This window comes from Candidatus Saccharibacteria bacterium, from assembly GCA_012965045.1.
Classification (GTDB): domain Bacteria; phylum Patescibacteriota; class Saccharimonadia; order Saccharimonadales; family DTSZ01; genus DTSZ01.
Map to the genome: position 1 here is coordinate 660556 of DTSZ01000001.1, position 56434 is coordinate 716989.

Annotated in this window: 65 protein-coding genes, 3 tRNA genes and 1 pseudogene (2 of these 69 running past the window's edge); 21 read left to right on the forward strand and 48 right to left on the reverse strand. The window is 42.3% G+C overall.

What is annotated here, in order from left to right; translation table 11 throughout:
- Positions 1-1178, forward strand: the 3' portion of a protein-coding gene (locus tag EYO12_03395; GenBank protein ID HIA92133.1) for an NAD(P)/FAD-dependent oxidoreductase. Its footprint begins 244 nt before the window's first position; the window shows 1178 of its 1422 coding nt (coding positions 245-1422); its start codon lies off the left edge, out of view; its stop codon occupies positions 1176-1178.
- Here EYO12_03395 and EYO12_03400 read toward each other — a convergent pair.
- The 4 genes from EYO12_03400 to EYO12_03415 form a co-directional block, all read right to left on the reverse strand.
- A complete protein-coding gene (locus EYO12_03400) occupies positions 1171-1983 on the reverse strand; it encodes a hypothetical protein (GenBank protein ID HIA92134.1) in 813 nt (270 codons plus the stop codon). The genes EYO12_03395 and EYO12_03400 overlap by 8 nt on opposite strands.
- 191 nt (positions 1984-2174) lie before the next feature.
- Positions 2175-2507: a TfoX family protein gene (locus tag EYO12_03405; protein HIA92135.1), complete on the reverse strand. Its 333-nt coding sequence runs from the start codon at positions 2505-2507 to the stop codon at positions 2175-2177.
- Positions 2504-2875, reverse strand: coding sequence for a hypothetical protein (locus EYO12_03410; protein HIA92136.1), 372 nt, complete (start codon positions 2873-2875; stop codon positions 2504-2506). The genes EYO12_03405 and EYO12_03410 overlap by 4 nt, the downstream gene beginning before the upstream one ends.
- A 53-nt stretch (positions 2876-2928) precedes the next feature.
- The gene (locus tag EYO12_03415) at positions 2929-4587 is read right to left on the reverse strand and encodes a 2,3-bisphosphoglycerate-dependent phosphoglycerate mutase (protein ID HIA92137.1); all 1659 of its coding nucleotides are present in this window, start codon (positions 4585-4587) and stop codon (positions 2929-2931) included.
- Positions 4588-4627: 40 nt separating this feature from the next.
- On the opposite strand from EYO12_03415, the gene EYO12_03420 reads away from it, so the two are divergent.
- Positions 4628-5869, forward strand: coding sequence for a phosphopyruvate hydratase (locus tag EYO12_03420; protein ID HIA92138.1), 1242 nt, complete (start codon positions 4628-4630; stop codon positions 5867-5869).
- Here the strand turns inward: EYO12_03420 and EYO12_03425 are convergent.
- The 5 genes and pseudogenes from EYO12_03425 to EYO12_03445 all read right to left on the reverse strand — a co-directional run bounded on the left by EYO12_03425 (position 5862) and on the right by EYO12_03445 (position 11615).
- Positions 5862-6452 carry a hypothetical protein gene (locus EYO12_03425; protein HIA92139.1) on the reverse strand — a complete coding sequence of 197 codons (591 nt, stop codon included), beginning with the start codon at positions 6450-6452 and terminating at the stop codon, positions 5862-5864. The genes EYO12_03420 and EYO12_03425 overlap by 8 nt on opposite strands.
- A gap of 880 nt (positions 6453-7332) precedes the next feature.
- Positions 7333-7473, reverse strand: a pseudogene (locus EYO12_03430) (FmdB family transcriptional regulator).
- A 569-nt stretch (positions 7474-8042) separates the two neighbouring features.
- Positions 8043-10217, reverse strand: coding sequence for a hypothetical protein (locus EYO12_03435; protein HIA92140.1), 2175 nt, complete (start codon positions 10215-10217; stop codon positions 8043-8045).
- Positions 10214-11263, reverse strand: a complete 1050-nt coding sequence (locus EYO12_03440) for a hypothetical protein (GenBank protein HIA92141.1) — start codon at positions 11261-11263, stop codon at positions 10214-10216. Before EYO12_03440 ends, EYO12_03435 begins: the two co-directional genes overlap by 4 nt.
- Before the next feature lie 25 nt (positions 11264-11288).
- Positions 11289-11615 (reverse strand): hypothetical protein, encoded by a 327-nt coding sequence (locus EYO12_03445; GenBank protein ID HIA92142.1) that lies wholly within the window; start codon positions 11613-11615, stop codon positions 11289-11291.
- Positions 11616-11701: 86 nt separating this feature from the next.
- Here EYO12_03445 and EYO12_03450 point away from each other — a divergent pair, with 86 nt between their 5' ends.
- Positions 11702-12235 carry a hypothetical protein gene (locus tag EYO12_03450; GenBank protein HIA92143.1) on the forward strand — a complete coding sequence of 178 codons (534 nt, stop codon included), beginning with the start codon at positions 11702-11704 and terminating at the stop codon, positions 12233-12235.
- A gap of 13 nt (positions 12236-12248) precedes the next feature.
- On the opposite strand, the gene EYO12_03455 is transcribed toward EYO12_03450, so the two are convergent.
- From EYO12_03455 to EYO12_03470, 4 genes are all read right to left on the reverse strand, one after another.
- Positions 12249-12455 (reverse strand): hypothetical protein, encoded by a 207-nt coding sequence (locus EYO12_03455; protein HIA92144.1) that lies wholly within the window; start codon positions 12453-12455, stop codon positions 12249-12251.
- Between the two features lie 258 nt (positions 12456-12713).
- Positions 12714-12788: transfer RNA gene (locus EYO12_03460), tRNA-Met, on the reverse strand.
- A gap of 215 nt (positions 12789-13003) precedes the next feature.
- A complete protein-coding gene (locus tag EYO12_03465) occupies positions 13004-13429 on the reverse strand; it encodes a hypothetical protein (protein HIA92145.1) in 426 nt (141 codons plus the stop codon).
- Between the two features lie 27 nt (positions 13430-13456).
- A complete protein-coding gene (locus tag EYO12_03470; protein HIA92146.1) occupies positions 13457-13867 on the reverse strand; it encodes a hypothetical protein in 411 nt (136 codons plus the stop codon).
- A gap of 22 nt (positions 13868-13889) precedes the next feature.
- Here EYO12_03470 and EYO12_03475 point away from each other — a divergent pair, with 22 nt between their 5' ends.
- Together EYO12_03475 and EYO12_03480 are read left to right on the forward strand one after the other, a co-directional pair.
- Positions 13890-14849 carry a hypothetical protein gene (locus EYO12_03475; GenBank protein ID HIA92147.1) on the forward strand — a complete coding sequence of 320 codons (960 nt, stop codon included), beginning with the start codon at positions 13890-13892 and terminating at the stop codon, positions 14847-14849.
- A gap of 42 nt (positions 14850-14891) precedes the next feature.
- Positions 14892-14967, forward strand: a tRNA-Met gene (locus tag EYO12_03480).
- A gap of 51 nt (positions 14968-15018) precedes the next feature.
- On the opposite strand, the gene EYO12_03485 is transcribed toward EYO12_03480, so the two are convergent.
- The 3 genes from EYO12_03485 to EYO12_03495 all read right to left on the reverse strand — a co-directional run bounded on the left by EYO12_03485 (position 15019) and on the right by EYO12_03495 (position 16649).
- Positions 15019-15996: a tRNA-dihydrouridine synthase gene (locus EYO12_03485; protein HIA92148.1), complete on the reverse strand. Its 978-nt coding sequence runs from the start codon at positions 15994-15996 to the stop codon at positions 15019-15021.
- Positions 15997-16029: 33 nt separating this feature from the next.
- Entirely contained in the window at positions 16030-16344 is a 315-nt protein-coding gene (locus tag EYO12_03490) for a YggT family protein (GenBank protein HIA92149.1), read from the reverse strand.
- Positions 16345-16448: 104 nt separating this feature from the next.
- Positions 16449-16649 carry a hypothetical protein gene (locus EYO12_03495; GenBank protein HIA92150.1) on the reverse strand — a complete coding sequence of 67 codons (201 nt, stop codon included), beginning with the start codon at positions 16647-16649 and terminating at the stop codon, positions 16449-16451.
- Positions 16650-16812: 163 nt separating this feature from the next.
- On the opposite strand from EYO12_03495, the gene EYO12_03500 reads away from it, so the two are divergent.
- Positions 16813-17337 carry a hypothetical protein gene (locus EYO12_03500; GenBank protein HIA92151.1) on the forward strand — a complete coding sequence of 175 codons (525 nt, stop codon included), beginning with the start codon at positions 16813-16815 and terminating at the stop codon, positions 17335-17337.
- A 34-nt stretch (positions 17338-17371) separates the two neighbouring features.
- On the opposite strand, the gene EYO12_03505 is transcribed toward EYO12_03500, so the two are convergent.
- Genes EYO12_03505 through EYO12_03515 form a run of 3 tightly spaced genes read right to left on the reverse strand, consistent with a single transcriptional unit; the run spans position 17372 to position 19685 of the window.
- Positions 17372-17944 (reverse strand): hypothetical protein, encoded by a 573-nt coding sequence (locus tag EYO12_03505; GenBank protein HIA92152.1) that lies wholly within the window; start codon positions 17942-17944, stop codon positions 17372-17374.
- Entirely contained in the window at positions 17941-18501 is a 561-nt protein-coding gene (locus EYO12_03510; protein HIA92153.1) for a hypothetical protein, read from the reverse strand. The genes EYO12_03505 and EYO12_03510 overlap by 4 nt, the downstream gene beginning before the upstream one ends.
- Entirely contained in the window at positions 18498-19685 is a 1188-nt protein-coding gene (locus EYO12_03515; protein ID HIA92154.1) for an MFS transporter, read from the reverse strand. The genes EYO12_03510 and EYO12_03515 overlap by 4 nt, the downstream gene beginning before the upstream one ends.
- Before the next feature lie 35 nt (positions 19686-19720).
- Between EYO12_03515 and EYO12_03520 the strand changes: the two genes are divergently transcribed.
- Positions 19721-20989 carry a hypothetical protein gene (locus EYO12_03520; protein HIA92155.1) on the forward strand — a complete coding sequence of 423 codons (1269 nt, stop codon included), beginning with the start codon at positions 19721-19723 and terminating at the stop codon, positions 20987-20989.
- Between the two features lie 132 nt (positions 20990-21121).
- Here EYO12_03520 and EYO12_03525 read toward each other — a convergent pair whose 3' ends face one another.
- Both EYO12_03525 and EYO12_03530 read right to left on the reverse strand, forming a co-directional pair.
- A complete protein-coding gene (locus EYO12_03525) occupies positions 21122-21448 on the reverse strand; it encodes a hypothetical protein (GenBank protein ID HIA92156.1) in 327 nt (108 codons plus the stop codon).
- 69 nt (positions 21449-21517) lie between these two features.
- A complete protein-coding gene (locus tag EYO12_03530) occupies positions 21518-21832 on the reverse strand; it encodes an MscL family protein (GenBank protein HIA92157.1) in 315 nt (104 codons plus the stop codon).
- A gap of 75 nt (positions 21833-21907) precedes the next feature.
- Between EYO12_03530 and EYO12_03535 the strand changes: the two genes are divergently transcribed.
- Complete coding sequence (locus tag EYO12_03535; protein HIA92158.1) at positions 21908-22753, forward strand: mechanosensitive ion channel family protein; 846 nt, start codon at positions 21908-21910, stop codon at positions 22751-22753.
- Positions 22754-22755: 2 nt separating this feature from the next.
- Here the strand turns inward: EYO12_03535 and EYO12_03540 are convergent, their stop codons facing one another.
- From EYO12_03540 to EYO12_03555, 4 genes are read right to left on the reverse strand one after another with little or no spacing between them, the layout of a single operon-like run.
- Positions 22756-23058, reverse strand: coding sequence for a DUF427 domain-containing protein (locus EYO12_03540; protein ID HIA92159.1), 303 nt, complete (start codon positions 23056-23058; stop codon positions 22756-22758).
- A 14-nt stretch (positions 23059-23072) separates the two neighbouring features.
- Positions 23073-23540, reverse strand: coding sequence for a hypothetical protein (locus EYO12_03545; GenBank protein ID HIA92160.1), 468 nt, complete (start codon positions 23538-23540; stop codon positions 23073-23075).
- A 1-nt stretch (position 23541) separates the two neighbouring features.
- Positions 23542-24180, reverse strand: a complete 639-nt coding sequence (locus EYO12_03550) for a hypothetical protein (protein ID HIA92161.1) — start codon at positions 24178-24180, stop codon at positions 23542-23544.
- Positions 24181-24200: 20 nt separating this feature from the next.
- Positions 24201-24995, reverse strand: a complete 795-nt coding sequence (locus EYO12_03555) for an A/G-specific adenine glycosylase (protein HIA92162.1) — start codon at positions 24993-24995, stop codon at positions 24201-24203.
- A gap of 68 nt (positions 24996-25063) precedes the next feature.
- On the opposite strand from EYO12_03555, the gene EYO12_03560 reads away from it, so the two are divergent.
- Entirely contained in the window at positions 25064-25255 is a 192-nt protein-coding gene (locus EYO12_03560) for an AbrB/MazE/SpoVT family DNA-binding domain-containing protein (protein HIA92163.1), read from the forward strand.
- On the opposite strand, the gene EYO12_03565 is transcribed toward EYO12_03560, so the two are convergent.
- The 6 genes from EYO12_03565 to EYO12_03590 all read right to left on the reverse strand — a co-directional run bounded on the left by EYO12_03565 (position 25252) and on the right by EYO12_03590 (position 30773).
- The gene (locus EYO12_03565; GenBank protein HIA92164.1) at positions 25252-25827 is read right to left on the reverse strand and encodes an anti-sigma factor; all 576 of its coding nucleotides are present in this window, start codon (positions 25825-25827) and stop codon (positions 25252-25254) included. The genes EYO12_03560 and EYO12_03565 overlap by 4 nt on opposite strands.
- Positions 25828-25852: 25 nt before the next feature.
- Positions 25853-26395 carry a histidine phosphatase family protein gene (locus EYO12_03570; protein HIA92165.1) on the reverse strand — a complete coding sequence of 181 codons (543 nt, stop codon included), beginning with the start codon at positions 26393-26395 and terminating at the stop codon, positions 25853-25855.
- A 22-nt stretch (positions 26396-26417) separates the two neighbouring features.
- Entirely contained in the window at positions 26418-27167 is a 750-nt protein-coding gene (locus EYO12_03575; GenBank protein ID HIA92166.1) for a putative folate metabolism gamma-glutamate ligase, read from the reverse strand.
- Positions 27168-27213: 46 nt separating this feature from the next.
- A complete protein-coding gene (aspS, locus tag EYO12_03580) occupies positions 27214-28518 on the reverse strand; it encodes an aspartate--tRNA(Asn) ligase (protein ID HIA92167.1) in 1305 nt (434 codons plus the stop codon).
- Positions 28519-28942: 424 nt separating this feature from the next.
- Complete coding sequence (locus tag EYO12_03585; protein ID HIA92168.1) at positions 28943-29725, reverse strand: prohibitin family protein; 783 nt, start codon at positions 29723-29725, stop codon at positions 28943-28945.
- 40 nt (positions 29726-29765) lie between these two features.
- A complete protein-coding gene (locus tag EYO12_03590) occupies positions 29766-30773 on the reverse strand; it encodes a DUF21 domain-containing protein (protein HIA92169.1) in 1008 nt (335 codons plus the stop codon).
- 91 nt (positions 30774-30864) lie between these two features.
- On the opposite strand from EYO12_03590, the gene EYO12_03595 reads away from it, so the two are divergent.
- A complete protein-coding gene (locus tag EYO12_03595; protein ID HIA92170.1) occupies positions 30865-31602 on the forward strand; it encodes a hypothetical protein in 738 nt (245 codons plus the stop codon).
- A 253-nt stretch (positions 31603-31855) separates the two neighbouring features.
- Here EYO12_03595 and EYO12_03600 read toward each other — a convergent pair whose 3' ends face one another.
- The gene (locus EYO12_03600) at positions 31856-32782 is read right to left on the reverse strand and encodes a magnesium transporter CorA family protein (GenBank protein HIA92171.1); all 927 of its coding nucleotides are present in this window, start codon (positions 32780-32782) and stop codon (positions 31856-31858) included.
- Between the two features lie 45 nt (positions 32783-32827).
- On the opposite strand from EYO12_03600, the gene EYO12_03605 reads away from it, so the two are divergent.
- Entirely contained in the window at positions 32828-33352 is a 525-nt protein-coding gene (locus tag EYO12_03605; GenBank protein HIA92172.1) for a hypothetical protein, read from the forward strand.
- Here EYO12_03605 and EYO12_03610 read toward each other — a convergent pair.
- The gene (locus EYO12_03610) at positions 33342-33905 is read right to left on the reverse strand and encodes a 5-formyltetrahydrofolate cyclo-ligase (protein HIA92173.1); all 564 of its coding nucleotides are present in this window, start codon (positions 33903-33905) and stop codon (positions 33342-33344) included. The two genes, EYO12_03605 and EYO12_03610, sit on opposite strands and share 11 nt — an antisense overlap.
- A 21-nt stretch (positions 33906-33926) precedes the next feature.
- The gene (locus EYO12_03615) at positions 33927-35351 is read right to left on the reverse strand and encodes a hypothetical protein (protein ID HIA92174.1); all 1425 of its coding nucleotides are present in this window, start codon (positions 35349-35351) and stop codon (positions 33927-33929) included.
- A gap of 291 nt (positions 35352-35642) precedes the next feature.
- On the opposite strand from EYO12_03615, the gene EYO12_03620 reads away from it, so the two are divergent.
- Positions 35643-36251: a hypothetical protein gene (locus tag EYO12_03620; protein HIA92175.1), complete on the forward strand. Its 609-nt coding sequence runs from the start codon at positions 35643-35645 to the stop codon at positions 36249-36251.
- A 10-nt stretch (positions 36252-36261) separates the two neighbouring features.
- On the opposite strand, the gene EYO12_03625 is transcribed toward EYO12_03620, so the two are convergent.
- Genes EYO12_03625 through EYO12_03640 form a run of 4 tightly spaced genes read right to left on the reverse strand, consistent with a single transcriptional unit; the run spans position 36262 to position 39891 of the window.
- Positions 36262-36843: a hypothetical protein gene (locus EYO12_03625; protein ID HIA92176.1), complete on the reverse strand. Its 582-nt coding sequence runs from the start codon at positions 36841-36843 to the stop codon at positions 36262-36264.
- 35 nt (positions 36844-36878) lie between these two features.
- Positions 36879-37700, reverse strand: coding sequence for a hypothetical protein (locus tag EYO12_03630; GenBank protein ID HIA92177.1), 822 nt, complete (start codon positions 37698-37700; stop codon positions 36879-36881).
- A gap of 48 nt (positions 37701-37748) precedes the next feature.
- Entirely contained in the window at positions 37749-39362 is a 1614-nt protein-coding gene (locus EYO12_03635) for a hypothetical protein (protein ID HIA92178.1), read from the reverse strand.
- 16 nt (positions 39363-39378) lie between these two features.
- Positions 39379-39891: a hypothetical protein gene (locus EYO12_03640; GenBank protein ID HIA92179.1), complete on the reverse strand. Its 513-nt coding sequence runs from the start codon at positions 39889-39891 to the stop codon at positions 39379-39381.
- Between the two features lie 87 nt (positions 39892-39978).
- On the opposite strand from EYO12_03640, the gene EYO12_03645 reads away from it, so the two are divergent.
- Together EYO12_03645 and EYO12_03650 are read left to right on the forward strand one after the other, a co-directional pair.
- On the forward strand, positions 39979-40500 hold the full coding sequence (locus EYO12_03645; protein ID HIA92180.1) for a hypothetical protein: 522 nt from the start codon (positions 39979-39981) through the stop codon (positions 40498-40500).
- Between the two features lie 172 nt (positions 40501-40672).
- A complete protein-coding gene (locus tag EYO12_03650; GenBank protein ID HIA92181.1) occupies positions 40673-40918 on the forward strand; it encodes a hypothetical protein in 246 nt (81 codons plus the stop codon).
- Positions 40919-40929: 11 nt separating this feature from the next.
- Here EYO12_03650 and EYO12_03655 read toward each other — a convergent pair whose 3' ends face one another.
- The 8 genes from EYO12_03655 to EYO12_03690 all read right to left on the reverse strand — a co-directional run bounded on the left by EYO12_03655 (position 40930) and on the right by EYO12_03690 (position 47103).
- Positions 40930-41700 carry a hypothetical protein gene (locus EYO12_03655; protein ID HIA92182.1) on the reverse strand — a complete coding sequence of 257 codons (771 nt, stop codon included), beginning with the start codon at positions 41698-41700 and terminating at the stop codon, positions 40930-40932.
- 89 nt (positions 41701-41789) lie between these two features.
- Positions 41790-42194 (reverse strand): hypothetical protein, encoded by a 405-nt coding sequence (locus EYO12_03660; GenBank protein HIA92183.1) that lies wholly within the window; start codon positions 42192-42194, stop codon positions 41790-41792.
- Positions 42194-42442, reverse strand: coding sequence for a GlsB/YeaQ/YmgE family stress response membrane protein (locus tag EYO12_03665; GenBank protein ID HIA92184.1), 249 nt, complete (start codon positions 42440-42442; stop codon positions 42194-42196). Before EYO12_03665 ends, EYO12_03660 begins: the two co-directional genes overlap by 1 nt.
- A gap of 547 nt (positions 42443-42989) precedes the next feature.
- Positions 42990-43064: transfer RNA gene (locus EYO12_03670), tRNA-Asn, on the reverse strand.
- Positions 43065-43215: 151 nt separating this feature from the next.
- Positions 43216-44088, reverse strand: coding sequence for a UTP--glucose-1-phosphate uridylyltransferase (locus tag EYO12_03675; protein HIA92185.1), 873 nt, complete (start codon positions 44086-44088; stop codon positions 43216-43218).
- Entirely contained in the window at positions 44072-44527 is a 456-nt protein-coding gene (locus EYO12_03680) for a hypothetical protein (GenBank protein HIA92186.1), read from the reverse strand. The genes EYO12_03675 and EYO12_03680 overlap by 17 nt, the downstream gene beginning before the upstream one ends.
- Before the next feature lie 291 nt (positions 44528-44818).
- Positions 44819-45889, reverse strand: a complete 1071-nt coding sequence (locus EYO12_03685; GenBank protein HIA92187.1) for a hypothetical protein — start codon at positions 45887-45889, stop codon at positions 44819-44821.
- Complete coding sequence (locus tag EYO12_03690; GenBank protein ID HIA92188.1) at positions 45835-47103, reverse strand: hypothetical protein; 1269 nt, start codon at positions 47101-47103, stop codon at positions 45835-45837. Before EYO12_03690 ends, EYO12_03685 begins: the two co-directional genes overlap by 55 nt.
- A gap of 80 nt (positions 47104-47183) precedes the next feature.
- Here EYO12_03690 and EYO12_03695 point away from each other — a divergent pair, with 80 nt between their 5' ends.
- The 3 genes from EYO12_03695 to EYO12_03705 all read left to right on the forward strand — a co-directional run bounded on the left by EYO12_03695 (position 47184) and on the right by EYO12_03705 (position 50239).
- Positions 47184-48623 (forward strand): sugar transferase, encoded by a 1440-nt coding sequence (locus tag EYO12_03695; protein HIA92189.1) that lies wholly within the window; start codon positions 47184-47186, stop codon positions 48621-48623.
- 37 nt (positions 48624-48660) lie between these two features.
- Complete coding sequence (locus EYO12_03700; protein HIA92190.1) at positions 48661-49026, forward strand: four helix bundle protein; 366 nt, start codon at positions 48661-48663, stop codon at positions 49024-49026.
- A 124-nt stretch (positions 49027-49150) separates the two neighbouring features.
- The gene (locus tag EYO12_03705; GenBank protein ID HIA92191.1) at positions 49151-50239 is read left to right on the forward strand and encodes a glycosyltransferase family 4 protein; all 1089 of its coding nucleotides are present in this window, start codon (positions 49151-49153) and stop codon (positions 50237-50239) included.
- A 50-nt stretch (positions 50240-50289) separates the two neighbouring features.
- Here EYO12_03705 and EYO12_03710 read toward each other — a convergent pair whose 3' ends face one another.
- The gene (locus EYO12_03710) at positions 50290-50484 is read right to left on the reverse strand and encodes a DUF2061 domain-containing protein (protein ID HIA92192.1); all 195 of its coding nucleotides are present in this window, start codon (positions 50482-50484) and stop codon (positions 50290-50292) included.
- A gap of 107 nt (positions 50485-50591) precedes the next feature.
- Between EYO12_03710 and EYO12_03715 the strand changes: the two genes are divergently transcribed.
- Together EYO12_03715 and EYO12_03720 are read left to right on the forward strand one after the other, a co-directional pair.
- Positions 50592-51137 (forward strand): hypothetical protein, encoded by a 546-nt coding sequence (locus EYO12_03715; protein ID HIA92193.1) that lies wholly within the window; start codon positions 50592-50594, stop codon positions 51135-51137.
- On the forward strand, positions 51137-53305 hold the full coding sequence (locus EYO12_03720) for a hypothetical protein (protein HIA92194.1): 2169 nt from the start codon (positions 51137-51139) through the stop codon (positions 53303-53305). Before EYO12_03715 ends, EYO12_03720 begins: the two co-directional genes overlap by 1 nt.
- A gap of 344 nt (positions 53306-53649) precedes the next feature.
- Here the strand turns inward: EYO12_03720 and EYO12_03725 are convergent, their stop codons facing one another.
- Positions 53650-54711, reverse strand: coding sequence for a polysaccharide pyruvyl transferase family protein (locus tag EYO12_03725; GenBank protein ID HIA92195.1), 1062 nt, complete (start codon positions 54709-54711; stop codon positions 53650-53652).
- On the opposite strand from EYO12_03725, the gene EYO12_03730 reads away from it, so the two are divergent.
- Complete coding sequence (locus tag EYO12_03730; GenBank protein HIA92196.1) at positions 54599-56074, forward strand: glycosyltransferase family 1 protein; 1476 nt, start codon at positions 54599-54601, stop codon at positions 56072-56074. The two genes, EYO12_03725 and EYO12_03730, sit on opposite strands and share 113 nt — an antisense overlap.
- Positions 56075-56090: 16 nt before the next feature.
- Positions 56091-56434: the start of an FkbM family methyltransferase gene (locus tag EYO12_03735; GenBank protein ID HIA92197.1), read on the forward strand. Its footprint extends 604 nt past the window's final position; the window shows 344 of its 948 coding nt (coding positions 1-344); its start codon is at positions 56091-56093; its stop codon lies beyond the right edge, outside the window.

Below are 56434 nucleotides of genomic sequence, written 5' to 3' on the forward strand. Positions count from 1 at the left end.
CCCACGAGGCACCAAAATACGGCATTAAAACCGGTAAAGTTAGTGTTGACTGGAAAAAAGTTAAAGCCTACAAAGACTTGGTTGTATCACGAACTGGCACCAGTAGCGCAGAAAGTTTTTTTAAATCACAGAACATAGATGTTCTTCATGGCCACGCACACTTTTTAGACAAGCATACCGTTACTATTAAGCGAAAACGCTACACTGCTCGCAAATTCTTAATTGCTTCTGGAACAAAGAGTTTCATTCCACCAATCAAAGGAATCGAAGAAGTTGGCTATATTACCTACGAACAAGCACTTGATGTTGCTAAGCCACCAAAATCACTGGCTGTTATAGGTGGGGGCGCCATTGGTTGTGAGTTTGCGCAAATATTTAACACCTTCGGCAGTAAAGTAATTCAATTCGAAGCCTTTGACAGACTGCTTGGCCGCGAAGAACCAGAGGTGGCTGAACTCACAAAGGCTATTTTTACGAAAAAAGGCATTGCCGTTAAAACTGGAACGATTGTGCACAGTGTTGAGAAAAAAGGTGCTAAAAAAGTACTCCACTTTGGCGATGGCACGCATAAAGGCACTGTTAGCGTTGATGAAGTTCTTATTGCAACTGGTAAAGTCCCGAACGTTGACCTTGGCTTAGAAAACGCTGGCGTAAAATATACCCGCCACGGTATCGAAACTAACCTAACAATGCAGACAAGCCAAACTAATATTTTTGCTGCTGGAGATGTGGTAGGACCTTATGCCTTTACTCACACCGCTGCCTACCAAAGTCGCTTAGCTGGACACAACATGTTTGCCCGCAAAGAAAACCGTTCCCGTGCCGACTACCACAATATCCCTCGTTGCGTATTTGTTTCCCCAGAAGTTGCCAGCGTTGGTATAACTGAACAAGAAGTTCGGGACCACGGTATTAAACCAAAGATCGGACTAAGTGCCGTCAACACAATTGGTCGCAGCAATACAGAAAACGCCAAAACAGGCTTAATTAAAATTGTTTGTAACCAAAAAGGTACAATCTTAGGAGCCAGTATTGTTGCTCCGCGAGCTGGTGAAATGATCCACGAACTAGCTGTTGCTATAAAATACCGAGCGCATGCTCACGATATTGCAGACATGATCCACGCCTTCCCTACCTGGAGCGAAGCGGTTAAGCTAGCCTGCGCTAAAGTTAAATAGCTAACTTCTGACCTAGCTTCCAAGCTTCCACAGCATGGCGAGCCTGCTCAAGCTTGCGTTTTTTGTCGTCTCTAACCTCAGGTGCATAATTTTCATAGGTTGCGTCATCAATCAAATCAAACGCACGATCTATGCGATCGATTGCTGATTCAATATATCGTGCAACTGGCCCATAAGCAGCGGCATGCTCAACTAGTTTTGGCAGAGCGTTGCCAAATACATCTGCGATAATCCAACGAAAACCTGATGTACAGCTCCCAGCAGAACCTTGTTCAATATGCTGAGCAGCGCGTAGACTGGTCCGGGTGTATCCCAGTAACTCAACTATATTAAATACTTCCCCCAGCTTAGTGCTGTCATCAAATGCTATCCGTTGATCTACAACGTCGGCATAGATGTCCTTAAGTTCTTCAACGGGGGTTTGTTGTAGCATAGTAGATAAAACTTGCTCTTCTTCGCGTTCATTCACATCGGTCTTTTCGCTATAGGTTATGTCCGTTACAACCGCCTCTCCTCTGTCGTGACTAAGAGCAGTCGCAAGAACTAGCTGTTGTTCGTATGGGGATAAAAATCCAGGATGGTCTTGCTCTAAATAATTTACAAAAACTCGCGCAACACCATACGTTAACGGCATATGAGTAAGATTATTGACATCTGCGCCAAGCAGTTCCATGTATTCATCTTCCGAAACATGACTTGGTCGATATCTATCGTAGCGAACATTTGATTTTAGTGTTTCTCCGTGCTCGGACTCGGCAAATTGCCAATGATCCTCGAATAAATTTTGCTCGAACGTTGTAGGCATAGTTCTCCTTTAAGCGTTGTTACTTATATAAGTTGTATCAGAACATATCTACAAACGCGAGCTAAAATGCCACAATTCACAATCTTTGCATTGGTACACGCCTAATTGAGCATCTTTATGGCGCCATGCCAGTGTAGCCTTGTTCGCTCGAGCTTCGGCTGCAGATTTAAATGCCAGCTTTTCTTGGCAGTTCATTGGCTATTGACCGCTGATTTTCTTGCCCACTCTGCTGCCACTAGCTGATCGTCAAACAATAAGGCCGGTGCGTACCAGTACGGCATAGTAGTCGGTTTTTTGTTTTTATGCCCTTCATACACCCATTGTTTACAGCCAGTATCAATAAAGTCCTGTCGATTATTGTCACCGACTTTAAGAGCTAACTGGCCGTCGCTTAAAACAACCGCAAAAATTCTACCGTCTAGATACAGCCCAAAACCACCAAACATCCGTTTAACACTTAGACTGTCGCCAAGCAAGGCGAAAACCTCGTCTACGAGATAATCTTTGAATTGGGTTATTGTCATAATTTACCCTGAACTGTATTGGCCGCAGACTGTACGCTGGCATTGATCGAAGTAGCGCGCTGCAGGTACTTATTAAGCACTTTTAAGTCACTCTCAAGTTCAGATTTGTCACGTTTTAGTTGCTTCAGCTCAGCTTTTTTATCGTATGAGTTCATCTTTTCTTTTTCTGCCTTCATGCGAACCTGAGCCGCATCAACAAGCTGTCCGTCTTGATCAACTGCTTCTTTTACAGCCTGACGCTTAAGCTCTTTGTAATTGTTTTTATGATCTTGAACCTGCTTAGTTAAGGTATTTATTTCACGATCTAATTGCGCAATTTTATTTTGCGCGTTCGTTGCAACAGATTGGGCTCGGGCAATATCAGACATATTCTATTAATAATACCAGTCTCCCTAGTTTATGCGTGATTAAAAAGAAGATCCTACGCTGGGGGCGGTGCGGTGTCGATAGTTCGTGCTTGCTTGTTGAGCTGTTTGCCAGAATTATCAACCGTATAAATTAAGGCTGTGCCAAAAATCATTTCGGTTGTTTCTATATCTTCGTCAGATATTGACTCGATATATTTCATAAGCGACCGAATAGAGTTGCCGTGTGCAACTATTAGGACGTTCTTTCCTGCCGACAGCAGAGGTACGATAGTGTCTTTGTAGAATGGAACTGCCCTCTCATAGACAGTTTTTAGAGTTTCGCCATTTTCTATTGAGTGATCCCAGCCGCGTCGGATTGAATTAAACTCCTCTTCGCCAACTTCGTCTTTGATTTCCCATTTATTTTTACCAGTAAGCACCCCGTAGTCTCGCTCGTTAATGGCGGAGGAAATTTCAAATTTAAGTGATTTTTTTGCAGTAGCTGCGATAATACGGGCCGTTTCATGAGTTCGAACTTGCTCAGACACAAACACTTTATCAAAAGTTACATCTTTAATTATTTCGCCAATTTGCGCAGCTTCTTTGCGGCCTTTATTGGTTATGTGCACATCGGTCGTGCCCGTCCATTTGCTCATGGCATTCCATTCACTTTCAGTATGGCGAACAATAACTAGTTTGCCAGTTGCAGTCTTTTTACTACCGACGCTGTTTTGAACGTTACCAGTAAAGTAGTTTTGTATATTTTCTACTGTGGTTTGGTTAATCCGTGAAACAGCTTCGTAGGTATTAAAAGCGTTGTGCTTAGTGACAATCACATTGTCCATACGCTGCAACGCCGATATTTCTATGCTGTGTTCATAGGTTTCTACGTCTGGGTGACCAGCTCGCAGCAAAAGCATCTCCTCGTTAAGATCAAGCAGGTGCTCCCCTTCTAACACGTCTAGGCCGGCACCATACAACTTTCCAGATTCAAGGGCATTGAGTAAGGCTTTGGTGTCGACCAGCTCACCTCGTGCTGTATTAATTAAAATAGACCGGTTTTTACATTTTTGTAGTAGTGATTCGTTAATAAGATGGTGATTTTCCTGCGTATACGGAGCATGTAATGAGATAACATCAGAATACTGTACAAGCTCTGACAAACTTGAGTAGGTCATGCCAACTTTTTGGGCCCGTTCGTGGTTCGGGTACGGGTCGTAACCGCGAATATTCATGCCAAAACCACGGGCAATTTCTGCAACCCTAAAGCCAATTTTGCCGGTTCCAATAATACCAATAGTCTTGTGGCGAAGGTCGTAGCCGCGCAGGTCGTCGTGAACTAATTTACCTTGCTTAGTTAGGTCATTAGCCTGATCAAGCCGACGTGTTAGGCTCAGCAGCATCGCAAAGGCATATTCGGCAACGGTGCTGCTGCCATAGCTTGGTACGTTTACTACCGCGATTAATTTATTGAACGCCGCATCAAGGTCAACATTATTAAAACCAGTTGAACGGCACGCAATTAGCTGCAAATTTGTAGCTTGCTCAAGAATTTTAGATGTAACCTTAGTACTAACAAATACGCTTATAGCAGCTGCATCTGTGTCAAAATTTTCAGCGGTTAAACCTTCGTCAACCAGCGTGATATCGAATTTTTCGGTGTCTAAGTGCTGCGACAACTGTTCTCGGTCTGTATCTGTTACGTCGTAAAAGACGATTTTTATCTTATCCACCTAGTTGCCCTTTTTAGTAGTTATATGTAACCATAAGCGTATGAAGATTAAAACTATACAGGCTCGACAAATACTAGACTCTCGCGGAAATCCAACCGTAGAAGTTGATGTGTGGCTTAAAAATGGCGGCTTTGGACGAGCAGCAGTTCCTTCCGGTGCATCTACTGGCGAGCACGAGGCAATCGAGCTGCGCGATAACGACGAATCATTCCATGGCAAATCAGTTACTAAAGCTATCTCCAACATCCATACGATTATTGCGCCGGCCTTATTTGGCGTTAGCGCCGACGATCAGCATCATGTCGACCAAATAATGATCGATACCGATGGTTCAGACAATAAAGCTCGTTTGGGGGCCAACGCCATTTTAGGGGTGTCGCTAGCCGTCGCCAAAGCGGCTGCGGATGCAAAACACGTTGAATTGTTTGAACATATTGGTGCCATAATGGGAAATATCACATTTAGCTTACCGCGGCCTATGATAAATATCGTGAATGGTGGCCAGCACGCTCCTGGTGCAACTGAAATTCAGGAATTTATGATATTCCCAAAAAACCAAGAATCATTTGCTGATTCGATTCGGTGCGGTAGCGAAATATTTCATGAACTTAAAAAGCTATTTAAAGACAAAGGACTATCGACAACTGTTGGCGATGAGGGCGGTTTTGTTCCCGGTATTAAAGATAATACCGAGGTCCTGGACGCTATTGTTGCGGCAATTGAGAGTGCGGGCTATCAGCCTGGAACCGACGTAGAATTAGCGCTCGATGTTGCCGCTAGTGAATTCTACGAAAATGGTGCCTACACCCTAAATCACCAAAAAGACCCAGTAGACCAAGGTCACATGATTGAGTGGTTAGTTAAATTAGCAGACGCATACCCGATTACTTCGATCGAAGATGGCTTAGATCAAAATGACTGGTTGGGCTGGAATGCTCTTACTCACAGAATTGGCGACTCAGTGCAAATTGTTGGCGACGATCTGTTGGTGACAAACACAACTTTCCTTACTAAGGCTATCGAAACTAAAGCCTGTAACGCTATCTTAATTAAGCCAAACCAAATAGGCACCCTAACGGAAACACTAGAAGCGGTTAAAATCGCCAAACAACATAATTTTGGCACAATTATTTCTCATCGCTCTGGCGAAACCGAAGACACAACAATTGCTCACATAGCTGTTGGCGTGAATGCTGGCCAAATAAAAACCGGCTCTATGAGCCGCGGTGAACGAACGGCTAAATATAATGAATTGCTAAGAATAGGTGAAAAACTTACCTAGAATTTAGAAAATCTGGACGTCCAGCAACAACTCTAAACCAAACAACAACCGTATGCAGGACAAAACTTAGCAGTAATATACCCCCGATGTTTTGTGCAATAACATATATAGTAGGGTCAATAAGCGCACTTTTAAAACGAGCTACAACCCACGGCAGCATGGTCCAGACAACAATGAAGGCCGTTAGCGGCAACCCAATGATTATCACTTTTCGTACAGCATGCTCTAGTAAAGTCGATAGCGGGAGCTCTCCCTTATTCACGTACTGAGTTTTTAAAACCCATCGGTTATACAGCCCAACCAGTGTGTTTGCAGTCAGCCACAAAAACACATAGACAATTAACCCAACTATGACCCAAAAAAATATCGACGCCAAATAACTGGTTATTGGTAAGCTCTCAGTAAGACGAAGCAATATTTCAAAGTTATCGATTACGGTGCGATTAATAAGCTCGACTGTATCGTAACCTGCCAGCCGCTCAACTACATCTTGCCACGCAATCGTCACTACAAACAAAGCACTCAGAAAAAAATATCCAACCACCATAATTTTTGTAGTTGCAAGGTAGTGAATATCAGACATCAGATTCTTTGTCGGAGTCCTCGTCTATTTGTTTTGTAGGCGTGAAGGTTTGCGATGGCTGCGGTGGCTCGGGTTTTGGAATATTTTCAAGTAACTCGTCTGGGGCTCGCACGGCTTGGTTGTCGGCCGAATCCGTAAGAGGGCTCGATGCAAATTCAGCTGTATCGTCAGCTTTTTCAGCGACAGCCATGTTTTTTGCTCTGTAAAATGCATAGCCGCCGGCGCCTAAAACAACCATCATAAATAGGATACTGGCTAGCACAATAACCAGCGACAAGTCTGCGCTGGTAGGGTCTTCAAACGGTAGCTGAACGTTTGCGACAACTACGTAGTCTTCCTCGAACGCATCTACGTTCGTTGGATCGACTAAGGTTTGATAGTAATCATCCACTCGTACATATTGCGAAAATCCTCCCTCTCCTTGCACAATCTCAATTCGGTGCTCGCCTGGAGCAATGTCATTGAAGACCGCTACACCGTCTGAATCGGTTTGGGTTTCTCGCACCTGCGAATACAACTTAACTTGCTGACGCGCATATGGATCACCATGTATGTCGATAACTTTAACTTCTAGCCTATAACCTCTTGTAATAAATTGAGCTAACTCTAATTCAGTAGAATTGCCGGCGGTGTCAGTTATTTGGATAGTGTAATCAAAAATATGTCCAGCTGGTAAATTACCGTCAGCAACCACAATTGAGTGTTGGGTTGTATTGGCAGCTCCGGCTGATGACTGAGATAATACTTCGCCGGCTAACCCATAATTTAGTACGGCTCTTGCTTTTTCGTTCGTCTCAAAACTAACTTTAACCCCTGTAAAAGTTGGTTCAAGCACAACTTCGCTGCTTATAGCTGGTGCTTGTGAATCAATTTCAGGTTGAGACGGCGATTCGCTGGAGCTCCCTCCTGACGAACTCGATCCTGAGCCAGATGATCCACCTGAGCTTGGCGGGGTCGAACCAGATCCAGACGAAGACCCTGAACCTGAAGAGCTACCTGATCCTGTGTTCGATGAACCATCGTCAGGTTCATTAGGTTGAGTTGGCTCGCTCGGTTCGTCTGGTTGAGTTGGCTCGTCAGGCTCGGTCTCAACTGCACTAATCGCTATAGTCGTGTTTGTGGTTTGAGTGTCATAGGCTTCTCCTGCTGTTGCTGCATAAGTCTCGGCGGCAGTAAAAGTTAGCGCTGCTTCACCAGCAGCAATTGCTTCAAATTCTACGACGCCGATTGTTGCCTGCCCTACTACCCCAGGCGGGTAGGTACCTCGGACCATTCTTATAACACCAGAATTTTCACTACTCTCTACCGTCACCTCAGGATATGAGCTCGTAGAATAATCGAAATTTCTAAACGTTAATTTAGATTGATCAAAATTGATTTGTGCTTGGACTGAGTCACTTTCGCCGCTGCCTGTGTCGACAACCACAGCTACCCTGACCTTCTGTCCAACGTCCAAAGACGAAGTGTTGGGGCTGAAAGTAAAGTTTGCAGAGCCATCTACACTAAAAGACTGCCCAGAAAGAAGGGCAAAACTCGCTATACCTAATACCGCCAAAATGGTGGTAATTGGCAGCGATCTTAGTATTCGCATCATCCTGTCCACCTACTCAGCAGTATCGATAAATCTAATAAGTTTACTATTCCATCTGGCTGTCCATTACTGCCGCCGCCAATATCTACGGCCGATGTTGAACATCTGTTATCGCTATCTTGAGACGTTTGGCACAGCCAGTTAGACAACAGAAGAGAAAGGTCTAATAAATTAACTTTATTACTAGCATCATCATTGATGTTGCCTTTTACGCCAGTCCTTAGAGTTACTGGATCGCTTTTCGGCGAGCTGTTTCCTGATGAATCTACTGCTTCTATTTGGTACGAGAAGGAGGTATCTTCGCTAAGGCCTGTGTCTGTAAAGGATAAAGAATCAGTATCGCTAATAATTGCATCGTCTCTGAATAAACGATAGCTATCGACGGCAATATTGTCGGTACTGGCAGCCCAGCCAAGAGAAATACTGCTCGTTGAACGTGAAGTTTGGCGTAGATTAGCTGGCGTAGTTGGAGCTTCTGCATCCCCAACATCAAGGGTCACCGCAGAACTAGAATCTATGCTCGGGACCGCTTCTCCGCTGTACAGCAGTGTGGTATTCCCGCTGCTGCCATTGAGCGAAATGGTCGTTTGACCCGCGAAGTCTGTTTCTTCGAACTCAACAATAAACATCGTGCTTTGACCGCTCAATGCTTCGGTATTACCAGCGCCAAGAACGACAGAGCTATTAGCACCATCAAGGGCTTGACTTACATCGTCAGGTGTTTGTGTACTAAAGGAACTAGTTGATCTATCTAAACTCTTAAAGCGAACGTGATCTGAATTAAAATCAAGCTGAACTTGAGCTGTTTCATACAGCCGCGGCTGACCATCACTATCTTGACCGCCATTCACCTCTACAGTCACATAGTGAACTTGATCAATAGATTGTGCGCTAACTGTATATGTTGCTTGAGTCGAATTATCTGGTGATTCTTCCCCCGGATCGGAGCCTGAATCAGGGGTAATCCATTCTGGATTGTTTATGAGACTCGCTTGAGTATTGCTGACGCTGTTAATAGTTGTACTGCCCGACCCTTCCCTAAACTCCCAATGAGCCTGAAGCCCGGCGGTGTTAGAAATATCATTCGTGCTACTTTGAGTTATTTCTGAAATCGATAAGGCTTTATTCCATATCTTAACCTCATCAATCTGACCTCTCCATTCACGGTTGTCATTACCGGTGTTTGCCCCAATTAGTGTTTTATTAGAGCTGCCTACATTAAGCTGTCCGCTTGCTGCTTGTGAGCCAACCAAAACTCCGTCTTTATAGAGCTTCATCGTCGAGCCGTCGTAGGTCGCCGCTACATGAGCCCATTCTCCTTCTTGTAATGTTCCTGTGCCAGCTATTAGAGTTTGGGTATTTGCGCCAATTTTAAGCCTAAGTCGTAAATCTCCCCCACTTATTGTCGATATCATGAATTCGTGGTCATTGGCACTAACACCAGAAGCTCTAGAAATAATCCGGCAATCGTCGCTCGAACAATTACTGATTTGCTCGGGGTGCACCCAAGCCTCCAGTGTTATGCCAGAACCATTGTCCAAATTAAACTGGCTAGTACCAGCATCTACATACTGGTTCGAACCATCAAAGTACAGATTTATTCCAGATTTACTATGAGCTGGCTCGGTAGTTTTATTAGTTGGGATAGGCTCGGGTGGAGGCGCAGTACAGTTTGAACCTGTGCCCGTTGGCGTGCAGCTCGGCTGACCATTTTCGTTAACCGGCACCAATAAAACACTATCAATTCGTAAGCCATCATCTGTACCTATCAATCGAAAATCTAAAGAACCAGAAGCTTGAACATTAGCCACATCAATTTTTGAAGCGCTGTCTCCTGACTGAAAGTCAACCCACTGCCAATCAGTTGTAAGTGCTACCCCGCCTACCTGCTCAACACATTGATCAATTCCGGCACCACTAATTTCAAGCGCGTAAGAATTTGCTGAAGACCCAGATGCTGCTGAAACCCGCGTCCAAACTCGGTACGTGCCGTCTGGTGCGCTGGCGGGAACAGTGGTACTAAAAGTGGCCTCTCCAAATTCTGGGTTAACTGAACATAACCCGTGTGCTGGCATGGAGCTACCTAGTGTCAGCCACATAAGTGCAGCAACGAAAACTCCCACTGCATATAGACTAAATACACGTGCCGTTTTAGTGAAAGAGGCTACTGTCATATTGGTTGCCCCGTATCGTCCCAGACGTTTCCACTTCTGTCAGTAAGTGTGTTGTTATTGGTCCGCAGTGGGCCAAACTGATAATCACGCCCAAATCTATTATTTATTACCCTATCGTTTGTTGGCTCTCCATAGCCATTGCCCTTATCATTTATCTGTACGCTGTAGCCGCCACCATTAATCCAGTTAGCCTCAACCAGTATATTGTCTACATTGCCAATATTTGTTTGCATAATAATCACCTGCGAGTTGTTATAGCCAGGCTCGTCGTGACGCATATCAAAGAAGTTCCCACGAACTGTAACATTACTGCCACTCACCATTTGAACTCCGTCAGCGTGAGAATCTGGGATTGATCCTAAATGAGAGATATAATTTGATTCAATTAAAACATTAGAAAACGGTTTGATCGCGTCAGATCCATGGTGGTGAATGTGAAGCCGTCTAATAGTGGCGTTGGATGCTACAATTCCCGAGCTTGTACTATTGGTAATTTCACCGTCTTCGATAACCAAATTTTTAGATGCATTGCTTTCAAACACCCCATTGTATATGCCGTAACGACCCCCATTAATATAAAAGTCCCGCAGTGTAACGTTGTCGGCTAAAATCGTAACCTGACCGGTGAAGTGGTATCCCTCAACAATTCGAGACCCACCATTATTGGCGTTCAGCCATGCATCGTCTATTACTGTGCCACTTATTTTTGTCAGGCTTGAACGAGGGCTAATGTGGCCAGTGTTTTGAGCGTTCGGTTTTGTGTAACCCATCCACTGTTCTTCGTCGCCGCCACCACCACCGTCACTAGATGACTCTTGTCCGAACTCAATATATCCACCAGAAGCATTTGGATCATCATATTTTCGTGCGACTAAATCGTCGGTTGTAGCTGACTCAGCCTCAACAAATATCACTTGAGTGGCAGCTCTACTGGTCAAAATATAAAATGTTCCAACAACCGTAAGTCCAATGATAGAAGCTAACAAAAATGGATTTTTAAAGTCTATCGAATCTTTTAAAAGCAATACTTTTCTCACAATCTTCACTGTCGGTCTTGTAATTTACTTTTATTCACAGCAATATCACTAAAACTAAATTAGTTATGGCCAGCGTTAGTGGACCAACTGCGCGTGGAACGTCTTTAAGTTGTATGCCAATTAAAAAGTCAAAGGCTTGTACGAAAATCATGGTAACCGCCACCGCTACTAAATATTCTTCTGAACGAACTATAAATAAAGACAAGCCCACAAGCGCCAAAGCTAAGCTACGCGAATACGCATACATTGCGTTTACTGGATCAGTTTTTCTAGACTGCAAAAGTGCCTGCAGCGAAAACCCGCTACTAATTACTGCGCTAAGCGCAGTAACGGAGGTGCACAACCAAAATATCGTGCTCATGGTTTTGAGTATACGGTATTTTTACGGTTTATATAATAGATTCTTTATAAATTTACTCATTACCTGTCCTGCACTACAATAAATGGATGCGAAAAGAAGGCCACTCACGAGTTGAACTATTTATTGGGCTATTACGTATATCATTAGGTTTTTTGTTTTTATGGGCTTTTTTAGACAAATTTTTGGGACTCGGCTTTACGACGTGCAAGGACGTAATCTCTGGAGATGTTGAGTATTTCTGCAGCCAAGCCGTTGTTAACGGTGGCGCACCCGCTGAAGGCTTTCTTACCTACGCCACACAAGGACCACTCGCCAGCCTATTTCAATCAATCGCCAGCTGGTGGATAGTAAACGCTTTGTTTATTGTTGGACTTCTAGCAATTGGCGTGGCTCTAATGCTGGGTATAGGGGTGACAATTGCTGTTTATTCAGGGTCATTGCTAATGCTTTTGATGTATTTGGCAGTGCTGCCACCAGAGCATAATCCGCTACTCGATGAGCATGGTATCTATATTCTCAGCCTCTTTATTATTCTCTTAACGAACGATCGTCAACAGTTAGGCTTAGGAAAGTGGTGGAGCAACACAAAAATAGTAAAGCGCATTCCTGTTCTGAAATAAGGTTTCTACTGCCTTACGCCCCAAAAAACTGCAGTAGATTGTAAATAAAGATTGCTGGCCACACCATTGCTTTTAATAGCGCCAGAATAATATTCCAGAATCCATCAACTTGATTTACGAAGTAAACAGCTGCACCAATAAAAGACAGAAACAAGTTAAAGCCCATTGCTCCGTCTTTTTTACGATCAATTTTTATAAAGTTTTTTTCAGTCTTTGCCATGAAGGTATCTAATCATAATTAATGTGTATACGTCTAGTGAGGTAGCGACCGTGAAAGAGCGGTGCGTAGGGTGGAAAATAAATATCAGTGATTAGGGTGTCTGTCCACTGGGTGGGTAGCCTGCCGGCAGGCAGGCTTGCGAAATGCCGCAGGCATTTCTCACCTGACGACCTTACAGTTCGCAGTTTCGAGTCCTAAGCACCATTAGCTAAGAGTAAATTAAAAACCGCCCAAAAAGGACGGTTCTAAATTTACTCTTGGTAGCGGGGGTAGGACTCGAACCTACGACCTTCTGGTTATGAGCCAGACGAGCTGCCGCTGCTCCACCCCGCGTCGTCGAAATTGTTACCAACTTCCATATTCAAACAAGTTTGAATATTTACAGTTTACCGCAATTTCTCCTCTTAAGTTTTTCAAACAGTCATCTGAATAATAATTTCAAGCAGAATTCCTTGGTTTGATAAACTTGGGTTCGCACTGCGAACAATTCTAGAGCAGTTAACAGATTAACAAACAGAGGTAGCTATTGTCAACAAAGCAAAAACGACCTATTCAGCGCAGAGCGGCAATGCACTGTCGTAGGAGTCAATATAGTGCTTGCATGAACTGCTATCGCTCTGGGTGATGGCGAATATAGCGACGAAGGCAATGATAAACGCGAGCGCCAGGTTGAGAATAATAAACAAATCAGCTTTTTTGTTTTTCTTGAGCCATTCACGTGTTGGCAATACAACCCAAGCATAAAAATCTATCGCCGTGACCAACAGCCCAAACCAGTAAAATGTAAGTCGAACTAATGAATCGCTACCATTAACAGAGTCAACGCCAAGGTTATAGACCAACACACCGAGTAACACCGACAGTGTGGCCTTGAAAAAGATATAGAATGCTAAAAACAACGGAGTTACTGATAAGAAGAACTTCCGTGGATTACGTAATGGGTTTGGCTGTTTCTTTCTCACAAATATACTCATGCTTACTTTTGTTAATAATACTACACATTAGTTGTTTCTGCCCAAAAAGAAGTCAAACCATCGTAGAGCATTGGCTTTTTCTCCCTGTTGGTTGTCTGCTAGTACTGAGTCTGGTGTGAAAGCTGCATTCTCTGTTTTTGGGGCAATAGCAACCTGTTCGCCAGGCGCCCGCAACAGCAGGTCTCGTTTAGCTGCTTTTTCTATAAATTCATCGGTTTTGAAATACTCAATACTTAGAGCAAGTTTTTCGTTCTCGAGCTCTAACACTGCAGTTTCTTCAGTTTTAGTGGTGATTTCTTCGATCAAACTATTGTTTTTAGTTATAACCGACAAACTGTTCCACGCTACCCACAATCCAAACAGCGAAACAATTATTATGCTGTAATTTTCGCGGCTTACATTATAGTTTTTTAACCAGTTTTTTATATTTTCGAGCATCGTGATCTATTATACATTGAGGATGGATATTAAAACATTAATTTCAGATCTGGAAAAACACGATACTACAACCCGTGTAAGCCCAAAAGAATTCAAAGACTATGCTGTGCAGTACCAAGGCTATATTGCTGCTCTATTAATTATCATAGCCGTAGTTTCGTGGCTTGTGCTTTCGTCGCTCACAAGTTTTTTACTATTAGTGCTTCTTTTGCTTATTAGTTTTTGTTTTTACGTGCAAAACCGCGAGACCATAATTCAAAATATGATTTTTGCCGATAGGCACGGATTGTTGTGGCGGCAGCGTGCTCGAGTTCGTAATTTAGGTTTTAATGGAGTCGTTTTTAATATTGGGCATAGTGCACGTAGTTTAAATAGTTTTTCTAGTTTTGACCTGCCACTTAATTTCGGCGTCTACCACTACAGGTTCACGACTGGTAGCGGAAAAAACAAAAAAGATCACGACTACACTGTAGCTTACTTTGATCTACCAAAAGAATTACCGCACATTCTGCTGGACAGCAAAAATAATAACGGCCTCCTTAGTTCTTCGATCCCGCGGTTTTTAGACAAAGACTACGAAGTATCGCTCGAAGGTGATTTCGACCAACACTTTTCGCTCTATACCGCCTTCCCTAAGCCTGCCGAGGCACTAACCATTATTAGTCCGGATGTTATGCAAACTTTAATAGACGAAACACCTGAAGTTGATATTGAAATTGTTAATAAGCAGCTGTGGGTGTATATCCCTAGACAAACGAGTTACGCCGCATACGCCAAAGCCTTAAAAGCTGGTCTGGCTGTACTAGATAGTGCTCGCAGCAATGTTAAGCATTACAAAATGCAGGACTTACGGCTGCTGGCCAGCCAAGAGACAAATCGAAGAAAACTCACAAAAAAACGGTTCACCATTGGATCTGTTCTGGTGATTTTATACTTGTTGTACATATTTTTGGTATTTTCTGGCAACTTCTCGTTGATCTAAACTAGATAATTTTATGATAACTGTTTAAAATCTTACAAATATGGGGCTGTAGCTCAGCGGTTAGAGCAGTCGGCTCATAACCGATTGGTCGCTGGTTCGATCCCAGCCAGCCCCACCACATCCATACGCTCGATACTAGCTATTTTAAATTTATAATTATTGTTACTAATTAAGAAGCAGTCGTAAAACTATCAATTACTTCCAGCATTTCTGAACAATTTTGCGCTTGCATAATCTCTGACCGAAGCACGCTTACTCCCTCTTGTTCTCTTAAATAGGTTTTTACAAACTTCTTTAATCCTGCTGGATTTTTGTTACTACCCCAAGTATCTTCAAACTCTTGAATGTGTTTTTTGAATAACTCGATCTTATCCCCAAAACTCAGTGTTGCAGCGGTTGCAGAAAACACCTGTAAGTCCTGAAAAATACCCCGGCCGATCATTATTCCATCAAAGTTGTAATCACGGGCTAACTGCTCACCATCTGCGCGGCTTAAAATGTCGCCGTTGGCAATTACTTTGGTGGCTGGAGCGATGTCGCTGCGCAACGTCGGGACTTTAGCAAGCTCCTCCCAGTGCACGGGCACCTTAGACATTTCTTTACTAGTGCGACCATGAACAGTAAGTGCGTCTATGCCTTGTCTTAATAGAAAGCTCAGCCATTCCTCTGTTTGAATGTGTTTAAATCCAATCCGTGTCTTTACAGAAACGGCAATCTTCCCTGCCGCAGCTTCTTTGGTGGCCGCAATAAGTTCGTGGGCTAATGGCTGGTTGTTAATAAGTGCAGAGCAAGCACCTTTTTTAGTAACAACGGGCACCGGACAGCCCATGTTAATGTCGACGCCGTCGTAGCCTAAATCAATAAGCTCTTGGGTAGTTTTGTAATAGTTCTCTGGTTTTAGCCCCCAAATTTGAGCAATAATTGGATATTTTTTGCCACGAATCACCCCCTCATCATGGCCAATAGCAAGCTTTTGTAATACCGCTGGTCGGCCATTTGTCTGCAAACCATCTGCGTTAGCGAACTCCGTAAAAAATACATCTGGCGCTGCACAGTCAGCCACAATAGACCTAAAAACCACGTCGGTAACGTCGTCCATAGGCGCTAGAGCAAAAAATGGTGAATTAAAACTATCCCAGACTGTCATCTGGGATAGTTTATAGGTTTAACGACGTTTTATCTAACGTTTTTTGTTGGTTTTCGCAGGAGTAATCGCCGCGAGTAAATATATAAACAAACTGGCGATAATACCATACACAAGTAGCGCAAACAGCGTAGTGATCTCTATAACAAAACCATCCTCTACTCGTACGGTTGGAAAGATGTTTTCAAATGGACTCAATAGCGGCGCACTAGTGTCGTAAACCCAGCTCACAAACTCATTCTCGCTATTTGCCCCAAGCAGCCGTAATATGAACCGCAAGCCAAGCAAGGCCCCCACGAGTGTGGCGAGAAAATTAGTTAACTGTGCTAAATAATGATTTAACTTATCCATTAGTCCTCCTTAGATTATATAAGTATTATAAAACAAAACAGCTCGAAACTAAAAAATCGCCCCTGTATTTCTACGGGAGCGATTTGATTTAGACGTGTATTACTTTATGCACGCTTAAGAGTAAGAAAACCATTTCGTGGGTTTTCCACTACTGTGTATCCTTCAGGGATAGCGTCTTGAGCTTCGTTTGGTCGCTCATCTTTAGCGAAGTAATAAATTCTTTGTTGTTTTCCACCTCTTAGAGTCACATCCTTAGAGTGCAAGTAGTATGTTACACCCTTACTGTTTGTGTGCGCGTAGGCCATTTGTTATTACCCTCCTTAATCTGTTGTACCCTTACCATACTCGTGAACAATATTTTTTGTCAACACCTTAGAGTCAAAATCTACCAGATGTGAGCATAAACGTATTGCGGAGCATAGCCTTACTGCCGTACAATCTAAGCATTAGTTTTTAAGGAGGGAATTCATGGAGCGCGTGCGCACCGCTGGACAAGGTAGTCCTGCTCGACCAGCCTCATCAGGGCCATCTACATCAAGTAAAGTTTTGGTAATCGTACTAGTGTTAGTCGGACTAGTTGTTATTGCTGCCATGTTCTTTGGCCTGTCGCGAAATCTTTCAAGCGGCAACGTAAAGAGCGATCAATACCAAGCAGTTTTCTTGACTAACGGTCAGGTTTACTTCGGTAAAATGAGCAATATAAACAGCGACTACGTAACATTAGAAGATATTTTCTATCTACAGGTTACGCAACAAACCACTGGTGACGACGCTTTACAGTCAGGTGACAATGCAGCCGTCGACCCACAAATTAGTTTGGCTCAGCTTGGAAACGAACTTCACGGTCCAGAATCAGAAATGTTTATTTCACGAGAGCAAATTCTCTTCTGGGAAAACCTTACTGACGAGGGCGATGTCGTAACAGCGATTACTAACTTCCAAAGTGGTCAAACAGACACACCGGCAGTTGACGATTCAGGTTCTGATAACTAAATAGAGCTAGAACGTCTTTAAAATCCGCCTCTGACTAGGGGCGGATTTTTTTATGAACTACTTTAAAAATCATTAGTAGAACCGACACAGCGGTACCAAGTAACGACCAACCAGCTAAGTCTGGTGTCCATCGTGGTGAATAAAAACTAAATCGATAAAAACCTTTCTCGGGATACTCAAGGTTGACCACATCAGCTCCGGCATTTGAATTAGCGACAACATAGTCTTGCACGCATTGTTGCCGAACTGCAGACGGTCGCGAAGCACAGGCAGCCTGACCTTGCTCAAAAAGCTGTGGATTCACAAGATTTTGTGATGCATCGGACTGAATTTGGGCAACAACCCGGTCGTAAGTACTGGCAAGCTCCACTTCTGTGCTGGTGTTCATGTGAGTAAACACATGTTTGCTCAGTGCATCGAGCGCCTCCTGTTGGCCAACGCCAGCCTCATCAGCATCAATTACTGCTAACTTCAGCTCTCCCATCTGTAGGTTATTTTGACGTAGCCCAAACAACCCTAATGGCAACAAGATAATAACTGTTAAAATCAGCTGCCAAAAGGTAATGCTATGAATGATATCAACGCCTTTTATAAGTACTTTTTTCATTTGGTCCTCGTTTGCGCTTGAACTGTCGACAGCACCGCAAGGGTTTGCGAAAAACTACGGCCAGCCAGAATTAACGCTGCCAATAGTGCTAGAAAGCTAACTGTATTGGTAATTGTCGAAGCAGTTGCCACGCTTAAACCAGCCACCAATGGTGACAGAATTGTGCCACTGCACGATGCGCAGCCCGACCCGACAAGCGTAATACCAAAGGTTTTTTTTATGTCGTGTTTCTTTTGTATCTTTTTTTTAGTCTGCTTTAGTGTGACTAGTATAGCAGTTGTTATACCAAGCAGAATCGATATGGCTAAAATAGCTGTTGGCTCAAAGTCATGCAAGGCATACCGCAGAAAGTTAAAAAATCCGTCAATCATATACTGCGGCAAAGCAGCTATGCCAAGACTTTGGTAGATTGATACAACCTGATCGAGCGCAAATAGCCACTGCAGAACAAACAGTATTGCTGCCGAAAACATAACGGCCGTCAGAAGATTATCAACGTCACTCAAAAACTGCCGTAGTGCTCGAGTTTTTACGTGTATTTTTTGACTTTTGCTCATGTCAGGCTTGTTTTTAGAATATTTTTATTAAAATAGGCACCGAGCGCCCCTGCGATAAAACCAGCCGTTAGCGCCACATGTATATTTTGAGTCAGCTGGTATACCGTCAAAAGAATAATTAGTATAAAAATTATGCCTGCACTGTAGGCTATTTCCATTGCTGCAATATACGTTGGGCGGTCTTTTATTGAGGCATTCTTGTAGTATTCAGCAATATACGGAACATAAAATATAGCTGCAAAAATATCATTTGCCACATTAACTACGGTAATTAGTATAGGGTTTATTGCAAAAGCACGAACCAAATGAACAGCCGAGGCCCCTTTGCCGCCAACGCTAAGTTCCGTTGAAATGGATGTGTCTGATTCTTTCTTTCGAACAATAATCATAATAATTAGTGCAGCCACCAAAGACATTGAAACAACCGCACCAACACTTTGGTAATTATGCAGAAAATTAAATATAAATAACGGCCACAACAACATAACTGCACCGGTATTTAATGCCATGCCAAAATTAGCTCTACACCCGTAGTCGTGCGTCAGGAATGCATTAACATCGTGTGGCTTGATTCGCTTTGAACTGCGTAATGGTTCAGTGCCAGTATGTAGCGGAAGAATCGCAACAAGCACCACAGCCGCCGCGACATAGACCAGGTTTTCGAACCCAAAAAGTCCAGCAATAATACCGCCTAGTAGCGGGCCGAGCGCCATAGTTATTTTGCGAGCAATCTCTACGCTACCAACGCCGTGAGCTTTTTTCTTGCCTATTGAGTGCGACAATTCTATATGTAGTGCCGTAAAAAACAGTGCACTCGATAGCCCGTGCAGGACAGCATTTATTCCTAGCAAGTATGGTCTTGATGAGATATGCGCGAGCGATATTAAAAACGCTACATCGACAATCGAACTAATGATTAATACATGTTTACCACCAATCTTAGCGACTAGATTGGTGGCTGGCACGGTAGCCAGCATTCGAACCATGAAAACCGTTGCAAAATACCCACATACAAGCAGCAGGCCTAAAAAAGTATCACTGCTGGATTCAAAAAGATAAATCGGCAAAAAAACCGCAAATAAACTAATACCCAGAGCACGGATAGTTCTATATACAAAAACCTGAGAAAACTCAGATTTAAGTCGATGGGCTGAATGAACGTGATGAAAATGTATTGAATGCATGTTTGTATTTAATTTAACTCTAGTATTATGATAGCATGCACATTTATTTTAGTGGTATTGGTGGCAAAGGAATCGCCAGCTTAGCCCACATTGCTCTTGATGCTGGTTACACGGTAAGTGGATCAGACCTGTCTGCCTCTGCTACAACAACTCAGCTCGCCGAGCGTGGGGCTACAATAACATTCAATCAATCGGGTGAGTTTTTAGAGGAACTCACGTTGGCTGATGGTATTGATTGGCTTATCTATACGGCCGCCATGCAACCCGACCACCCGGAGCTTGAATCAGCTGACCGACTTGGGATTCCGTTTGCAAAACGACACGAATTTATTAACACCTTTTTGCATGATAAATACCTAAAGCTGTTAGCTGTGAGCGGCACTCACGGAAAAACTACTACAACTTCTATGGTGGTGTGGTTATTCAAAAAACACAATATTCCAGTTAGTTACTCAATTGGCGGCGATCTAAGCTTTGGAAACGGCGGAGCATACCAAAAAAACTCTGACTGGCTTGTTCTGGAAGCTGATGAATTTGATAAAAATATGCTGTACTTTGCCCCTGATGAAGCAGTGGTCGTAAACATTGACTATGATCACAAGGACACCTACCCAACCCGCGCCGACTACGAAAAATCGTTTGAACAATTCATAAAACAGTCAAAACACACCGTGTTATGGGACGATGCAGCTGCAAAAATATCCGTTGATTCAAAAAAACATACTGTTATGACAAAAGATAGTTACCAGCCAGAAATCCCCTTAGCGGGGCAACATAACCGCGAAAATGCCGTGTTAGCCAGTCATGGTTTTATGTACGCCACGCAGCCCGACTCCGCAGGAGATCCTAAAACAGTACACTCTGTCTTGCGCATGTTAGCTGACTTTCCTGGTGCAAAACGGCGAATGGAGCGTATAGCAAAGAACGTATATAGTGACTTCGCCCACACTCCAGAAGAAATTACGGCCACCCTCCAGCTTGCGTCTGAAAAATTCGAAAATATTATAGTAATTTACCAACCACATCAAAATATTCGCCAGCATGAATTAGTTGGTAAATACGAAACGTGCTTTGAGAAAGCTAACAAGGTCTACTGGGTGCCAACATATTTAAGCCGCGAAAAACCAGATCAAGAGGTGTTAAGCCCCAAGCAACTCATCCCTAAAAAAGATCATGGCAAATTCGAAATTAGTGAACTAAACGACAATTTAGCGGCAGCTGCCAAATCTATGGCAAATGATTACACAATACTATGCATGGGTGCGGGCGACATAGACGACTGGGCCCGCAATAACCTTGGTTAAGCTCACAGGATTAGATTAGAGTGAATTAGATTAACAGCCGTCAACTATACACATTTTGACGATCGTAAAAATGTGTATCGTGAATGCCCCACTTGTCGCTAGTTTGCAGTAAATATTAGTTTGTAGCCTCTGTTATCGATTGTCGCCAGAACCGCTAAGCCTATTGCGCTGTTGACGAGACGATAGCTTAGCTAAATTGGTATGAGCTATTTCATCTAAACTAATCCCCAGCTGGTCGGCAAGCGTGGCAATATACCAAAGTATGTCGCCAAGCTCTTTAGTAATTTCGGCTTTGTCGAGTAAATTCACATCACCATCGGTGTCACGTAGCCACTTTTTAAACTTTTCCGCCACCTCTCCGGACTCTCCAACCAAACCCAGAACAAACCTCAGCAACATAGTGTCACCGCTATTTATTACAGTAGTCAAAGCCTGTTTTTGATATTCATACAATGTCATACCGACTCCCTCCAATACAAAAGCGAGCTAACAAATAATTAGCCCGCCCATACTTGTGTGTTTTAAAGCTTATTTCTTTTTGTCGAACTTAGCCATTGCCTTGTTAAGTACAAAATATACAACAGCAGCTACCACTGCAAAGCTAATAAGGTTAGACACCAAGCTACCCCAACCAATAACTGCGTCGCCAACACTAAACGTTTCTGCAGCCAGGTTATCGGCATCAAAGATTAGTCCAAGTAGTGGATTAATAACGTCAGCAACCAATGAGTCAACAACATCCTTTGCTGCTGTACCTAAAATAACAGCCACAGCTAGACCAACTACGCCTTGTTCTTTAATAAAATCTAGAAACCCTTCAACAGCACTTTGCTTTTTTGCCATTGCATCCTCCTTATTGTATAACCATATAATACACCGCCTGTAGCCATTTCACATAATCATGTTAGAATCGTCACTATGAATGAAACACAAAGTTGGATTGAACAAAACCAAGCTGAACTAATTACAGTCGCATTAATTTTTGTCGGAGCATGGCTACTGAAACGCTTTGGGCAATCTGTTATAAAGCGTCTTGTCATAAAAGCAGTTCATGCCAATGCTCACAACAGCGACCAAGAAGCAGAAGAAAAACGCGAAGAAACCATAATTCAAATAATCTCAGGTGCACTCAACATAATACTGTGGCCTTTAGCAATTATTTTAGCGATTGCCCAAGTTGGAGTCGATATCGCTCCGCTTATAGCTGGTGCCAGTATTGTGGGCGTAGCCCTTGGTTTTGGTGCGCAAAGTTTAGTGAAAGACATAATCTCTGGGCTATTTATTATTGTTGAGAATCAATACCGCGTTGGTGATGTAGTCGATCTAGACGGAACCTCTGGCTCTGTTGAAAAAATAACCCTTCGGGTGACTGTTTTGCGTGATCTTGATGGTGTCGTTCACCACGTGCCCAACGGCACAATTGACAGGACTTCTAACTACTCGAAAGACTACTCGGGTATTAATCTTAATGTTGGGATTGCCTACGACAGCGACATCGACAAGGCTATTGAAATCATTAACAAAGTCGGACAAGAAATCGCAAACGATAAAAACTGGAAGACTAGCATTATTGATGCACCGTCATTTATGCGTGTCGATAATTTAGGCGACAGCTCTGTCGACCTAAAACTTACTGGCAAGGTTCGACCATTAAAACAATGGGCTGTAACTGGTGAGCTCCGAAAGCGAATTAAAACAGAATTTGATAAAGCTGGTATCGAAATACCATTCCCGCAAACCGTTATTCATCAGGTCAAAGACTAGACCTAGCTTACTTCGACTCCATTCCAAAAGGCTACGTAATTAGCAAAATTCTTACCAACACGATCAACTGAGCCCTCCATTGGTTCAGGGTAGTACCACGCCCCGGCTTGGTTGCGTTGGTCGTCTACTACTATGTCGTAATAACTCGATTCACCCTTCCAGTGACAGTGTGTTTTATGATCAGACTGCTCTAGAAATTCATCATTGACTGATTCGGGCGGAAAATACTTGTTGCCTTCAATGGTGATTATTTCGCTATCATCAACCTGTGCTATTACTTGTCCATTCCATGTTGCCTGTGCCATTAGTTACTCCTTTACTACAAACCAAGCGATTCATCAGATAGTTCTGAATCGTCAAAGTCCTCGTCATTTAAACTATTTAACTCAGCGTCTATCTCCTCTATCTCGGCGCTAAGATCACTCTCGGTGACTGGGGCTTGTAGGTCAACTTCATTCGCACTAGAATCAGCCTTGGTATTAAGCGGTAGTTGTTCTGTTTCTTGTTGAGAGTCGGCAGCGTTATTTGTCTGTGTTTGATCATCACCGAATGCCATAAATCCAAAAACTATTAGTGCGGTTGCAAATAACACAGCTAGACCAATGGCAAAGAAATAACTGTTCGTTCCACCACTTTTAATCTCGTGCATCTGCGCTACTGGCTGAGTATCTTGACTGGATTGTTCTGGTTGGGGTGTTGCTTCTTCTGCAGGTGGCTGCTCGGCTACGTTAGTAGCCTGCTCATTCGTTTGAGGTGGTGTTGCTGTAGGTTTCACTTTTTCTGGCATATTAATTGTCTCTTTCCGCGTTTGCTTGGCTAGCTAAATCATTTTTTATTTGCTCTAGTAGTGGTCGGAGCTGATTAGTAACGTTTTCGCTGATTGCTTCAGCATCGGCTTTAGCTTGATCAAGCGATTGTTTAGCTTGATCAATGGCTTGCCGCAGCTGACTGTCACCAGAACAGGCTGTATTTGCAGCATTTTGTACGTTGGCGACATAGGTTTGATAGCTAGATTTGAAATCGCTAACCAGTGAGCTTACGTCTACAATTGCTAAGCGTAAGTTTTCTGTTGCTATGTTGTTATTTTCGAGTCGGAGGGCAAGCGTATTTAATTTATTAACAATGTTCTGATATTTATCTTCCCTGTTGTCAGCCCGAACTTCTATTCTCTCTAAATGAGCTTCTAGCCGTTGTTTTACTGCCTCACAACGAGTTTGCAATCGCTCTTCTACGGCTGCTGCACGCTCTTGTTGGTTTACTTCTAATTGGTTTATTTCGTCAGACTCCTGCGCCTGAACCGTGTTGGTGTTTTGCAGTGTACTTGTTTCGTTCTGTGTTTGAGCAGTAGCCGGTCCAACAAACAAAATGGTCGCTACTAAACTTGTCCCCAAACCGAGTGCTGCCATAGATACTAATGTGTGTTTCATATAATTTAAACTATAGCATTTTATGCACTATATCGCTGGCCTGATTTTTGGATCAGTTGGTCTTTTTGAAGATCGACGAGCACTTGGTCAATTCGATCGTCATTAACGCGTTGCTTGAGCTGTTGGTAGGTCATTGACGAAGTTATTAATTGCTTGAGAACTCTAGACCGTACTTGCCTAAGCGAGCCTTCAAATTGAGATTGTTTTGCATAGTGCTTACTGTTTCTACTTGGGTTCGGATGCAGTTTTTTTAAAAAAGCACCATAATCCATTAGCGCCCAATAAAACTGGCGAGGATTTTTTTCATCAAGAGTAGCTTTTATGTGCGGCATGAGGTGTGCGTCAGATATATTAGTCTGTCCAGAAAAAAAATGATGCAAATAGACAGTACGGATGTTGGTTTCTATGTATACCACCGGGGCATTAAAAACATATGCACACATTGCCCCGGCCGTATTTTTACCAACGCCTGGCAACTGCGTAAGCTTCTTTTGGTCGTTTGGTATTTGATAGTTCCATTCATGCACAATATGTTGAGCTGCTTGATGTAAATAGCGAGCCCGACGGTTATAACCTAGCCCTTGCCATGCCCGTAATACGTTGGCTTGCGGCGCTTCGGCAAGCGTTTTAAAGTCCGGAAAGAGTGTCGTAAATTCTATAAATTTTGGAATCACGCGCGGCACCTGAGTTTGTTGTAGCATTAGCTCACTGACTGTGATAGCATACATACTTGTGTCAGACCGCCACGGCATGTCATTTCTGCCGTGCTCCTCGTAAAAGCTCCACAAAGTTTTGAGAAAGAGATTGTAATCCATATCAGGTTTACAGTATATCGGTCGCACTTTTTTTATCTAAACGAAAATAACTTAGGAGAATAAAATCAATGAGTAAACAAGGCGTAAATAAGCGTAATGTCCGCAAACTAGGAACTATAGGCAACGCTAGTCAGCCTTCTTTTTATGTAACATTACCAATTGATTTTATCCGAGCATTAGGATGGAATTCTTCACAAGAAGTTAAAATTAGAAAACACGGCAACAAACTTATAATCGAAGACCCTAACAAAAAAGCTTAGTTTCTGTCTATAAACATACCTTCAAGAATATGAGCGTCCGGAGCTGGGTCACCATCATCCGGTTCTATTGTTAGAACGTACTGAGTAAAGTCAGTTAAATCTTCGTCAGACATAAAGTAGTTCAACCACACATCATCTGTTTGCTCGAGTTCACCAGTGCTAATAAATTTAAATGGTTCTTTGCGCACAATCCAGCCTTCGTAAAACTCGCCATTTGTTGGTTCAGGCAAGCCTGACATTTCAACATTAAGTAAATATTTTCCGTCTTCAAAAGTAGCCAAAGCGGTGCCGCTAGCTTCGCCATTCGTATCCACACTCCGCGCAGCACCCTCGGTTACATCGACTAAGCCTGCTTGAAACTGATACTCGGCGTTTGCAAATAATGACTGTTCGACTGCTAACTGACTGGCTTCGTCAGGTGCGCCTTGCATTAAGTCGCTTAATGATTCATCTTGGCTTGTTTGATCAGTTTGACTTGCTGTCTCAGTTGTATCATCACCACCGAGCACTGCCCAGCCAACTAAAGCCACTACAGCTAGTGCAATAGCCGCACTTACTATTTTCTTATTCATAATTCTCGCTCCATTAGTGCTTACATTAAAACATAAGTTCAATAACTTGTGCGTTTTCTTGCCGAGGCAAATCAAACCAGCCTTCAATTTTGTTTTTGTCTTTTTCAAGAGCCCGTAACATTTTGCCAAAGCCGTTATGACTTACTGCAATGACTTCCGGTAGCTGCAGATCTTCAAGATATTTAATAAACGCGAGGCAGCGGTTTTTTAAATCTTCTGCTGGCTCAAAATCAGCTTCAATACTGCGCGGATCGTTGTCCAGTATCTGTAAGTATCGTTGTTTATCAGTTAGTTCCCACTTGCCTAAATACCGTTCAATACATAAGTCGCTCGTAATTATAGAGCTAGGATTTTGTTGAGTGTAGGGTGCGATTATTGTGGCGGTTTCAAGTGCCCGACTTAGCGCACTGCTAACGATTTGCACGCCACTTAGTTGCGCGGCGATCCTCTCACCGGTTGCATGAGCCTGGGCTTTGCCTGTATCGCTCAACGGCGAGTCATGTTGTCCAGCAACCACTAAATCGCGGTTGGCTATGCTTTCGCCATGGCGTATCAGGTATATTTTCATCGACTACTCATTGTTACTACAATCATGACTTGCTTTCTTTATTCTGCCAATCAACCGCACTCAAGAACGGTTCAAATAGATCTTCTTCTGGTGATAGCATGCATTCTTTAAGTTCAGCGTGGGTTGGATCTTGATCAGTGAATTCTACAAAATTAGCATCTTCGATGATAGCCAGCGGTGTTTGTTCCGAGCCTTCACCCATCACTACTACTCCCGCTGCCGCTAAGCCGCCGGCAATGCTAGAATGACTAACCTGCATTTTTTTGCCAAAAATGTCGGGTGTGCCGACGTAATTTTTTAAGGCTTTAAATCCGCTAAATGCTAAATATATGCCTGTTGTACCCCGTCGTAGTGGCGTACAACTACTGTCAACAATAAGCACTCCACAATTGTTAACGGCATAGTGATCTTGAAGAAAACTACGGAGACGATTTGCAGTAGCTTGAACCTGTTTTGGCCACAATACATATACGCCATCGGCATTAGACTCATCAATCCCCGCCGAAGCAATGAGAGTGTTATTTTTTATTGTAAACCGGTGACCATATTTACTGCTTTCACGCGGTAAGTATTTGTCGGCTTCGAGTCTAACTAATTCTTCTTTATCAATTTGGTCATATTCGACAATGTCAGAATCGCAAAGCGAAACTATCTTAGAAGTAACTACTAACACTGAATTTTCGCCCAATTGAGGTACTGCTGCAGCTACCACGTCTTCTAGGTTCTGTTGGCCAGCTTGCAACCGATCTGTTTTTACTGCGGTTATTTTCACTCGCTACCTTACCGTTAATTTTCTACTGATTGGACTGAACAGCCCATTACGGCGTAAGTCGATTGATGTCGCGCGGGAATAAGGTGGCTTCTTTAACGTTCTCAAGGCCTAAAATTAACTGTACAAATCTATCAATACCAAAGCCAAATCCGCCGTGCGGCGGTAAGCCATACTTAAAGGCTTGCAGGTAATACTTAAAGCCTGGATCTTCTGGATCAACGCCAGACTCTTTCATTTGTCCTACCAATACGTCGTAGCGATGCTCTCGTTGTGGCACAGTAGCGATTTCTACGCCCCTAAACAATAGGTCGCCAGATCGCGCAGTACCGTCGTCGTTACGCATATGATAAAACTTTGACTTGCTGACCGGCAGATTAGTGGCAAACACCGCTTCACAGCCATGTTGCTTCTTGGCATACTCACAAATCCAACGCTCTTCGGCTGGGGTTAAGTCGACTTCCTTACTGACATCAATGCCGGTCTCTTTCTGATACAGTTCATGAATTTCTTGCATAGTAAAACGCGGGAAGCTATCGGTTAGAACCAATTCAGGTGCTCGTAAAGACTTTAGTTGATCGGCATTTTCGCTGTACAGCTTCCGCAATACATCACCAACAAATTTTTCTGTAAGCTTAAAAACATCGTCATGATCTTTGACAAAGCCCCATTCCATATCAAGCATCATTAACTCTGACATATGTCGACTTGTAGCGCTTGGTTCAGCTCGGTAGGCAGAGCCAATCTCGAACACTCGTTCAAATACGCCAACCATCATCTGTTTATACAACTGTGGGCTCTGTGCTAGCGTTGCCTCTTTCCCAAAGTAATCAAGTTTAAATACAGTCGCGCCACCTTCGGCATCTCCAGCAATCAATTTTGGAGTTTGAATTTCAGTAAATCCATTGCTGCGGCACCATTCCCGAATAAGCTGCAGCACATCAGCACGGATTTTAAAAACAGTTTGCTCTAATGTGTTGCGCAAACCTATTGCCCGATATTCAAATAGTGTGTCGAGGTTGTCGGGTTTGTGACTAAGCGGTTTATCGATTTCAATCGGCGGTTCATCCTCAACTGCAACCATAACTTCTAAAGTTGGGTTGTGAATTTCTGCCCCATTCGGAGCACGCTCATCTGCCTCACATAAACCTTCAACTTTTAGAATTGAGCCTATTTGCATACCGCGCAACTTCTCCATTTCTTGCTCACTCTTTACTAAAACTTGAGCAACGCCACCACGGTCGCGAATTAATAAAAAGTTCAATCCGCCGAGTTTTCGTTTTTTATGCAACCAGCCGTGCAAGCTTACCTTTTTATCAACATGTTCTTTTAATTCGTTAGTAATTACTCTCATTATTTCCTCTGTATGCTCAATATTACGTTTCGTATTAATAAATAGCTGCAAAACCCCCAGGCGGGAACGTTGCAGCTACATATTTGAATTACGATTAAATCTCATTGCAAACCAGTATGAAGCTTCTTGAGGTGAAAGGCAAAGTTAATACTTACAGCACCATGCCCTTTACTGCTACGTAAAACAGACAGACGCACAAAGGCACATACTTATACCTACTGTTCACCTTGCCTTTTGTCAGTAAAATACTCGTTACGATGCTCACAAGTAACAACCAAGGTCCAAGCAATAAGGAATAGGCAGCTAAATATCCAGCGTTGTCTGAGTCCTTGAGTTGACTAAAAACCAAAGACAAAATTATGCAGCCAGCCCACAAATAAAACAGATTCAACAGAACATATTTAATTGTTTTCCTAACTGCCACTTAGTTCCCAAGCGGTATATTAAAGACCGTTCCATTACCCAAATATGTTGGTAGTTGACCGTTCCATTTTTCTATGGCTTGTTTTTGTAAGAATAGTGGACTAAGGGTTTGGGCTTGCGCCTGTTGAGCTTCAGCATCGGTACGAGCGGCTTCCAGATTAAATTTTGCTCGTTGTGCATTTTGTTCTGCAATCTGTTTATCTTCAATGGCCTGAGTAAATGCCGGAGAAAAAGTAAAGTCGACGATCGATATATCATCAACAACTATGCCAAAGACATCGAGTCGATCCTTAAGGAGTTCAAACGTCTCAGCCTTAACCTGTGCGCGTTGTGTAATAAGCTCTTGAGCAGAAAATTTGGCACTCGCAGCTTTAAATACTTCTTGTAAGGCGGGCTCAATAAGCTTGTCTTGGTAATTCACGCCTATGGTTTGATGAATCTCTTTAATTTTGTCAGCTTGCAAACGATAGTTAAGCGTTAGTGTTGTGGATACATCTTGTAAGTCTTTTGAAGCACTCGCTGCATCTTCGGTTTGTTTTTGTATTTTAATATCGTAAATACTAGCTTGTTCAATCCCGAATGGTAAAACCAAATGTATTCCTTCGCCCAACTCGCGGCCTGTTACTTTGCCAAATCTTGTGACCACTCCGACCTCACCGGTGCCAACCACGCGGACTGATGTGAGTAAAATCAGGATAAATCCTGCAATCAATACTCCTGCAATCCCAATTTTTTGCACCATTTTAAACTGCGCTAAATTAGGCTTTGTTACCCTTCGCACCATAATAAACTCCTACTCAATTTCATTTATAGTATAGAGCAACTTACTTTAATGTTTCAGTTTTAACAGATGAATTCTTTTTGGCAACTTCACGAATATCTTCGTAGCGATCGAATTCGTCAACAATTTTTTGGCCTAAAACTTGCTCGATTATATCTTCGATACTTATTACACCAACCGTTTCGCTAAACTCGTTCACCACAATGAATAAGTGATGTTGGGTTTTATAAAATGCGTTTAACACGTGCGCTAATTTATCTTTTTCGTTCACGTATATAACGGTATCGGTCATTACATCGGCTACTTTTTTTGGTTCTTTTTGGGCAACTAAGTCACGAAGGTACAGCGTGCCAATAATATGGTCTAAATCGTCATTAAAAACTGGGAACCGAGAATGGCCTGATTCGTGTAATTCATTCATTAGTTTGATAGTTGTTTTTTCTTTCGAACCAACAGCTATAACCATGCTGCGCGGCGTCATTACATCTTCAATTTTTTTATCACCAAAGCTTAGAGCACTATCCACAATCTTTAGTTCGTCCTCGGCAATGTCGCTTTCGTCGCTTATGCTGTGTTCTTCTAAAATACGAACTAACTCGTCTTTGCTGTAAAACGTTGGTAGCTCTTCACCTAGCGTGCGGTCGAGCAGTGCTCCAAGCGGTCGGGCAATTGGTGAGAAAAACCACAGTAATCGTTCCATAAATGGTGCAATCTTTGACCCAAAACTAAGTCCATAGCGCCCGAGTACTGCCTGTGGAACAATTTCTCCAAAAATTACAATTAGCGTCGTCGATAAAAGCACAGCCATCACCCCATTGGTTATGCTGTCTAAAATTACCGTCAATATCGAGTTAACTAATACGTTACCTAGGATAAGTGTAACTAGTAGTTCGCTGCCCCGAGCGCGAATTGGATAAACCAGTGTTGCCTGTTGGTCGCCAAGGTCGCTTTTTCGTTTTAGTTCGTGAACATCAAGCGACAACAAGCCAAGAGTCAAGCCAGAAAATCCGGCTGAACAAGCCAATAGAAAAACTATAAGAACTATTTCCATATACGTTGAATTGAGTATAGCTTGGAAAAGCCAACAAAACCATAGGCTAAAGTGCTATACTCGTACTGTTTAATAACGAGGTTTGGTGTATATGAAGGACAATCTATTTGGAATTATTATTGGTGTAGTAGTGGTGGCAATATTAGGGGTAGCAATCGTGGCAGGCGGCGACGACTCCAACAACATCTCTCCCGACGGTGATGGTCAAGACATTTTAGAAATATCTGAACTCGATTACGTAAAAGGGTCAGAAAACAGCGAACTAGCGCAAGAACCAAAGGTAACAGTCTTTGAATATGGTGACTTCCAATGTCCATTTTGCGGCATTGTGTACCCAATTATCAGTGAAGTTACTGCCGAATACGCAGACAATCCAGACGTTGCTTTCGTTTACAGGCACTTTCCTTTACCGAGCCATCAAAGTGCTATGGTAGCCCATAGAGCTGCCGAAGCAGCGGGTAGACAAGGTAAGTTTTACGAAATGCACGATATTCTGTTCGAGAACCAAACACTGTGGGCAGGAGAACCGACTTCACCAATTCCTCCAGACCAGTCTGACGACATAATCCGCGAATTAGCAGAAGAGCTTGGTTTGAATCTAGAACAATATGATGCTGACTTTGCGGATTCAAGTACTCTCACGACTATTAACCAACAGCAAAAAACCGGTGAAGAAATTGGCGTTAATTCAACCCCAACCTTCTTCATCAACCAAACTCAATTAGAGCAAGTACCGCGCACAGCTGACGAACTACGCGCAGCAATTGAAGCCGAACTAGAAAAAGTAAACTCCGCTGAAAGCAGCGGAGAAACCGAAGACCTACAGTAACCAAATACGGTTACTGTTAGTACAGAAGTGGCAGTTTATCTAAATGAACTGGCACTTGCTGTGCTACGGGCTTTTGCATTTTTATTTTAATGGACATGCGGGACCTCACCATTTTTGTTTAATTAAGAAAACAAGTAAAACCAATTTGGTTCACTAACGTTCCTCACACTTTTTTAATTTTGTTTGAATATTTTTTTATTGCTCAAAAACTTATTTAATACTACTCTTTTGCTTCAGTAAGCACAAGCTTTTTTTATAGCCACTTATTTTTTCTAAATATCAATATCAAAATAGACGACACAATTATTGTCGAGCTAATAACAATTACGAAAGCGCCTGGTTCGTTTTGAAACGGCAAATCAACGTTCATGCCATACAACGAGGCGATAATTGTCGGCACAGTTAATACTACAGTTAGCGACGTCAACAAACGAATAACTTGGTTTAGGTTGTTGGTAGAAATCGTCGAGTAAGCCTCGCGGATCGAAACTATTGTTTTAATATTCGATTTAGCAGACTCAATTGATTGTTCGTTGCTAAGCAACAGGTCCTCGATAAGTTCAATGTCTTCTTCGAATAATTTAATGTGACGGCCAGTCATTAAACGTTTAAGCAGCGTGTTGGTAGGTACTAGCGCCGACATAAAATCATTTAGTTCATCCTCTATAGTCACAAAGCCAATGAAGTCTTTATTGGACACCTGTTCCACTCGTAGACGGTTTCGTACACTAATGATTTGTTTAGAAATTGCTGTTAAGTGACGTTCGTAATCGTCGACAATATGATCGATGATGTTTAGCAGGAGTTTTACTCGCTGAGTCGTATTTGCCTCTGTTGAATTCATGATTTTTTCTAATCGCGGGATTGGTCTCAGGCTTATTGTCATTATGTAGCTACCCGATATAGCAATCAGTATTGGAACTGTAACAACTTGCAGATTAGTGTCTGTCAACGGAAAGCGAGTAAACACATAATGAATATTATCTTCAGTCTCAAAGCGTGGAACCTCATCAATATCTAATGCATCTTCAAGCATGCCTTCGTCGATTTTAAACGTGTCAGTTAGTATCTGTTGCTCTGCATCTGTCGGGTCTTCAACATAAATCCAAGAGCCCGCTTTGTGTGAATCAAGCTGCTTAAATTTTTTGCTTTTTATGGTTTTGTGCCAGTACTGAATCATCGTAGTTTAATCATACACGATTAAAAATGCCTTATACTAAGCAGTATGAAAATACTTAAAAGAAAAGTTCGCCTGCCCTACGAGCAAGAATATTTTAAATCGATAATTAGTGGTAGCAGCGCTGGTATATCGACGACGACAGCGATAATTATTGGCTTAACTGTATCCGAAACTAAGATTGCAGCCATCACCACAAGTGCAATTGTTATTATTTTTATTCAAGCTTTCAATGCTGCGGCTAGTCGGTTTGCAGATTTGCGCACCGCCCAAGAAATCGACGGCGAAAAAGTTTTAAAAACTAAGTTCCCGCTTACTGTTGCGTCCATTCAGTTCGCTTCGCACACCTTTTCCGGCCTCATAGCGCTGACACCGATAATTTTGTACGGCACTGAAAGCGGCGTGCTGGTTACTGTAGCGGTGAACACCTTTGCGCTGTTTTTACTTGCTGTGTATAAAGTCAGGGTCTTAAAAGTTAACGCCTTGTCGGACATTGCCGAATTTGTGCTTACTGGGCTGCTTGTGATGTTGGTTGGCCTGGGAGCTGGTTTACTGCTTGAACTTAGTGCCTAGAATAAACAGCCTGATCAGTGACAACAAAATCTAGCTGGACGTCATGATCTTCAGTAGGAATAACTTCAACTTTATCTTCATCAAAGGCAATACCAATTTTTATAGCATCGGGATAGTGCTTTAGGAATCGATCATAATAACCGCCGCCGTAGCCAAGGCGATTCAGTTGTTTGTCAAAAACAAGTAGTGGAACTAATATGATATCGATTTTTTTAGGGGTCATAACATCATCGCAGTCTGGTTCTGGTATGCCGCGCATATTTGGAGCAAAATGAGTGTCTTTTTCAACCTTAACAATTTCCATGTCTCGGCCAATCAAACGGGGAACATAGGTTGTAGCTGTTGGTCGTCGCCACAACATACTAAAAATAGGTGTGGTTTGCGGCTCATTCATCATGTCATTGCTGACGTAGCTGTGAATGGACTTAGCTTTTGGCCACTCAGTTATAGTCTTGAGATTTTTAGCAATGTTTTTAGACTTTTCTTCAACCTCTTTGGCGGTAAGGTTCATGCGCACAGCTTTAGCGCTTCGTCGTAAGTCTTGTTTATCCATTACTTAAAAGCTTATGTTTTTTTATGCTGCTAAGGCAAGTGATTTATCAGAGTTCGTTGGACAATTTGGATTTCGGCAATAATTATCAACTTCACCTGTCTCATTATCAATCACACTTACGTAGCCTTTTTCTGGACACTTTTTACATGCACTTCCTTCAAAGCTAACGGCAGTTTTATTGCCAGAAACTTCTATCCCCAGCCCCGATAAGATCGCCAATTCTTTAGACGAGGCTGGTCGTACGCCACACTCCATTCCGCATACTGCCGTTCGTTCAATTGCTGTTTTAAATAGACTGCTATCAAGGGTTGTTGCTTCAATGGTTTTACCTTGTTTTATTAAGGCTTGTAGCGCAACGTAGTCTTCACCAATCTCTTTACCGTATGCTCTAACGCCAATTTGTGGCTGTTCTTTAGAGATTGTATGAATATGCGTAGCAAGGTTCAGTTGAAAAGCTTTTTCTTTTTTTCCTAGTGACATTTCAAGCTGGGAAAGTTTAATGATCTCCCCTGCAACTTTATTTCGAAGTCTTGAGATCTTTTTTCGATATTCACTAAAACTATCGAAATAGTCTCTGTAATCTTCGGTCCTCCACGCTGTTAGTGTTTTTTGACCCAAGGCAACATCCGGCCCAATACAAGCATCAAGTATAGAAAGAACTTCTAATAACGATTCGCTGCCGCCAGCTTTACGAGTGATCGCAGTTTGCAGTGCTTGGAGCGGAGTTGCGGTCGGCAAGGTATAGTCCGCGCCGGCCTCTTTTAGAAAGTCGGCGGTTTTATAATCGTCGAGTAAGCGGCCATCGAAGGAGACTGACTGAGTGAAAACATATACTTTTCCTTCAGACTCTTCAAAGCGCCACCGGCGCACCATGCCTTTTTTTATTTCGTGAACAAAATCGGCATCCTCTGTTTCCCCGCAGCGAGACAAAAAAAACAGCTCATGGTTCTTGTAAGTGCCGTCTGCCAAGACACTAAGGACTGTCTCGACTTCAGCATCTTCTGCCGCGCTCCGCTCATTGATCTCAGCGATTTTTGAACGACCGAGGCCCTTCTTACTCTGCTGTCGCAGGGATCGATCGTCCATGATAATGTCGCGAGCAACAGGGTCATAAGCCCCTTGAACTTCGGCGTATTCTTCTGGCGCCATACGGGTAGCTGCTTCTTGCAGCGCAAATTCTGCATTATTTTTAACAGCTGCAAAACGCCGCGGTTTATCAGCGCCAGTTGCGCGAATATATTCATCGCCGTAACTTGTAAAGTCCCAGCCAAGAATTGATTCTTCGTCTACGTTTCTTGAATCAAAACCAGTAATTTCTAGTGGAGCTGTTTCTAGACTGGTTGTATGTTCAGAAATTTTAAAACCCTCGCTTTTATTTTTGAAGCAAGGGTTACATACCACCGTAACAACGGTTTTATTTCGCCTTGCTCGAGACATTATCATCAAAAACACATTCTATCTGGCTCAGTTTGTTCTTTCCCCTTGTAACTCAGAAAAAGAGCAGCCCGAGTGGCGAATTCAATTCGCACCCGGCACAACGATAAAAACCGTAGTTTTTTCTCGTTAACCTTACAGTTGCGGCACAGCTCCGGTATCCCACCGGTATTTCGAACTGTGTTTTTGTTTAATTGTTAACACTTTTATCCTAATACCCCTACATATAGTGTGTCAACGATTTTATTTACCACAATTTGTGTACGCGATGTATTTATCCAACAATACGATATAATTAGTTTCGTGAAGCAAAATACAGCCCTCACTACCACACTCATAACGGTTTTTAGTTTATGGTTTATTTTTGGAATTATTAGGTTCATTACTTTGCCGGCTAACGACATTCACTACCATGCAGATTTCGCTGTTTTTGTTGATGGTGAGCAACTTATGTTTGAAAATCCTCTCTACTACGAAGAAGTTGGCAGCGGATGCACATTAAGCGAAGACTCTAAGCCAGCGGAACGAGCTCATCTTCATGATCAAGTACCCTCAATTATTCATGTCCACGACCGTAACGTTACGTGGGGCCATTTCTTCAATAACATCGACTACTCAATCGGTGAGTTTCATCTTGAAACATGGGAAAACGCCTATACAGAAACAGGTGACCAACAAGTCCGCTATATTCTTAATGGCAACGAAGTTCAAGACATAAAAAACCGAGTGATTGAAAGCCAAGATCGCCTATTAGTCGACCTCAGCAGCGCCAGCGACCAAGAATTACTGGAACGTTTCGAAACAGTATCAACAGAAGCAGAAACCTATAATTCTCAACCGGACCCTAGCGCCTGCAGTGGCTCAAATCGCTCTACCAGCGACACACTAAAAGAAGCATTCTTTTTCTTATAAAAATTCGGTCTTAAGTTTTTAAAACCTCTTCCGGTGGGACTATCGGCGAGTATATGCGCGCACCTTGTTTCATTGCGGCATTAACTAACGAGCCCGCTGCGGAATTAAAATCATCATCTGAACTTTCGGAGTGCATAAACTCAGTAAATCTTTCAATTGCTTCGGCGAAGGCCTGGGTTTTTTCGGTGTTTACAACATTTTCGTAATTTGAGGTGCTACGGTACTTGTTTGGCACTTCGATATCAAGAAAATTCAGTCCTTTTGTAAATGCATAATAACCCCTAAAAGTCGTGCCCTTAATGCCTAGCTCAACCCTTAATTGCATTTGTGTTACAGGTTCGCCGGTATCAATCGACATCGTGCCTCTTAATTTTTCTTCAAACTTTATCCAAGCCTTTTTTGTAATAGCCCAATCAGGATTCTGTCCGTCGTAGAACAAAAATCCTTTTACCGCGTCTTCCTCAGCTCCATGAGCTTGGAGATGAAATGGCAAAGAACCCGCTAGCTCTGTAATACAATCATTAATACGAGCTGCATTTTCATATGAAGGTAATTGATCGCCAGGATCTGATACGTTAGGTGGGAATTCCATTACTATATTATACAATATAGTTGTGTATTTCTCAACTACAATCTGAGTTGTTGCCGACTATGCTCACTGTCGTGTTTTTGCCTTGTAAGCAAGCGCAGTATTTGGCTGCGTGTAGCTGCCGGACCTCTGCCAAAGTTAACTACTTTGATGTCACTTATTGGTTCTGTATTCTCGCCCTCTAAGGTCTGGGCTGGGTACAAGGCTTGAATGGCGTCAAAGCCGATACCGATCGACTTCACTACCTGTGGTTGGTCGAGATCTACGATACCTATCGGGCAAAATGCAGTTGTTCGCCGAGGGTGAAGTAAAAAATATAGCTTACAAACCGACCGCAAAATCTTGGTCTGACTAAAGTTCAGCTCAATGTCTTTTTGTGGTGAAAATAAATACAGCACTGGTTGACTAACAGACGACCGCTGCAGCTCTTTAAAAAATTCCTCAAAAAACTCAATACCACTCGGGTCAAACAAAACATGTTTGTCGCTCGCCACTCCAACTAATCCAGCAAAGCGTTTACGCAGTAAGTCGACTTTGTTTTTAAATAGCATTGGCTCGCTATCGTTTACAAACAGCGCCGTAGACTGAGCAATTTCCGTGGACGAGACAAGTCTAATTTGTTCATAGTCGTCCTTGGCAAAATCCAGCGTGTCGGTAATAAATGCCCTAAAATCCTCCTGCGACTGATCACCTAACAAATAACGCGCACCGCCAATATCTACAACAACAGCCTTGCCAGCCTCAATATCTTTAAGCGCTTTTTTCCGAGCAGACTTCGCCGACATCAAACCATAGCGTGGATGAAATAAATGCAGAAGTCTGACCCGCAGTTTATAGATGTTATTTTTCACTACTCGCATTGCTTTAGTATAAATACTACAGCTGATTTATCGAGCTTAAGCGTTTAATTACTGCTGTTGAAAAAGCTGAACATCATCGGGTTGACCAAGCACATAAGCCCACGCCGGACCTACTTCGTTGTCATAGTTATGCCCAAAGCCTGAAGGCATATTTATGGAACGAGTTAACTCAAACCCGACTTGCCCAAACGTAATAAATGGTCGCCACCGCATATGCTCGTAGACTCCTTGAGCGTTTTCGTCCTCTAGCCAGTCTGGTTTGTCATACAGCAACCTCGGGGTCACCCACACTACTGGGTCAGTTGGGTTGTATAAAAAGGCAAACTTCTCTTCTCCCCACTGGTCATAGTCCGATCCAAAATGGTCAACATCACTGGCAAATCGAACCACTTCACCGTTTTGATACACAGGCTCCAAAATATCGCCGGCTGCTTGTGGCAACAGATGTTTCCATAAGCCGCTCGCCGAAGGCGATCCAACCCACAACGCACCATCAATGCTGCTGCTAAATTCGCTTGGTTCAAAACTTGGCAAGCTCCCTTGTGAACCAAGTGAGCCTAAACTTTCTCCGTATAAAAACAGTTGTGGTGGCTGCGCCATTGATTGGCGTTTTTGTTGAATTGCTTCAAGAGTTAGGGCGGTTGTGTGTTTGGCAATGTCCGCATCATCTACATACTGGACAAAAGACGACACCAAGCCGTACTGAACGGCTACCGACGCAACGTCACCATCTAAAATCACCTCTGCTGCCGCAACCGCACTGGGGTTAACATAGCCACTGCCTGACGGTGTATACAGTACAATCGTAGACCGCTCAAATGCCCCAGTCCGTTCCATTTCTTGCATGAGTAGCTCTACCTGACCGTCAATCGTGTCGGCGTTCAGCTTGCCAACATACAGACGAATCGGCTCTATCGCCGGCTGACCGGTACGCTCCGATATTGCCTCGGCCGTTAATACCTCGCCCACAAAGTCTCTGCCTGGACTACTTAGCAGCAGCCAGTCAACAGCAGAGTTTTCTGAACCGCTTACTAAGTCCGACTCACTCAGCGTAACATTTAAATCAAGCGCAATAGTATTACTGCGCAAAATACTGCGTGTTGCAATAAAGACACAGGCCATAAATACTGCAAAACCAAATAGAATACTGCCAACCGCCAGAACCTTGCTAAGCCATCGCAAGCGACGAGCGTACACTCTTACAAGCATTCGATACAATCGTTTAATACAGCTAACTATCATGCTAATAACAACTATTGAAACAATGCTAAGAATCAATACAACTGCCACGTTAGGGGTAGTTGTTTCTAGTCCCATTGCGTGACGCTGCTGTGTCTGCCAATTCATCCGTTGAACGGTTACAGTCACGGCATAGATCAACAACAAGGCCACATAGGCTATGTATGTTCTGCGGGTAAAAGCAGGCGCCGTATACTTTGCATGCCGCCGCCAAGCTGCCCCCAGCCGCTCACCTATCACATAAAAAATCATTATAGTCAGGGCGCTCAGTAGCACTTGGTTAAGCGTATTACGGGGGATTAAAGACGGAGCCAACGATTCACCGTAAAAGTAGACAGCAAATACCGTTCCCAGTACTGAATAATGCGGTTTAGGATTTTTAACGAATAAATTTTGTTTAAAGGTGTGCCAGAACTTTCTCATCTAGCACTATTCTACTCTATTGAACGACGAGTGTGCCCACCATTCCTTGCTCGCGGTGATTGCCGATACTGCAGTAGTACTCATATTCACCCTCGGCATCGGCTGGTACTGTAAACGTTACGCTAGTTGTCTCGCCAGTATTAATAGTTTCACTCTGTACACCAAACTCATCGATCACAAAGTCATGAGTTCCACCGGAGTTGATCAGGTTTACTGTAACCGTGTCACCTGGGCTGGCCGTAATTAAATCAGTCGAAAATTCAAAATTACTCATGTCCACGTCAACGGTTTCGCCGGGACCGGTTAAATCACCGGGGGTGTCAGACTGCTGGGCTTCTGGCGAACCGCTCAGGGCTGTGCCAGAGGCAGAATCACTGGAATTTACTGGTAGCTCATCTTGGCTTGCCGTCTCTGTGGTTGTTTCATTTGACTCATTGTTATTTGCATCACCATCGTTCAATAACAAAAAGCCAATCAACCCAAACCCGATAATAAGCACACTTACACCTGCAATAATATTTTTATTCATTAACGCCTCCTCTTTTATTTCCAAAGCTTAGTATAGCAACTGTAAGTTTTTTGTCTTAGCTGATGTAAGTAGTCTACAATTACATTCATGGATCATCACTCTCACCACACTCCACCGGCATCTACAACTACTGAATACATCAAATTTGGCGCCATTGTAGCGGTAATTTTAATTGCGTCCTACGCACTGTATAGCCAATCTGCCACTCAAACCTTTCAAGAGTACTTACGGTGGTTTATGGGAGTATTTATGCTGACCTTTGCTGGCTTTAAGTTAGCTGGCTACAAAATGTTTGTGATGATGTTTCCTGGTTATGATCTTATCGCTCAAAAATCTAAAACCTACACTTATGCATATCCGTTTATACAACTTGGGTTAGCAATTTTATTCTTAGCAGGCGCTATTGGCATAATTCGAGAGGCGCTAACACTACTTATTGGCACTGTCGCCGCTGCAGGTGTATATAAACAGGTGTTTGTTAAAAAACAAACCATTCAATGTGCGTGTTTGGGGAACATCATTAAATTACCACTTTCGACTGTAAGCTTTTTTGAAGACTTTGTAATGGCGGTAATGGCAGCGATCATGTTGGCGCTACGGCTGATTTAACTACGTCAGGTGTTTGTTGGTAAGATTAATATCTATATAAAAATATTCACTTCTTTTATTTGGCATGCCCTTTAGTATATACCGACTACGTCGAGTTCTAGGTGGCAGTTAACACTTATTTAATGCCCTCGTCCGTACAATTCATAACTACACTAATCAGGGGAAAATGTTTATGTCACTAACAGACAAAATTAAAAGCGCTATTCCAGGCACAATTGACGATAAAATTATTGATCAAGTCGTAGAATCTACTCAATCAGTCCGTGATGGTGCTACAAACACTGGCTTAAAAGGAGCTAACATGGTTGACGAGGCTATGAACAAACTAACAGATGCAATACCCGGCACGCTCGACGACAAGGCCTATAATAAAGTTAAAGATTTACTTGGTGGCGACAAAACTGGCGACGAAAACTAGTTAGGAGATACTTAACTCGGTATTAAAGTATTCGCAAAAATTTGAATTGCTAGAGCGGCTTTTGCGGTAAAGCTCAAAATAATATAGGCTTTTTCGCCGCGCAGATAATTCTTCCACTTGCCGCGGGCCTGATACTGCTTAAATTGCACGTAGGCGAACGAGTTAAATAGCAAGAATATTGAAATAATTATGCCGTACACAAATGCCGGCGGAGACGCATCTGTCGGGTTGCCAGGTGCAATTACAGCAATCAATATGACAAGCCACGGAATAATTCCAGCTATACTCCCAAACACAAACGGCAACCAGTTGCCGTTACCTGGTTTTTCATACTTCTCTTGCAGCCAGCCAAATAAAATCATTGCTACATTCACCCCGGCGATGGCTATCAGTGCCGCGTAGCTACTAATACCTGTAATAAGTGCTATTAAAATAATCATGAGTGTTGAGCTGAATGAATATTCTACCCACCGAAAAACATTAATATTATTTTTTAGTCCTGCAATGTAACTACTAAAAAACTTATTCGATGCTACTAAAAAGTGGAACAATGCCGACAAGCCCAAAAACAAGGCAACAGCTGGTCCAATTTGCAGATTAAACAGGGTGACAGGATCAGTAAAGCTTGACCCCGGCGGCCCAGCTAAGTAGGTGGCAGTAACAGGTAGCGAAAATGAGTTTGAGGCGACTAAAACAAGAACAGCTAAGGTGCTATGAAGCAACCCAGCAAATATGTTCAATCTGCGTAAATTCTGCTTATCTGCTTTTCTAAGCCCCGCCATAACAGTATATTACCATCAAATATGAAAGAAATAGCAACTACTAGGCAGCCTTCAGTTGGGCTACCTGATTACAGTTAGTTTCACTTTGTTTAGTACTCTTTTTCGTTTAAAACCACTAGTTTAGCTATGCCCCAAGCAATGAGACCATAAACCGCTATTGCTACTAAAATACTTGGCTCAAACACTGCCTGGTTACTACCAGCTTCGGATTGGGTGACTCCAAATATGCTATCAAACGGCGCGCTCAAGACGCCACTAGTGGAATATATAAACTCAACGAAGGCATTGCCGCTATTTGCTCCAAAAAGCTTCAACACCATTCGCAGACCAAGAAGTACCGCAATAAGCCCGTAGATATACCAAATAACATTAACGACCCTTGCCTTAGACCCAATTTCAGTTTCTACTGAACGAATTCTCTCTTCTACAACCGAGCCACTGCTATCAACACCCGTTCTCGCTTCTTTGATTTCTTTTGTGCGGTAGTCTGCCATTATTTTCGTACCGCTTTTAGTATCCCAATAAATATCACCGACCCAGTTACAGCTACAAACAAGCTATATAAATCAAAACCGTCAGCGTCATCCCCGCCAATAGCACTCACTAAAAAACCACCAATCATAGCACCGACAATACCAACCACAATATTAGCAAGAGCTCCTTGTTGCGCGTCGGTGTTCATTATCTTAGATGCTATCCAACCAGCCAAAGCCCCAAACAATATCCAAGCCAAGAATCTCATTACGGCCTCCGTTATTTAATATTTATATTGTCGGACCTAGCAGCGCAGCAAACCGTATAGAGGTATATAGTTTTCTCACATATTTGTGGATAACAAATTTTTAAGTTAATAATTAGAAATTCAACAAAAAACCAGTTTCTTAAAACTAAAGCTAGTAGTCTGATTTGACATAGCTCTTAGAAAAGTTAAGGTTGTTGGCATCGTGCTGGCAAAACTATGCTTTGTAATCAAAATTTGATGCTTGCTGAACCCTTCATTTATTAAAAAATGATCTCGGGCCAAACTCGGTCACATTCTGCCTCACATTCTGCCTCACATTCTGCAAGCCCAGAAAAACTAGATCGAAATCAAAGTTTTCGTCTGTTTATTCTCTTGCAAACTGTCAATGGCGGTTCTCACCCCGTAATTTCGTTCAATCCAACAAGTTCGATGTAGAAAGTTTCCTTGCAACATACTCCCAGCATGCTTCACCGCCAACACCGGTTCAAGTTTGCACTCCAAGAGTGCTAAAACTAAAATAACGCCCAAAATGGACGTTATTTTAGTTTGGCTCCCGGGGCCGGACTTGAACCGGCAACCTTGAAGTTAACAGCTTCCTGCTCCACCATTGAGCTACCCGGGATTTATGCTTGCGCTAATGAGGCAAACCTACGGTTTTTCTCATCGGGCTTTAAAAAACGCAATTTTTATCTGCATGAATGCAGACCAGCCCTGCTCTTTTCCCTAAGGAAAGACTAACGGCTAGTATAACGACTAGTCACCCCTTGAAGCAACTATAAACGTGTCTGCAAATACTTTCGCAAGTCATGGCCAAAATCTGGGTTGTCGAGACCGAGGTCGATTATGGCTTTAAGATAACTAAGTTTGTTACCAGAATCGTGATAAATTCCGTCAATAACCTTGCCGTACACCTTGGACTTTTGAGCGAGTTCGTTAATTGCGTCGGCTAGAACTATCTCGCCACCATGGCCAACTTTTTCTTGTTCTAAAATTGGTAATAAGTCTGGAGTAAGTAAATAGCCAGCAACAGAACCAAAATGCGACGGAGCTTTGTCTGGACCGGGTTTTTCTACCAAACTTTTAATCTGATAAAAGTCGTCAGATAACTCTTGCCCTAGTTCTGCTACACCGTATTTTGAAGTGTCTTCCATGGCGATTTCGATCAACGAAATTACCGACCCGCCAGTTGCGCCGTAAGCGTCAAGCAGCTGCTGCGCTCGGCTAACATTAGTCGTCTTAAAAAAGTCATCTGGAAACAATACAAAAAAAGGTTCATCGCCAATTAAATGAGCAGCGTTCAATACTGGCCGCGCGTTTCCTTTTGGCTCACCCTTTTGCCGAACATAAATAAAGTTAGCCAAATCACCAATTCGTTTAATTTCATCTGCAAATTCTTGCTTACCTTTTTCAATCAGCGCCTGTTCTAGCTCAACCGACCTATCAAAATGGTCTTCAATTGCTCGTTTTTGTGCACCGGTAACAATAATGATATCCGTTACGCCAACTGCCACTAACTCTTCAACCACAATTTGAATAACTGGTTTATCAATAATTGGCAGCATCTCTTTTGGCATGGCTTTTGTTTGCGGCAAAAACCGCGTGCCTAAGCCAGCTGCCGGGATAACTGCTTTAGTTACTTTCTGCATTATTTACTCCGTTTTGAATGGCTCGTAATCTGCCCGCATACACAGTAAATGGACCCTGCAGGCCTAAAATCTTCAATGCTCCGACAAGTACATACAATTCGTCCAATTTGGTTTGCTCTTGCACCTCGCCAGATTCATAAATACTAAATTGACGCTCGACTTCACCAACCAGCCATTTTTCTTCAGCTTCTGTGGCGGGTCGGCGAGTTTTTAAATGGTCAAAACTGCGCCCAACCACCTCAATAGTGCGGGCTTCATTTTCTTTTTTTCGAATTAACCCAGCAATGTAGAGGTTATCGATGTGTTTAGCTACAGTGGCAACAGAATTGTAATTAAGTCCGTCTTTTATTTCGCGGTAACTGGGGCTATAGCCATGTTCGTCCAAAAAATTAATTATAAAATCTAAGACCTGTTTCTGCTTTTTTGTAATCTTGGTCATGCTTAATAGTATACGGCAAAAGCACGGTAGAAATTAAGCCGCAAACTCTCAGCTTCAAGACAATCACAAAGCCTATGTCTTTTTCATCCAACAAGTCACCATCACAAAAAAATTATTTTAAATCTATTTTTTAACTATTTTAAAATAATTTTGCAGCAATGGTGTAGCGACATTAATATTCAATGCTTTATTATAGCGCCACTCCCCAGTTGCCCGTAGTTATCTTACCAGCCCTAAAACTACCAAATTCTATCTTCTATCTTCTATCTTCTATCTTCTATCTTCTATCTTCTAAGCAGATTGTATTTTTTTGGCAGCTTGCTTTACTTTTTGGGAATGACTTTTATGGCACACCAAGAGTCCGTCTGGAGTATCAATAACTGCAATGTCATCAAGACCAATTATCGCTACTGGTTTGTCGTGACTCACAATCATGCAATTTCGGGAGTCAATTATTTCGGCGTTTCCGCGGACGGCGTTTTCGAATTCATCACTTTTTGGCATGGCTTCATGCAAGTCCTTATAAGAACCAATATCCATCCAGTCAAAAGTGCCCGGCACCACTACGTTTTTACTTTTTTCAATCAAAGCTGGTTCGATTGGCTGATTTTCAAGGCTTAAATAGTAGTCTTTTTGTTCATCGCCCTCCAGCTTAGCAAGATCGGTCAGTGCCTTGGCTAAATCACTAGAGTGTTTTTCGAGTTCTCGTTTGAAAATTCTTATTGGAGCCGCAAACAAACCAAGATTCCACAAATATTTGCCACTTTCAAAGTATTCTTCTGCAGTTTTTACATCTGGTTTTTCTTTAAACATATCAACTTCAAAAGCTCCGTCTAAGCGCTTACCAACTTTAATGTAGCCAAAGCCGGTTGCTGCGTAGTCTGGAACAATTCCAATCAAAGCGATCGCGTCATATTCGATCGAACATTTAGCAGCAAACTGAACCGCTTCTGCAAAACCCTCTTTATTTTGAATGTGATGATCGGCATGAATAAAGCCAATAGGTGTGTTTTGGTCATGATTTTTAGAAATTTCAGCTAGCGCTAATGTAATACACGACGCCGTTCCGCGTCGACCGGCTTCGATAATTATCCGCGACGGATCAAGATCTGGTAATTGTTGCTGTACGAGCAGCGAATGGGTTCCATCAGTGACTACATACACTTCGTCCGAACATAATTTTGCGCGCGCATACGAGTCCTGCAAAAGCGACTCTTCGCCCGATAGTGACATAAGGTGTTTTGGCTTTTTAGATGTGGAGAGTGGCCAAAGCCGAGTGCCCTGCCCTCCAGCGACAATTACTGTAATCATGAGCTTGATGGTAACAAGTTTGCTTGGCTCTTGGCAATTGCAAGTGCGCATAATCCCCACCAGGCGTACGAAACGAGGTCGTCCACCCACACGTGGCTAAGCAACGCAACAAAGCTCAAACCAACACCAGCAGCAAATAGCTGATAGTTATTCGCTGCCACTGAACGCAGAGCAACAACTACCACAGCTACAAACAGCAGAAAGCCGGCAACGCCAAGTTCTTTAGTTATTTGAATGTAGTAGTTGTCAGAAACCGATGGCTCGTCATAAAAACTAGCTGGTCCTGCCGATCCTAAACCGTACCCAAGTGGTTGATATTTAATTTCTTGTACTGATTCGTTTAATTTTTGTAGCCGAATTTGGTTGGAATCGATTTCTTGACTATCGTTCTCGTCATGAAAAATAATCCGCTGCACAGTCTGCGACTGCCCACTTGCCATTAATAGTCCCACGCTCAACACTGCACCTACCGCCAAAGCAATAAACAACTGCTTTTTACTCAGTAGCTTAAGCGCCAGTAGCCCACACGCTAGCGCCAGTCCAAGTGCAGCGCTGCGTGAATATGTAAAATACATACTAATAAGCCCCGCAATTAGTATCCACATCTTCTTTTTAGTAAAAGAATCTTTGGCGAAATAGTTCGCTATCGTCAGGGTAAGAAAAATAACTAAAAAGGCGCCAAGTTCATTCGGGCCTCTTGTAGTGGCACTATAGCGTGGCAAGCTCGGGTCATTATCCACGGTTTGATAGCTCAAGCCAGAGCTATATTCATAGCCTAAAAAGCTAAAAAAGTCGGGCGGCAACACTACCACCTGCACTAAAGTGAAAATAATCAGCCCCACGCCAATGTTTTGGAAAACATTTCTGAATTTTTTTCGCAGGTCTGGGTCGATATATAAAACTACTAATTGCAGTAGCCAAAACCACACCAAAAAGCGGGTATTAAACAGTAAACCAGCTGAGCGTGCGGCCATTGTACTGTCACTTAAAAATAAAAAATAAAAGATGTTTAAACCAACAAAACCAATAGACAATAAGTTGACTGGAAGTTTTAGTAGTTCCTGTAGTCGTCTTGAGTGATTCTTATAAGCAGCTACAAGGACACCTACAAACAACGCGTAAACAAAAACGTCTTTAGTGGCCCGAATTATCTCTTTGCCGCCAATCTGAGTGTCAATAAACTGCGAAACTGGAGCAATTACTGCAGTGGCCACCAATACAGCAAGTATCGTTTGGGTGCTAAATCGAGCAAATATATTCTTCATTTACTTTTAGTTTACCGCAGTAAAGCTTCAAAAAATTGGCAATTATGTCATATTCTTCGCCGTCTTGATAGAATTACAGCATGACAAACTCTAAAACCCGCTACGCACTTTTACTTATACTGTCGGATTTTTTAACTATCATTGCTGCTTTTGTGGTGGCTTATATTGCCCGGGTGAGTTTGGATTCTCGTCCATTAGTAGAACAAATTACCTCTGTTGAGTACTTGCGTATCTTTTTATTACTTCTGCCATTTTGGGTGTTAATTTTTGCCAGCCTCGGCTTGTATAACTCAAAAATTTACAGTAATCGCTTCAGCGAAGCTTGGCGTTTGCTGCTGGGTTCATTCTTGGGAATTTTATTTATTATTGGTTACGATTTTGTATCTGACACGCCAATCTTCCCAGCTCGGCTAGTTGCCGTATATGGATTCGTGCTCGGTGCTGGGTTGCTTGTACTCGAGCGCCAAATTGTCTGGCAAATAAAAAAATGGGGTTACCGGCACGGCCGTGGACTGGACCGAGTGATGTTAATCGGTAATGCTCCAGCCACCAAAGACCTCGCCAAATTGCTTGGCCATGCAGAAACATCTGGAGTTGATATAAAAGCCATCGTTGGTCAAAAAACTAATGTACCGCAGGGTTATAGTGGCCGGCACTTCTCTTCACTCACCGACGCGCTGGAAGCCATTGAAACACTTAATATTACTACTGTTATCCAAACTCAGTTGTATGAGTCTGAGCATAAAAATCACGCCATACAACAAGCAGCGCTAAATAACCACGTCGAGTACAAACTTATGTTAGCCGAAGCTGACTTTTATAGTGGCGCTGTTGATGTTGAGCTTTTTCATTACTTTCCGGTCATTGCCGTACATCCAACGCCGCTGTTGGGCTGGGGGCGGATCGTAAAGCGCGGGTTTGATACCGCTCTGGCTATTGTGCTTATTGTGCTTACGGCGCCGATAATGCTTGCAACTGCTCTAGCCTTGGCAGTGTTCGACAATGGCCCGATCATTTTCAAGCAAAAACGGGTTACCCGCGGAGGGCGTGAATACAACGTCTATAAGTTTCGTAGTTTTTTGGCTAAATATAACGGCCGCGACAACAAAGAAACGTTCGAGGAACTTGGGCGCATGGATCTGTACGAAGAATTCGTCAAAAACCGCGGCCAGCTACCTAACGACCCGCGAGTCGGCAGCATTGGCCGCTTTATTCGCGGATGGAGCATCGATGAGCTTCCTCAGCTATTCAACGTTATAAAGGGCGACATTAGTTTGGTGGGTCCACGTACAATCAGCCGAGCAGACGCAGAGCAGTCTTTCCGTGACAAAACACCACTAATTTTAAGTGTTAAAACCGGCATTACTGGCTTAGCACAAGTCTCTGGCCGCACCTTTATTCCAGTGGAAGAACGGGTAAAGCTTGATTTGTTCTACGTACAAAACTGGAGCTTATGGCTGGATATTAAGATTTTATTTAAAACAATATGGGTCGTTCTCAAGCGGGAAGATGCTGTCTGACATCAATGGATGGAAGAAAGAATAAGGAAGAAAGAATATAGATTTGGCAGATATAAAGAACTTTGAAGACCTGAATATATGGCAAAACGCCCAAGATTTAGCAGTTTCAGTTTATAAAGTTACACAAACGTTTCCATCATCAGAAATCTACGGAATAACTAATCAGATTCGTCGTAGTTCCGCTTCAATTTCTGCCAACATAGCCGAGGGTTTTGGCCGAAAAACAAACAAAGATAAGTTGCATTTTTATGTCGTTGCCTATGGATCGCTCCTGGAGACCAAGAATTTTGTGTACTTAGCGAAAAAACTCAACTTCATAAACGAAGAGTCAGTTACAGATCTTCTTGATACTATATTAGTGTTGCAGAAACAAATGAATGTATTTATGAGACCACTAAAATGACCTTATCTAGCTTTTTTTATGACGCATCGTTTCCCCTCTATCTGCTATCGTTTAGATTCCAGCTATCCGACACTCCATCTTCCATCTGCCATCTTTCATCTATCCTCTTTCATGAGGTTGACTCATGAAAGTAGCGATCGTCCAAGACTGGATAAGTTCTTCTGCGAGTGGTGCCGAGCGAGTGGTGTTGGAGTTGCATAAAATATTTCCCGACGCACCAATCTACACCTCTACCTACGACCACAAACCAGGCAGTAAATTTGAAACTGCCGATGTCCGCACCACATTCCTGCAAAGCATTCCTGGGGCAAAGTCTAAACATCAATTGTTTCCGTTGTTGCGCCGCCGAGCTTTTGGAGGTCTAGATTTAACCGACTACGATGTAGTTATTTCTTCCTCAGGTGCAGAGGCTAAAGCTGTAAAAACTCGACCAGACGCACTCCACATTTGCTATTGTCACGCTCCAACTCACTATTACTGGTCTCGCTACGAGGAATATTTAAAGCGTCGGGCTATTGGCTTTATTGATCCCTTTGCAAAAGCCTACTTACGTACAACAATTAAAGGCAGTCGCCGTTGGGATTACCTTGCCGCCCAAAACCCCGACATTATGTTGGCGAATTCTACGCACATTGCCAGAGAAATAAAAAAGTACTACGACCGTCCGTCCGAAGTAGTGTTTCCGCCCATAGACATCGAACGATTTAATTTAAGCACTGCCAAGCGCAGTGGCTTTGTAGTTGTGGGGCGACAGGTTCATTACAAACGCTTTGATCTGGCTATTACGGCTGCTAACAAAACTAACAAAAGCTTGTTAGTTGTTGGGCGTGGACCGATGCACCAACAACTCCGTGCAATCGCTGGGCCAACAGTAAAATTTATTACGGACGCGTCTGACGACGAGGTTGTCGACCGTATGAGCGGCGCCGAAGCCTTGCTGTTTCCAGGGCTTGATGACTTTGGCATCGTCCCTGTAGAGGCCATGGCTACCGGCACACCAGTTATTGCCTACAAAGGTGGTGGTGCGCTGGACTACATCAACGCCATAACTGGAAAGTTCTTTGACAAGCAAACACCAGACTCCTTAGCAGCTGTTATGCGTAATTTTGACACAAAAAACTACAAACCTGCCGACATTCGTAAACAGTCTCGTAAATTCTCATCTGAACTGTTCCAGTCTCGCATTCTCGACATCGTCAAAAAACACCAATAAATTTACCTTCTTCCTTCTTCCATCTATCTATCTTCTGCCTATCCATCTATCTATCTACTCTTTATCTTCTCCCACGCTAATTCGTGAAAGTAATATAAAATCATTTTGGCAAAAAACTCTATTCCACCAACCGTTAAGCCGGTACTAAGTTCGCCAGTTACAATCCAAGCAATAGTAAAAGTCGTTAAGCTGGCTACTATTCGCCAGCTTATTGTTTTTTCTACGATTATTTTTTGACTGATCATTCTATCCTTTTTGTGTAATTAAATCTGGAAATTGTATTGAAATTATGCTTAAATTAAAGCACGAAATCAAAAATAAAAAATATTATCTTAAGCGGACTAATCTACTAATGAAAACTAAACTAATTTTGACCAGTGCAATTTTGGCTGTTTTACTCACCACCACATACCTCTACTATTCTGCGCGAACTGATAATAAAAACGAATCTGAGGTTACTCAAACTGATCAAACCATCGATTACTCTCCGGCAACCGACGAAGACCAAGAGCAAGCAGACCGACTTAAGCAAGAGTTGATCGAAAATTCAGATTCAGAATCGAATACAGATGAAAAAACTAACCAAACTACTAACGAACCGTCAGAAGCAAAGGACGATATTAACGTAGTACTTACGTTCATAGAAGACCGAGGAAACAAAATCGTTGCCTCGGCATTTGCCCAGACAACAAAAAATGGCCAGTGTATTTTAGAAATAAGCAACGCATCACAAACCAGCCAATACACCGCCGACCCAATATTCAACGTTAATAAATATGACTGTCGTTTTGATTTTGAACAGCCGCAAATAAGTAACGGAATCTATAGCGCAGAGATTACTTACAAAACAAACACTTCAGAAAGCAGATCTAATTCACTCGAGTTCGAGGTTCAGTAATGTTTAAACCGATACTCTACACACTAGTCATAACATTAACTTCGCTTGTATTTTACGGGCAAGTAAATGCTGTAGACCCCAGTGACTTTGAGGCAGGGCGCATAATTGACGACGCAGTTTTTACCGACAAAACCGCCATGAACGTAAATGAAATCCAAGCTTTCTTAGACGCAAAAATGCCAAATTGTGATGTTAACGGAACTGGAACATCACCTTGGTATGCACCCGATTATGATGGCGACGGAAAACAAGAACGCTGGGAATATGGTCAGTATAAAGGCAACCCTACACCGTTCACCTGCCTAAAAGATTATGTCGAAAATCCAACGACACAAGTAAATAATTACGGTGGCGGTTCAGTTTCTGGCGGCAAAACAGCTGCAGAGATTATTTGGCAAGCTGCACAAGACCATGACATAAATCCACAGGTGCTACTAGTAACCTTGCAAAAAGAAAGTTCCTTGGTCACAGATGCATGGCCGTTTGAGCGCCAGTTCGACCGTGCCATGGGGTACGCGTGTCCGGACTCTGGCCCTAATAACTCCGCTAACTGCGACGAGAGCCACTATGGCTTTGCGAATCAAATAAATAAAGCTGCTTGGCAATTTAGACGCTACCTAACCTACCCGGACAATTACAATTTTGCAGTTGGTAATCGCTACATCCAGTACAACCCTAGCGCGTCCTGTGGCGGCTCGACTGTAAACATTCAAACAGCAGTCACAGCGGCTCTATATAATTACACTCCTTACCAGCCAAACCAAGCAGCCTTAAACAACTACCCTGGGACCGCTTCGTGTGGAGCCTATGGGAACAGAAATTTTTGGTTTACTTTCAATGAGTGGTTTGGCGGAACTAGACTTGATGACTATTCACTGACTGAAGTAAACATTACTCCGACCGTAGATATAGTTGAGGGAGGAGAAAGGGCTTTTGCAGTCAGGCTTAAAAATACAGGTGCATTCACTTTACACGAAGCTGGAACTAATGGCAGCGACGAGGTAAGGATTGTCACTAGCCCACTTGGGAGGAATAGTACTGTCTCAGGTAGCTATGAGTCAAAAACAAAGGCAACTTCAGTATTGCATTCAGTTTATGAGAGTGACGGGGTTACACTCTCTGAAGATCAAAACACTATTGAAACAAACGAAATAGGGCGATTTGTAGTTAGAATATCAATACCCGAGGACTTTGAACCTGGTGCTTTCACAGAAATCTTAGCCGCTAGACTCGATAACCGCATGAATATATCGGATCCATTTGAATTTAATATTAACATTCTAGAAAAAAAATATTCCGCGTCCTTCGGTGGTAGTAGTTTAAATCTGTCCGGCAAACCCGGCGAAACAGTCGCTGCTGCAGTACGATATAAAAACACTGGAAATACTACATGGTATGACTTCACATCACGTCCAGACAGCTCAACTCGTCCGTTTGTTTTAGCAACTGCTAAACCAACAAATAGGATAAGCCCCTTCAATGACAGCTTTGATGGCAGAGCAAGACCCTCATTAACTATTGACCAGGTATTTGAAGCAGACGGAATTACGCTGTCGCCAACTCAAAACGTAGTGAAGCCTGGTCAAATTGCAAGATTTAGATTCATCTTGAATATTCCCGAAAACATAAAACCTGGCATTTACGATGAGTGGGTTAAGCCATTATTTGAAGGAGCTAAATTTGAATTTAGTACCCCCAGCAACAGAATACGTATAAATGTACAAGAAAGCACCTACGCATATATCGAAGTTGCGCACACTCCTAGCGTAGAGTTAACGTCCGGCGAAACAGTCGCTGCTGCAGTACGATATAAAAACACTGGAAATACTACATGGTATGACTTCACATCACGTCCAGACAGCTCAACTCGTCCGTTTGTTTTAGCAACTGCTAAACCAACAAATAGGATAAGCCCCTTCAATGACAGCTTTGATGGCAGAGCAAGACCCTCATTAACTATTGACCAGGTATTTGAAGCAGACGGAATTACGCTGTCGCCAACTCAAAACGTAGTGAAGCCTGGTCAAATTGCAAGATTTAGATTTTTAATCACAGCACCTTCTGATATTAATCAAGGCACTTATTTTGAGTATTTTAGGCCACTTTTCGAGGGCGCAAATTTTGCTTACCCATACACCGATTTTAATCTCCGAATCAACATAGAGTAAAAATAACTAGTTCTTATTAATACTTATTTATGTGGAGTCGTGCTGTCATTAACTCCTTTAGCGGCTTTAAGATAAAAGCGGAAGCTTAAATACATAACTGTTCGCTCGAATTTTGATGTCACTACCGTCAAAGAGTTCGCTATTCATAATTAACTTCTGGAATCCAACATCATCGGTAAAATAGTCTTGGGTTAAGTAAAACCAAAATTGCCACATGAACATTATTACTACATTTAGCAGGAAGAAGCCCTTCACAGAAGAGAGTTACATAATCTTAATGGAGATACTTTGACTGCATCTGTTAACGCTACTGATCGGTTTTCTTCTGACCTCATTTTCATGAATCATTTATTTGCACCTCTTAGTGCAGCCTTCAACAGATCTACGTTTTTCTCCGCAAGAATCTGCAGCTCTTTTACTTTGGATGTTTCAGCAGCCTCTAGTCTGACAGCAGGATCAGAAAAAAGACTCAATTTTCTTTTTAAATCGTCTAACTGATTTAAGTCTACGTATTGTTTTTTAAGAACTTTATCGTCTGCCATGCAAAGTCTATATTGTTTACCACCTTTTGAACCTATGGGTAAAATAGGTTTCTTTGCAAGAATTGCTAAGATAATTGAATGAAAACGCACACCTATTACATAATCAACTTGTTTATACGCCCACCACAGTTTTGAAATATCTTTCGGGCTCTTATAGTTAATGACTGTAATTTTATGTTTTGATTTGAGTCTGTCGATATATCCTTTGTCGTCTCCCGAATGCTGCAAGAACCAGAAATCGTATTTATCGTTGTTTCTATTAATGAAATCATCAATAATTTTTTCGAAATTGCTTATAAACTTTTTAAAACTTTCGCCTTTTACTTTTTTTAAGTCAACTAATGAAAGTCCGATGATAGGTTTTCTCTTGCGATAAAGGTATTTTCTTGGGCTACTCCATTTTGGAAGCCAGTTATCTGCTAAAAAAGCAATATCTTGCGTTGTAACGGCGTTATTGATGCCTATTTCATTCAATAGCGCTTTATCTGATTCACTTCTAACACTAAGTACATCCAGCTTGGACAGATATTTCTTATATTGCTCTCTGCCATAGTCAGAAGCTATGCCCTGCACCCCCATTGAAATCGCTGCCTTTATTGTACGAGGTTCAGCAAATTTAAAATAATCCATATAGTTTTTTACATTTGCTTTATCGGTATCATAAATTAAACCTCCGCCCCCTAGAACAACAACAGTCTTATCCTTTAATAAATTTTGAGCTATAGGAGGGCTAGTAATTTCAATTTTTCCGATGGTTGTTGCAGCTTTAGAAATTGCATACTTAGTAGAAAGAGCGCATATGTCATCTCCCGCATTGCCGTATTTGTACGCAGAAACTACGAGAACGTTGATTTTTTTCAAAATTAATTACCTTCCTATTATTCTGAGGGTTGCTACAATGTATTGTATGAAAATATTATTTATATCACCAGACATTGAAGAAAAACCCAGAGGTATAAACTTTATACTTAAGCATTTGCTAGATTCTGCTAGTAGTAATGGAGATGAAGTCGGAATATTAATTGGTCTTCCTGCCACCAATGTGTTTTCTGAATCTAAAATACTGCAAGACAAAATTCTTCATTTACACTTACAGCATTACCTTAAGGAAGGAAGAGGAAGTTTTCGATACTTTATAAAAGGCGGGTATCGAAAAAGAAATTTACTTAAATCTATTATAGCTGGACAAATTTTTAAGCCACTTCATTTTAAAATTAAACAAGAATATTTGTCGAGCGAACAGTCAATTGCCCATAAACTATCCTACGTAGTTCAGTCACCATATGTTTACCAATTCTTAACTCGAAATATCCCGTTAATACCAAAAATTCAAATACGTAGATTGGTTAAAAAATTCAATATAGACTTAGTTGTTGTAGCAAGTCCTTCTATTATCGGTAAAAAGGATGTGAAAGGAGCTAAACTAGTTCATTTTATCCACGACTCCATGCCGTTTGAGCTACTTGAGACACCCCCAGATAACAACACCCCTACACGGTATGCAGAGCAGTTTTATAATGCTGTTACCGAATCAGACTTAATACTAGCGAATTCAGAAGATACTAAAAGTAAGGTGTTAGAAATAAAGAAAAATGCTCAAGTCAACGTCTTATACGGAGCAGCATCCAATTCAAATGATAAAACCAAAGAAACAAGCATTCTGGAAACATTGAATTTAAAACCGCAAGAGTATCATATATTCATATCTACTATAGAGAAGCGAAAAAATATATCTACACTATTGGATAGCTACGCGCTGGGTGGAGATAGGATAACAAAGAAGTTAGTATTAGTAGGTGGTGCTGGATATGGGATAGAGGAAATATATGAAAAATACAACTCTCTAACTTCATATGTTCAAGAGAAAATTATATTCACTGGCTACGTTAGTGAAGGTGATAAGTACACGCTATTATCGAATTCATACTCTTTTATTTTTCCTTCACTGTATGAAGGTTTCGGTCTCCCGATAATTGAAGCCCAGCAAAACGGTGTGCCTGTCATAACAAGCAAAAAGGGCGCTTTAAAAGAAGCAGCAGGGGACGCTGCATTATTTATCGATGAACCGCGGGATGCAAATGAGATTTTAAGCAAAATCTGTACAATCGAATCAGATAGCAATTTAAGAACAAATCTAATTGATAGAGGCACTAGAAATGCAAGAAAATTCACGATAAATAAATTCCAGGAACGACTCGAGCGGGCTTTAAATAATTTAAGACAATAAAAGGAATATGCTTTAAATGACAAAAGGCAATATGAGCAACATTGATTACATGAAAAAACTAACTAAATCGTTAGTTAACTCGAACAATTCAAATGAGAAGATTGAAGAAAAGCTAAACGAAGTACTTTTTTATTTAGATAGGGTCAAAAACTCAACCTCTCATTATATTGGTAATAATCAGTCGGTCGCTCAATTATATACGGGTCAAAAGATAGTAGTTGATACAAGAGATATTTCAACATCACCTTCACTCATGTTTGAAGGTGTTTGGGAGCCCGAGATAACTAAAGTTTGGCGGACTTTCGTAAAAAAAGATTCTGTTGTAATTGATGTAGGCGCAAATTTTGGGTATTTTGGAAT

Bases quoted from the DNA above. Each gene is read 5' to 3' on its own strand.
- EYO12_03650 (HIA92181.1), top strand. From the start codon at position 40,673: ATGTCACTAACAGACAAAATTAAAAGCGCTATTCCAGGCACAATTGAC.
- EYO12_03720 (HIA92194.1), top strand. From the start codon at position 51,137: ATGTTTAAACCGATACTCTACACACTAGTCATAACATTAACTTCGCTT.
- EYO12_03400 (HIA92134.1), bottom strand. From the start codon at position 1,983: ATGCCTACAACGTTCGAGCAAAATTTATTCGAGGATCATTGGCAATTT.
- EYO12_03645 (HIA92180.1), top strand. From the start codon at position 39,979: ATGGATCATCACTCTCACCACACTCCACCGGCATCTACAACTACTGAA.
- EYO12_03435 (HIA92140.1), bottom strand. From the start codon at position 10,217: ATGACAGTAGCCTCTTTCACTAAAACGGCACGTGTATTTAGTCTATAT.
- EYO12_03640 (HIA92179.1), bottom strand. From the start codon at position 39,891: ATGAATAAAAATATTATTGCAGGTGTAAGTGTGCTTATTATCGGGTTT.
- EYO12_03405 (HIA92135.1), bottom strand. From the start codon at position 2,507: ATGACAATAACCCAATTCAAAGATTATCTCGTAGACGAGGTTTTCGCC.
- EYO12_03705 (HIA92191.1), top strand. From the start codon at position 49,151: ATGAAAGTAGCGATCGTCCAAGACTGGATAAGTTCTTCTGCGAGTGGT.
- EYO12_03485 (HIA92148.1), bottom strand. From the start codon at position 15,996: ATGACAGTCTGGGATAGTTTTAATTCACCATTTTTTGCTCTAGCGCCT.
- EYO12_03710 (HIA92192.1), bottom strand. From the start codon at position 50,484: ATGATCAGTCAAAAAATAATCGTAGAAAAAACAATAAGCTGGCGAATA.
- EYO12_03520 (HIA92155.1), top strand. From the start codon at position 19,721: ATGCACATTTATTTTAGTGGTATTGGTGGCAAAGGAATCGCCAGCTTA.
- EYO12_03625 (HIA92176.1), bottom strand. From the start codon at position 36,843: ATGGAATTCCCACCTAACGTATCAGATCCTGGCGATCAATTACCTTCA.
- EYO12_03425 (HIA92139.1), bottom strand. From the start codon at position 6,452: ATGTCTGATATTCACTACCTTGCAACTACAAAAATTATGGTGGTTGGA.
- EYO12_03540 (HIA92159.1), bottom strand. From the start codon at position 23,058: ATGGCACAGGCAACATGGAATGGACAAGTAATAGCACAGGTTGATGAT.
- EYO12_03605 (HIA92172.1), top strand. From the start codon at position 32,828: ATGAAAATACTTAAAAGAAAAGTTCGCCTGCCCTACGAGCAAGAATAT.
- EYO12_03505 (HIA92152.1), bottom strand. From the start codon at position 17,944: ATGAAAAAAGTACTTATAAAAGGCGTTGATATCATTCATAGCATTACC.
- EYO12_03635 (HIA92178.1), bottom strand. From the start codon at position 39,362: ATGAGAAAGTTCTGGCACACCTTTAAACAAAATTTATTCGTTAAAAAT.
- EYO12_03510 (HIA92153.1), bottom strand. From the start codon at position 18,501: ATGAGCAAAAGTCAAAAAATACACGTAAAAACTCGAGCACTACGGCAG.
- aspS (HIA92167.1), bottom strand. From the start codon at position 28,518: ATGAGAGTAATTACTAACGAATTAAAAGAACATGTTGATAAAAAGGTA.
- EYO12_03680 (HIA92186.1), bottom strand. From the start codon at position 44,527: ATGACCAAGATTACAAAAAAGCAGAAACAGGTCTTAGATTTTATAATT.
- EYO12_03515 (HIA92154.1), bottom strand. From the start codon at position 19,685: ATGCATTCAATACATTTTCATCACGTTCATTCAGCCCATCGACTTAAA.
- EYO12_03525 (HIA92156.1), bottom strand. From the start codon at position 21,448: ATGACATTGTATGAATATCAAAAACAGGCTTTGACTACTGTAATAAAT.
- EYO12_03590 (HIA92169.1), bottom strand. From the start codon at position 30,773: ATGGAAATAGTTCTTATAGTTTTTCTATTGGCTTGTTCAGCCGGATTT.
- EYO12_03475 (HIA92147.1), top strand. From the start codon at position 13,890: ATGGATATTAAAACATTAATTTCAGATCTGGAAAAACACGATACTACA.
- EYO12_03610 (HIA92173.1), bottom strand. From the start codon at position 33,905: ATGGATAAACAAGACTTACGACGAAGCGCTAAAGCTGTGCGCATGAAC.
- EYO12_03675 (HIA92185.1), bottom strand. From the start codon at position 44,088: ATGCAGAAAGTAACTAAAGCAGTTATCCCGGCAGCTGGCTTAGGCACG.
- EYO12_03495 (HIA92150.1), bottom strand. From the start codon at position 16,649: ATGGCCTACGCGCACACAAACAGTAAGGGTGTAACATACTACTTGCAC.
- EYO12_03560 (HIA92163.1), top strand. From the start codon at position 25,064: ATGAGTAAACAAGGCGTAAATAAGCGTAATGTCCGCAAACTAGGAACT.
- EYO12_03690 (HIA92188.1), bottom strand. From the start codon at position 47,103: ATGAAGAATATATTTGCTCGATTTAGCACCCAAACGATACTTGCTGTA.
- EYO12_03465 (HIA92145.1), bottom strand. From the start codon at position 13,429: ATGAGTATATTTGTGAGAAAGAAACAGCCAAACCCATTACGTAATCCA.
- EYO12_03715 (HIA92193.1), top strand. From the start codon at position 50,592: ATGAAAACTAAACTAATTTTGACCAGTGCAATTTTGGCTGTTTTACTC.
- EYO12_03410 (HIA92136.1), bottom strand. From the start codon at position 2,875: ATGTCTGATATTGCCCGAGCCCAATCTGTTGCAACGAACGCGCAAAAT.
- EYO12_03655 (HIA92182.1), bottom strand. From the start codon at position 41,700: ATGGCGGGGCTTAGAAAAGCAGATAAGCAGAATTTACGCAGATTGAAC.
- EYO12_03490 (HIA92149.1), bottom strand. From the start codon at position 16,344: ATGGATAAGTTAAATCATTATTTAGCACAGTTAACTAATTTTCTCGCC.
- EYO12_03545 (HIA92160.1), bottom strand. From the start codon at position 23,540: ATGCCAGAAAAAGTGAAACCTACAGCAACACCACCTCAAACGAATGAG.
- EYO12_03445 (HIA92142.1), bottom strand. From the start codon at position 11,615: ATGAGCACGATATTTTGGTTGTGCACCTCCGTTACTGCGCTTAGCGCA.
- EYO12_03420 (HIA92138.1), top strand. From the start codon at position 4,628: ATGAAGATTAAAACTATACAGGCTCGACAAATACTAGACTCTCGCGGA.
- EYO12_03570 (HIA92165.1), bottom strand. From the start codon at position 26,395: ATGAAAATATACCTGATACGCCATGGCGAAAGCATAGCCAACCGCGAT.
- EYO12_03530 (HIA92157.1), bottom strand. From the start codon at position 21,832: ATGGCAAAAAAGCAAAGTGCTGTTGAAGGGTTTCTAGATTTTATTAAA.
- EYO12_03695 (HIA92189.1), top strand. From the start codon at position 47,184: ATGACAAACTCTAAAACCCGCTACGCACTTTTACTTATACTGTCGGAT.
- EYO12_03685 (HIA92187.1), bottom strand. From the start codon at position 45,889: ATGCGCACTTGCAATTGCCAAGAGCCAAGCAAACTTGTTACCATCAAG.
- EYO12_03470 (HIA92146.1), bottom strand. From the start codon at position 13,867: ATGCTCGAAAATATAAAAAACTGGTTAAAAAACTATAATGTAAGCCGC.
- EYO12_03565 (HIA92164.1), bottom strand. From the start codon at position 25,827: ATGAATAAGAAAATAGTAAGTGCGGCTATTGCACTAGCTGTAGTGGCT.
- EYO12_03630 (HIA92177.1), bottom strand. From the start codon at position 37,700: ATGCGAGTAGTGAAAAATAACATCTATAAACTGCGGGTCAGACTTCTG.
- EYO12_03450 (HIA92143.1), top strand. From the start codon at position 11,702: ATGCGAAAAGAAGGCCACTCACGAGTTGAACTATTTATTGGGCTATTA.
- EYO12_03730 (HIA92196.1), top strand. From the start codon at position 54,599: ATGGTTGTTGCAGCTTTAGAAATTGCATACTTAGTAGAAAGAGCGCAT.
- EYO12_03600 (HIA92171.1), bottom strand. From the start codon at position 32,782: ATGATTCAGTACTGGCACAAAACCATAAAAAGCAAAAAATTTAAGCAG.
- EYO12_03585 (HIA92168.1), bottom strand. From the start codon at position 29,725: ATGGTGCGAAGGGTAACAAAGCCTAATTTAGCGCAGTTTAAAATGGTG.
- EYO12_03660 (HIA92183.1), bottom strand. From the start codon at position 42,194: ATGGCAGACTACCGCACAAAAGAAATCAAAGAAGCGAGAACGGGTGTT.
- EYO12_03535 (HIA92158.1), top strand. From the start codon at position 21,908: ATGAATGAAACACAAAGTTGGATTGAACAAAACCAAGCTGAACTAATT.
- EYO12_03595 (HIA92170.1), top strand. From the start codon at position 30,865: ATGAAGGACAATCTATTTGGAATTATTATTGGTGTAGTAGTGGTGGCA.
- EYO12_03455 (HIA92144.1), bottom strand. From the start codon at position 12,455: ATGGCAAAGACTGAAAAAAACTTTATAAAAATTGATCGTAAAAAAGAC.
- EYO12_03555 (HIA92162.1), bottom strand. From the start codon at position 24,995: ATGGATTACAATCTCTTTCTCAAAACTTTGTGGAGCTTTTACGAGGAG.
- EYO12_03550 (HIA92161.1), bottom strand. From the start codon at position 24,180: ATGAAACACACATTAGTATCTATGGCAGCACTCGGTTTGGGGACAAGT.
- EYO12_03665 (HIA92184.1), bottom strand. From the start codon at position 42,442: ATGAGATTCTTGGCTTGGATATTGTTTGGGGCTTTGGCTGGTTGGATA.
- EYO12_03500 (HIA92151.1), top strand. From the start codon at position 16,813: ATGGAGCGCGTGCGCACCGCTGGACAAGGTAGTCCTGCTCGACCAGCC.